The 56,775-nt window shown below is 72.2% G+C and carries 51 protein-coding genes (3 of these 51 cut by a window edge); 27 read left to right on the top strand and 24 right to left on the bottom strand.

Annotated elements, in window-relative coordinates; all coding sequences use genetic code 11:
- The 3 genes from rsmG to ASG76_RS12870 all read left to right on the top strand — a co-directional run.
- Positions 1-566, top strand: the 3' portion of a protein-coding gene (rsmG, locus tag ASG76_RS12880) for a 16S rRNA (guanine(527)-N(7))-methyltransferase RsmG (RefSeq protein ID WP_235529588.1). The gene continues 106 nt to the left of window position 1, outside the view; only the last 566 of its 672 coding nucleotides appear in the window; its start codon lies beyond the left edge, outside the window; its stop codon occupies positions 564-566.
- Positions 567-921: 355 nt separating this feature from the next.
- On the top strand, positions 922-1,713 hold the full coding sequence (locus tag ASG76_RS12875; protein ID WP_056603777.1) for a ParA family protein: 792 nt from the start codon (positions 922-924) through the stop codon (positions 1,711-1,713).
- Complete coding sequence (locus ASG76_RS12870; RefSeq protein ID WP_056603773.1) at positions 1,710-2,708, top strand: ParB/RepB/Spo0J family partition protein; 999 nt, start codon at positions 1,710-1,712, stop codon at positions 2,706-2,708. Before ASG76_RS12875 ends, ASG76_RS12870 begins: the two co-directional genes overlap by 4 nt.
- Positions 2,709-2,860: 152 nt before the next feature.
- On the opposite strand, the gene ASG76_RS12865 is transcribed toward ASG76_RS12870, so the two are convergent.
- On the bottom strand, positions 2,861-3,640 hold the full coding sequence (locus tag ASG76_RS12865) for a lysophospholipid acyltransferase family protein (protein ID WP_056603770.1): 780 nt from the start codon (positions 3,638-3,640) through the stop codon (positions 2,861-2,863).
- 67 nt (positions 3,641-3,707) lie between these two features.
- A complete protein-coding gene (locus ASG76_RS12860; protein ID WP_056603767.1) occupies positions 3,708-4,922 on the bottom strand; it encodes a pyridoxal phosphate-dependent aminotransferase in 1,215 nt (404 codons plus the stop codon).
- Between the two features lie 56 nt (positions 4,923-4,978).
- Between ASG76_RS12860 and ASG76_RS12855 the strand changes: the two genes are divergently transcribed.
- The gene (locus ASG76_RS12855) at positions 4,979-5,623 is read left to right on the top strand and encodes a GNAT family N-acetyltransferase (RefSeq protein ID WP_056604449.1); all 645 of its coding nucleotides are present in this window, start codon (positions 4,979-4,981) and stop codon (positions 5,621-5,623) included.
- Between the two features lie 17 nt (positions 5,624-5,640).
- On the opposite strand, the gene trxA is transcribed toward ASG76_RS12855, so the two are convergent.
- The 7 genes from trxA to ASG76_RS12820 all read right to left on the bottom strand — a co-directional run bounded on the left by trxA (position 5,641) and on the right by ASG76_RS12820 (position 14,548).
- Positions 5,641-5,964: a thioredoxin gene (trxA, locus tag ASG76_RS12850; protein ID WP_056603764.1), complete on the bottom strand. Its 324-nt coding sequence runs from the start codon at positions 5,962-5,964 to the stop codon at positions 5,641-5,643.
- Between the two features lie 101 nt (positions 5,965-6,065).
- A complete protein-coding gene (gene trxB / locus ASG76_RS12845) occupies positions 6,066-7,079 on the bottom strand; it encodes a thioredoxin-disulfide reductase (protein ID WP_056603760.1) in 1,014 nt (337 codons plus the stop codon).
- Between the two features lie 129 nt (positions 7,080-7,208).
- Positions 7,209-7,922 (bottom strand): hypothetical protein, encoded by a 714-nt coding sequence (locus ASG76_RS12840; protein ID WP_056603757.1) that lies wholly within the window; start codon positions 7,920-7,922, stop codon positions 7,209-7,211.
- Between the two features lie 75 nt (positions 7,923-7,997).
- Complete coding sequence (sigM, locus tag ASG76_RS12835; protein WP_056603754.1) at positions 7,998-8,663, bottom strand: RNA polymerase sigma factor SigM; 666 nt, start codon at positions 8,661-8,663, stop codon at positions 7,998-8,000.
- Positions 8,660-10,591, bottom strand: coding sequence for a protein kinase family protein (locus ASG76_RS12830; RefSeq protein ID WP_235529614.1), 1,932 nt, complete (start codon positions 10,589-10,591; stop codon positions 8,660-8,662). Before ASG76_RS12830 ends, sigM begins: the two co-directional genes overlap by 4 nt.
- A gap of 61 nt (positions 10,592-10,652) precedes the next feature.
- Positions 10,653-12,284: a murein biosynthesis integral membrane protein MurJ gene (murJ, locus tag ASG76_RS12825; RefSeq protein ID WP_056603748.1), complete on the bottom strand. Its 1,632-nt coding sequence runs from the start codon at positions 12,282-12,284 to the stop codon at positions 10,653-10,655.
- Positions 12,281-14,548, bottom strand: a complete 2,268-nt coding sequence (locus ASG76_RS12820) for a DUF6049 family protein (protein ID WP_056603744.1) — start codon at positions 14,546-14,548, stop codon at positions 12,281-12,283. Before ASG76_RS12820 ends, murJ begins: the two co-directional genes overlap by 4 nt.
- Positions 14,549-14,657: 109 nt before the next feature.
- On the opposite strand from ASG76_RS12820, the gene ASG76_RS12815 reads away from it, so the two are divergent.
- Positions 14,658-16,079, top strand: coding sequence for a CCA tRNA nucleotidyltransferase (locus ASG76_RS12815; protein ID WP_235529613.1), 1,422 nt, complete (start codon positions 14,658-14,660; stop codon positions 16,077-16,079).
- Between the two features lie 10 nt (positions 16,080-16,089).
- On the opposite strand, the gene ASG76_RS12810 is transcribed toward ASG76_RS12815, so the two are convergent.
- Positions 16,090-16,767, bottom strand: coding sequence for an NADPH-dependent F420 reductase (locus ASG76_RS12810; RefSeq protein ID WP_056603738.1), 678 nt, complete (start codon positions 16,765-16,767; stop codon positions 16,090-16,092).
- Positions 16,768-16,848: 81 nt separating this feature from the next.
- On the opposite strand from ASG76_RS12810, the gene ASG76_RS12805 reads away from it, so the two are divergent.
- Complete coding sequence (locus tag ASG76_RS12805) at positions 16,849-17,412, top strand: TetR/AcrR family transcriptional regulator (protein WP_056603734.1); 564 nt, start codon at positions 16,849-16,851, stop codon at positions 17,410-17,412.
- Between the two features lie 70 nt (positions 17,413-17,482).
- On the opposite strand, the gene ASG76_RS12800 is transcribed toward ASG76_RS12805, so the two are convergent.
- From ASG76_RS12800 to ASG76_RS12790, 3 genes are all read right to left on the bottom strand, one after another.
- On the bottom strand, positions 17,483-21,220 hold the full coding sequence (locus tag ASG76_RS12800; RefSeq protein ID WP_056603731.1) for a PKD domain-containing protein: 3,738 nt from the start codon (positions 21,218-21,220) through the stop codon (positions 17,483-17,485).
- A gap of 163 nt (positions 21,221-21,383) precedes the next feature.
- Positions 21,384-22,469: an inositol-3-phosphate synthase gene (locus ASG76_RS12795; RefSeq protein ID WP_056603728.1), complete on the bottom strand. Its 1,086-nt coding sequence runs from the start codon at positions 22,467-22,469 to the stop codon at positions 21,384-21,386.
- Positions 22,470-22,517: 48 nt separating this feature from the next.
- Positions 22,518-23,162 (bottom strand): PadR family transcriptional regulator, encoded by a 645-nt coding sequence (locus ASG76_RS12790; protein WP_056603724.1) that lies wholly within the window; start codon positions 23,160-23,162, stop codon positions 22,518-22,520.
- Between the two features lie 71 nt (positions 23,163-23,233).
- Between ASG76_RS12790 and ASG76_RS12785 the strand changes: the two genes are divergently transcribed.
- Entirely contained in the window at positions 23,234-25,573 is a 2,340-nt protein-coding gene (locus tag ASG76_RS12785) for a transglycosylase domain-containing protein (RefSeq protein WP_056603721.1), read from the top strand.
- Positions 25,574-25,587: 14 nt separating this feature from the next.
- On the top strand, positions 25,588-26,823 hold the full coding sequence (locus ASG76_RS12780; protein WP_157559099.1) for a hypothetical protein: 1,236 nt from the start codon (positions 25,588-25,590) through the stop codon (positions 26,821-26,823).
- Here ASG76_RS12780 and ASG76_RS12775 read toward each other — a convergent pair.
- Both ASG76_RS12775 and ASG76_RS12770 read right to left on the bottom strand, forming a co-directional pair.
- Positions 26,734-27,822, bottom strand: a complete 1,089-nt coding sequence (locus tag ASG76_RS12775) for an alanine racemase (protein ID WP_056603717.1) — start codon at positions 27,820-27,822, stop codon at positions 26,734-26,736. The two genes, ASG76_RS12780 and ASG76_RS12775, sit on opposite strands and share 90 nt — an antisense overlap.
- Positions 27,819-28,967, bottom strand: a complete 1,149-nt coding sequence (locus ASG76_RS12770; protein ID WP_235529583.1) for a lipid II:glycine glycyltransferase FemX — start codon at positions 28,965-28,967, stop codon at positions 27,819-27,821. The genes ASG76_RS12775 and ASG76_RS12770 overlap by 4 nt, the downstream gene beginning before the upstream one ends.
- 339 nt (positions 28,968-29,306) lie before the next feature.
- On the opposite strand from ASG76_RS12770, the gene ASG76_RS12765 reads away from it, so the two are divergent.
- A complete protein-coding gene (locus tag ASG76_RS12765; RefSeq protein ID WP_056603709.1) occupies positions 29,307-30,506 on the top strand; it encodes a hypothetical protein in 1,200 nt (399 codons plus the stop codon).
- A complete protein-coding gene (locus ASG76_RS19610; RefSeq protein WP_056603705.1) occupies positions 30,499-31,152 on the top strand; it encodes a class F sortase in 654 nt (217 codons plus the stop codon). The genes ASG76_RS12765 and ASG76_RS19610 overlap by 8 nt, the downstream gene beginning before the upstream one ends.
- 15 nt (positions 31,153-31,167) lie before the next feature.
- Here the strand turns inward: ASG76_RS19610 and ASG76_RS12755 are convergent, their stop codons facing one another.
- Together ASG76_RS12755 and ASG76_RS12750 are read right to left on the bottom strand one after the other, a co-directional pair.
- Positions 31,168-31,977, bottom strand: coding sequence for a deoxyribonuclease IV (locus ASG76_RS12755; protein WP_056603702.1), 810 nt, complete (start codon positions 31,975-31,977; stop codon positions 31,168-31,170).
- On the bottom strand, positions 31,974-32,930 hold the full coding sequence (locus tag ASG76_RS12750; RefSeq protein WP_157559098.1) for a protein kinase domain-containing protein: 957 nt from the start codon (positions 32,928-32,930) through the stop codon (positions 31,974-31,976). The genes ASG76_RS12755 and ASG76_RS12750 overlap by 4 nt, the downstream gene beginning before the upstream one ends.
- 215 nt (positions 32,931-33,145) lie before the next feature.
- Between ASG76_RS12750 and rpsF the strand changes: the two genes are divergently transcribed.
- The 4 genes from rpsF (at position 33,146) to rplI (ending at position 34,926) form a co-directional block, all read left to right on the top strand.
- On the top strand, positions 33,146-33,436 hold the full coding sequence (rpsF, locus tag ASG76_RS12745; protein ID WP_056603695.1) for a 30S ribosomal protein S6: 291 nt from the start codon (positions 33,146-33,148) through the stop codon (positions 33,434-33,436).
- Positions 33,437-33,548: 112 nt separating this feature from the next.
- Complete coding sequence (locus ASG76_RS12740) at positions 33,549-34,154, top strand: single-stranded DNA-binding protein (protein WP_056603692.1); 606 nt, start codon at positions 33,549-33,551, stop codon at positions 34,152-34,154.
- 74 nt (positions 34,155-34,228) lie between these two features.
- Complete coding sequence (gene rpsR / locus ASG76_RS12735; protein WP_056603689.1) at positions 34,229-34,465, top strand: 30S ribosomal protein S18; 237 nt, start codon at positions 34,229-34,231, stop codon at positions 34,463-34,465.
- Positions 34,466-34,479: 14 nt separating this feature from the next.
- On the top strand, positions 34,480-34,926 hold the full coding sequence (rplI, locus tag ASG76_RS12730; protein ID WP_056603686.1) for a 50S ribosomal protein L9: 447 nt from the start codon (positions 34,480-34,482) through the stop codon (positions 34,924-34,926).
- Between the two features lie 64 nt (positions 34,927-34,990).
- Here the strand turns inward: rplI and ASG76_RS12725 are convergent, their stop codons facing one another.
- Together ASG76_RS12725 and ASG76_RS12720 are read right to left on the bottom strand one after the other, a co-directional pair.
- Positions 34,991-36,202 (bottom strand): hypothetical protein, encoded by a 1,212-nt coding sequence (locus tag ASG76_RS12725; protein ID WP_162254111.1) that lies wholly within the window; start codon positions 36,200-36,202, stop codon positions 34,991-34,993.
- A 4-nt stretch (positions 36,203-36,206) separates the two neighbouring features.
- Positions 36,207-37,532 (bottom strand): MATE family efflux transporter, encoded by a 1,326-nt coding sequence (locus ASG76_RS12720; RefSeq protein ID WP_056603680.1) that lies wholly within the window; start codon positions 37,530-37,532, stop codon positions 36,207-36,209.
- Positions 37,533-37,735: 203 nt separating this feature from the next.
- Between ASG76_RS12720 and ASG76_RS12715 the strand changes: the two genes are divergently transcribed.
- The 8 genes from ASG76_RS12715 to dnaB all read left to right on the top strand — a co-directional run bounded on the left by ASG76_RS12715 (position 37,736) and on the right by dnaB (position 46,534).
- Complete coding sequence (locus tag ASG76_RS12715) at positions 37,736-39,223, top strand: DUF4331 domain-containing protein (protein WP_082587489.1); 1,488 nt, start codon at positions 37,736-37,738, stop codon at positions 39,221-39,223.
- A gap of 90 nt (positions 39,224-39,313) precedes the next feature.
- Positions 39,314-40,621 (top strand): tetratricopeptide repeat protein, encoded by a 1,308-nt coding sequence (locus ASG76_RS12710; protein WP_056603672.1) that lies wholly within the window; start codon positions 39,314-39,316, stop codon positions 40,619-40,621.
- Positions 40,621-42,114 (top strand): sulfite exporter TauE/SafE family protein, encoded by a 1,494-nt coding sequence (locus tag ASG76_RS12705; protein WP_162254110.1) that lies wholly within the window; start codon positions 40,621-40,623, stop codon positions 42,112-42,114. The genes ASG76_RS12710 and ASG76_RS12705 overlap by 1 nt, the downstream gene beginning before the upstream one ends.
- A gap of 106 nt (positions 42,115-42,220) precedes the next feature.
- On the top strand, positions 42,221-42,907 hold the full coding sequence (locus ASG76_RS12700; RefSeq protein ID WP_056603666.1) for an energy-coupling factor ABC transporter permease: 687 nt from the start codon (positions 42,221-42,223) through the stop codon (positions 42,905-42,907).
- Positions 42,904-43,218, top strand: coding sequence for a PDGLE domain-containing protein (locus tag ASG76_RS19425; RefSeq protein WP_056603663.1), 315 nt, complete (start codon positions 42,904-42,906; stop codon positions 43,216-43,218). Before ASG76_RS12700 ends, ASG76_RS19425 begins: the two co-directional genes overlap by 4 nt.
- Positions 43,218-43,886, top strand: coding sequence for a cobalt ECF transporter T component CbiQ (cbiQ, locus tag ASG76_RS12690; protein ID WP_056603660.1), 669 nt, complete (start codon positions 43,218-43,220; stop codon positions 43,884-43,886). Before ASG76_RS19425 ends, cbiQ begins: the two co-directional genes overlap by 1 nt.
- Positions 43,883-44,623 carry an energy-coupling factor ABC transporter ATP-binding protein gene (locus tag ASG76_RS12685; protein ID WP_056603657.1) on the top strand — a complete coding sequence of 247 codons (741 nt, stop codon included), beginning with the start codon at positions 43,883-43,885 and terminating at the stop codon, positions 44,621-44,623. Before cbiQ ends, ASG76_RS12685 begins: the two co-directional genes overlap by 4 nt.
- A gap of 513 nt (positions 44,624-45,136) precedes the next feature.
- Positions 45,137-46,534, top strand: a complete 1,398-nt coding sequence (gene dnaB / locus ASG76_RS12680; RefSeq protein ID WP_200948182.1) for a replicative DNA helicase — start codon at positions 45,137-45,139, stop codon at positions 46,532-46,534.
- A 198-nt stretch (positions 46,535-46,732) separates the two neighbouring features.
- Here dnaB and ASG76_RS12675 read toward each other — a convergent pair whose 3' ends face one another.
- The 3 genes from ASG76_RS12675 to cofH form a co-directional block, all read right to left on the bottom strand.
- Complete coding sequence (locus ASG76_RS12675) at positions 46,733-47,587, bottom strand: mechanosensitive ion channel family protein (protein ID WP_056603651.1); 855 nt, start codon at positions 47,585-47,587, stop codon at positions 46,733-46,735.
- Between the two features lie 112 nt (positions 47,588-47,699).
- On the bottom strand, positions 47,700-48,308 hold the full coding sequence (ribA, locus tag ASG76_RS12670) for a GTP cyclohydrolase II (RefSeq protein ID WP_056603648.1): 609 nt from the start codon (positions 48,306-48,308) through the stop codon (positions 47,700-47,702).
- Positions 48,308-50,683, bottom strand: a complete 2,376-nt coding sequence (gene cofH, locus ASG76_RS12665) for a 5-amino-6-(D-ribitylamino)uracil--L-tyrosine 4-hydroxyphenyl transferase CofH (RefSeq protein ID WP_056603645.1) — start codon at positions 50,681-50,683, stop codon at positions 48,308-48,310. The genes ribA and cofH overlap by 1 nt, the downstream gene beginning before the upstream one ends.
- A 132-nt stretch (positions 50,684-50,815) precedes the next feature.
- Between cofH and ASG76_RS12660 the strand changes: the two genes are divergently transcribed.
- From ASG76_RS12660 to cofC, 3 genes are read left to right on the top strand one after another with little or no spacing between them, the layout of a single operon-like run.
- Positions 50,816-51,550 (top strand): response regulator, encoded by a 735-nt coding sequence (locus ASG76_RS12660; protein WP_056603642.1) that lies wholly within the window; start codon positions 50,816-50,818, stop codon positions 51,548-51,550.
- A complete protein-coding gene (locus ASG76_RS12655; RefSeq protein ID WP_056603640.1) occupies positions 51,547-52,893 on the top strand; it encodes a GAF domain-containing sensor histidine kinase in 1,347 nt (448 codons plus the stop codon). Before ASG76_RS12660 ends, ASG76_RS12655 begins: the two co-directional genes overlap by 4 nt.
- Positions 52,894-52,897: 4 nt before the next feature.
- On the top strand, positions 52,898-53,569 hold the full coding sequence (gene cofC / locus ASG76_RS12650) for a 2-phospho-L-lactate guanylyltransferase (RefSeq protein ID WP_200948167.1): 672 nt from the start codon (positions 52,898-52,900) through the stop codon (positions 53,567-53,569).
- Between the two features lie 3 nt (positions 53,570-53,572).
- Here the strand turns inward: cofC and ASG76_RS12645 are convergent, their stop codons facing one another.
- Positions 53,573-53,998 (bottom strand): pyridoxamine 5'-phosphate oxidase family protein, encoded by a 426-nt coding sequence (locus tag ASG76_RS12645; protein WP_056603637.1) that lies wholly within the window; start codon positions 53,996-53,998, stop codon positions 53,573-53,575.
- Between the two features lie 131 nt (positions 53,999-54,129).
- Between ASG76_RS12645 and ASG76_RS12640 the strand changes: the two genes are divergently transcribed.
- Together ASG76_RS12640 and ASG76_RS12635 are read left to right on the top strand one after the other, a co-directional pair.
- A complete protein-coding gene (locus ASG76_RS12640; RefSeq protein ID WP_056603632.1) occupies positions 54,130-55,653 on the top strand; it encodes an AMP-binding protein in 1,524 nt (507 codons plus the stop codon).
- 159 nt (positions 55,654-55,812) lie between these two features.
- On the top strand, positions 55,813-56,775 hold the 5' portion of the coding sequence (locus tag ASG76_RS12635) for an LLM class flavin-dependent oxidoreductase (protein ID WP_056603629.1). Its footprint extends 24 nt past the window's final position; the window shows 963 of its 987 coding nt (coding positions 1-963); its start codon is at positions 55,813-55,815; its stop codon lies off the right edge, out of view.
- Positions 56,774-56,775 carry a 2-nt sliver of a TIGR03619 family F420-dependent LLM class oxidoreductase gene (locus ASG76_RS12630; protein ID WP_056603626.1) on the bottom strand. 1,006 nt of this gene lie beyond the right edge of the window, so only 2 of the gene's 1,008 nt are visible here; its start codon lies off the right edge, out of view; the stop codon is cut by the window's right edge — 2 of its three bases fall inside, at positions 56,774-56,775. The two genes, ASG76_RS12635 and ASG76_RS12630, sit on opposite strands and share 26 nt — an antisense overlap.

The following is a 56,775-nucleotide window of genomic DNA, read 5'->3' as shown; positions in this document are numbered from 1 at the left end:
GGGACCGGCACATCCTGAACTCGGCGGTTCTCGCCGAGGCCGTGCCTGCGGACGCCTCCGTGTGCGACATCGGCACGGGAGCCGGGCTGCCGGGCCTCGTGCTGGCCATCGCGCGTCCGGACGTGCGGATCACGCTGGTGGAGCCGCTCCTGCGACGTACGACCTTCCTGTCCGAGGTGGTCGACGAGCTCGGCCTGACCCATGTCACCGTCCGACGCGGTCGCGCCGAGGACCTGCACGGCGTCGAGACCTTCGACGTCGTGACCTCACGTGCCGTCGCCCCTCTGGAGCGGCTGCTCGGGTGGTCGATGCCCCTGGTGGCGCCCACCGGGGCGATGGTCGCGATGAAGGGCCAGTCGGCGACCGAGGAGATCGCCGGAGCGGGATCACTCCTTGGCTGGTGGCGCTGTGCGACCCCGGAGGTGCTGGAGCTCGGCGTGGGGATCGTTTCTCCACCGACCACAGCAGTCCGGGTGTCGTGGGCCGATCCATCCCAGATAGGTTGGCCCCTTGCCCCCGATTCCAGGAAGCGGCGCTCATCGCGCTCGCGTCGTTCGACGAAGTGAGAGGTGTCCTGAGGTGAACGAGGGTCCTGAGGAGCTCACCGACGACACCCGCCGTGGTGTCCAAAGGTTATCCACCGATGCTGCCGCGCCTGCTGAGCGGGGTTCTCCACAGGATGCGGGGTTTCATCCACAGGCTGGTGATACCGGGGCTGTTTCACGTGAAACGTCCGCCACCTCTGTTTCACGTGAAACACGGCCCTCCTGGCAGGTCCGCACCGCTGGTGACATCGCCCGCCAGGACAACGACTTCGTCGATCCCGGCACACCGCTGGCGCAGGCGGCCCAGCACTCGGTGCTGGCCCGGTCCGGTGGTCTGCGCCGCCAGGGTGCGCCACGACCCGACGCGACCCGGGTCATGGTCGTGGCCAACCAGAAGGGCGGCGTGGGCAAGACCACCTCGACCGTCAACGTCGCTGCTGGGCTCGCCCAGCTCGGCCAGAAGGTCCTCGTCATCGACCTCGACCCGCAGGGCAACGCCTCGACCGCGCTCGGCGTGGAGCACCATCGCGGTGTGCCGTCGACGTACGACATGCTCGTGGACGGTGAGCCGCTCGCAGACGTGATGACCCAGTGCGCCGACCTGCCGGACCTGTGGGCCGTCCCAGCGACGATCGACCTCGCGGGTGCCGAGATCGAGCTGGTCAGCGTGGTGGCACGCGAGCAGCGCCTCGCTCGTGCGATCAACGCCCATCCCCTGGTGGGCAGCGCCGCCGACGTGGGCGACGACCGGTTCGACTACGTCTTCGTCGACTGCCCGCCGTCCCTGGGCCTGCTCACCCTGAACGCGCTGGTGGCCGGGCGGGAGATGTTCATCCCGATCCAGGCGGAGTACTACGCGCTCGAGGGCCTGGGCCAGCTCCTCGAGACCGTCGAGATGGTGCGCAAGCACCTGAACCCCCAGCTCGTGGTCTCCACCATCCTGCTCACCATGTACGACGCCCGCACCCGCCTCGCCGCAGGCGTCGCGGACGAGGTCCGCAGCCACTTCGGTGACCAGGTGCTGAAGACCGCCGTCCCGCGCTCGGTGCGCGTCTCGGAGGCGCCGTCCTACGGCCAGACCGTGATGACCTACGATCCTGCGTCGGCAGGAGCGCTGTCCTACCTCGAGGCAGCCCGGGAGATCGCCGGCAAGGGAGCACCCGCATGAGCACGAACACCCCGCGTCGGGGCCTGGGCCGTGGCCTCGGCTCGCTGATCCCCACTGCTCCGAGCCAGCCGGAGACCCGGGCCGAGGGTGCGGCGCCGACCAGCGGCGCGAACGGCACCGCGCCCACGTCCGCTGAGGGCGGTGCGAGCACCACGAACGGTGCCGTGGCGGGCGGGACCGTGGCCGGTGCCTACTTCGCCGAGCTGCCGATCAGCCAGGTCCGCCCCAACGCCCGTCAGCCGCGCCAGGTCTTCGAGGCCGAGGCGCTGGCCGAGCTGGTGCACTCGATCACCGAGGTGGGGCTGCTGCAGCCCGTCGTCGTACGCCGCACCGGTGAGGACTCCTACGAGCTGATCATGGGTGAGCGGCGGTGGCGCGCCTCGCAGGAGGCCGGACGTGACACGATCCCGGCCATCGTCCGGGAGACCGATGACGACGACATGCTGCGTGACGCGCTCCTGGAGAACCTCCACCGGTCCCAGCTGAACCCGCTCGAGGAGGCGGCCGCCTACGGCCAGCTGCTCGAGGACTTCGGGTGCACCCACGAGGAGCTCGCGCAGCGCATCGGCCGTTCGCGACCCCAGATCTCCAACACGCTCCGCCTGCTCCGCCTCTCCCCTGCGGTCCAGCGTCGGGTGGCTGCGGGCGTGCTGTCGGCCGGCCATGCGCGGGCGCTGCTCAGCGTCGAGGACGCCGGCCTCCAGGACAAGCTCGCCTCCCGCGTCACGGCCGAGGGCATCTCGGTGCGCGGCCTGGAGGAGATCGTCTCCGTCGGTGTCGAGGACGACGACTCCCCACGGGTCGTACGGCGCAAGCCCGTCGCGCCCGGCCTCGCCGAGCTCGCCGACCGGCTCTCCGACCGTCTCGAGACTCGGGTGAAGGTCGACCTGGGCAAGGCGAAGGGGAAGATCACCGTCGAGTTCGCCAGCCTGGACGACCTGCGCCGCATCGTCGACATCATGGACCCGCGCAACCGCAACGACCGACCTGTCTGAGTCGGACCTGGCGGCAGGGCTTGTCAGGGACTTCCTGAAGATGTCAGGCCTTGCATGGGCCGACAAGTTCAGCGATCCCCGGCCAGCCGGGGATCACGAGGCGGCAATATGTCGACAAAGCGACAGATCGACAAAGTGACCTGTCGACAGATCTATTTGTTGCCTTGTCGCTTGGCCCGCTTCTCGGCACGCTTGCGGGCCCGCTCACGCTTCTCCTCGGCGTCGAGGACGGCCGCCTCCTGGAGCGTGGGGGCACTGCCGCCGTGCGAGGCGGGGAGCCACCACGAGCCGGGCGGCTGCTCCTCGACGGGGTAGGACGCGATCGCCTCGTCGAGCATCCGCGACATGCGGGCGTGCAGCTCGGCGGTCTCGGCGACCGGGTCCTCGCCGGTGGGGTGCATCGCCTCGCCGACGCGGATGGTGATGGTCTTGCCCCGGGAGAAGTCGCGCGGGTGGTCCTTGGTCATCATCCGCTGGGTGCCCCACAGGATGACCGGGACGAGCGGCACGCCGGCCTCCGCGGCGATGCGTACGGCCCCGGTCTTGAACTCCTTGAGCTCCATCGCGCGCGAGATCGTCGCCTCGGGGAAGATGCCCACGGCCTCCCCCTGGCGCAGGAAGTCGACGGCGGTGTGGAAGCTCGCGACGCCCTCGCCGCGGTCGACCTCGATGTGGTGCAGCGAGCGCATCAGCGGCCCCACCCACTTGTGGTCGAACAGCTCGCGCTTGGCCATGAAGCGCACCAGGCGCCCTGACGGGTTGGCCGCGAACCCGCCGTAGATGAAGTCGACGTAGCCGATGTGGTTGTAGGCCAGGAGCACGCCGCCCTCACGTGGCACGTTGTCCGTGCCCGTCATCTGGAAGCGCTGGCCCAGCGCGCGGAACGCGGTCTTGGCCGTCACGATGATCGGGGGGTAGGTCACGTCGCGCATGGGCCGAAGCCTAGGGAACCGGGCAAGCGGCGGCGAGCCAACGTGTCCGGGGACTCACGGGCCCCGGTCAGCGGCGCGTGGCAAGGAAGTCCGCGATGCGCCCGATGGCCTCCTCGAGCACGCTCGCCTCGGGGAGGGTCACGAGCCGGAAGTGGTCGGGCGTGGGCCAGTTGAAGCCGGTGCCGTGGGTGACGAGGAGCTTCTTGGCGCGCAGCAGGTCGATGACGAACTCCTGGTCGTCGTCGATCGCGTAGACCTCGGGGTCGAGCCGCGGGAAGCAGTAGAGGGCACCGCGGGGCTTGACGTTGGAGACGCCCGGGATCTCGTTGAGCAGCCGGTGGGCGAGCATCGACTGCTCGTAGAAGCGCCCGCCGGGGCCGATGAGCTCCTCCACGGACTGGTAGCCGCCCAGCGCGGTCTGGATGGCGTGCTGGGCCGGGACGTTGGCGCACATGCGCATGTTGGCGATGAGGGTGAGACCCTCGAGGAAGTCGGTCGCGATCTCCTTCGGCCCCGAGATCATCACCCAGCCGGCGCGGTAGCCGCAGACCCGGTAGGCCTTGGAGAGCCCTGAGAACGTCAGCGTCAGCACGTCGTTGCCGCCGAAGGTCGCGGCGTGGTGGTGCTGGGCGTCCTCGAAGAGGATCTTCTCGTAGATCTCGTCGGCCATGACCACCAGCTGGTGGCGGCGCGCGATGTCGACGAGCCCCTTCACGACCTCCTCGCTGTAGACCGCCCCGGTGGGGTTGTTGGGGTTGATGATCACCAGCGCGTGGGTGTTCTCGGTGATCTTGGCCTCGATGTCGGCCAGGTCGGGGTTCCAGTCGTCGTCCTCGTCGCACCGGTAGTGCACGGGGATGCCGCCGGCCAGCGTGACGGCACCGGTCCACAGCGGGTAGTCGGGCGAGGGCACGAGGATCTCGTTGCCGTCGTCGACGAAGGCCTGGAGCACCATCGAGATCAGCTCGGAGACGCCGTTGCCGATGAAGATGTCCTCGACGCCGACGTCGCGCAGTCCGTGCGACTGGTAGTAGTGCATGACCGCGGTGCGCGCCGACCAGATGCCCTGGCTGTCGGCGTAGCCCTGTGACTGCGGCAGGTGGTGCACCATGTCGGCGACGATCTGCTCGGGCGCCTCGAAGCCGAAGGGTGCGGTGTTGCCGATGTTGAGCTTGAGGATGCGGTGGCCCTCGGCCTCGAGCCGCTGGGCCTCGACGAGGATCGGTCCGCGCACGTCGTAGCGGACACCTTGCAGCTTCTTGCTCTGTCGGATCGGGCGCACGCCCCATCCTCTCAGCCTCGCGCCCACGGCACGGGCGCGGTCGTAGCATGGACGTCGTGTCCCGCAAGACCACGCGCCTGACGGTCGACCACCTCGCCGAGCTGGCCGACCCGGTGCGCTCGTGCCTGTTCTGGGAGCTCAGCCCGGTCGATCGGTCGCGGCTCGACGCGTCCGAGCGGGTCGCGGAGAAGGAGCGCTGGCTCTCGGAGGTGCTGCGCGAGTGGGGCTCCTGCGGGCGCGTCGTACGCCTGGACGGGCGCACCGCGGGTCACATCGTCTACGCGCCGGCAGCCTTCCTCCCCGGTGCGGCGAGCCTGCCCACCGCCCCGTCCACGCCCGACGCGATCGTCGCGGCCACCGCCTGGATCGATCCCACGATGCGTGGCGGCGGACTCGGCCGCCTGCTCGTGCAGGCGATGGCGGCCGACCTCGTGGAGCGCGGGCACACCGCGATCGAGGCCTACGGCGACACGCGCGGGCGGGCCGAGGGCTGCGTGCTGCCCTCGGAGTTCCTCGGCAGCGTGGGCTTCAAGACCCAGCGGGCGCACCCCACGACACCACGGATGCGGATGGAGCTGCGCACCGCGCTGAGCTGGAAGGACGAGGTCGAGCTGGCGCTGGAGCGGATGTGGGGTGCCGTGCGCCCCACGCAGAAGGCGACCCGCCCGATCGGATCGGTGCGGGCCGCCTCCGGCGACTAGCAGATGGAGCGAGGGACTCAGATGATGCCCTCGAGCTCCTTGAGGAGTGCAGCCTTGGGCTTGGCACCCACGATGGACTTCACGACCTCGCCGCCCTGGTAGACGTTGATCGTCGGGATGCCGGTCACCCGGTAGGACGAGGGGGTGACGGGGTTCTCGTCGACGTTCATCTTGAGGAACGTGAGCTTCTCACCGTGCTCGGCGTTGAGCTCGTCGAGGATCGGGGCGACCTGGCGGCACGGACCGCACCACTCCGCCCAGAAGTCCACCAGGACGGGCTTGTCGGACTTGAGGACCTGCGCCTCGAACTCGGCGTCGGTCACGGCGGCGATGTTGGCCACGGAAGTGCCCCTTTCAGCAGGGTCTGCGGTTGTCGTGCGGGATGGTAGGTGAACACCACGCCACCGACGGATGTTCCCGTCGGCGCGCGGCTCGGCCGCGCTCAGGCGCCCGCGGTCTGCACCTCTTCGGCGATGGCCTCGACGGTCGCGGCCGCCTCGCCCGCGGTGGACGCCTCGTGGTCGAGGGCGGCGATGAAGCGCTCGGCGTCGAGCGCGGCGGCGCAGCCGGTGCCGGCCGCGGTGATGGCCTGGCGGTAGTGGTGGTCGACCAGGTCGCCGGCTGCGAAGACGCCGGGCAGGTTGGTGGCGGTCGACGGGTGGTCGACGAGGACGTAGCCGTCGTCGTCGAGGTCGACCTGGCCGGTGAGCAGCTCCGAGCGCGGGTCGTGCCCGATGGCGATGAAGAGCCCGGTCACGTCGAGCTGGCGCTCCTCACCGGTGACGGTGTCGCGCAGGACGATGGACTCGAGCTTGTCGGCGCCGTTGATCGCGGCGACCTCGGAGTTCCACACCATCTCGAGCTTGGGGTCGGCGAAGGCGCGCTCCTGCATGATCTTGGAGGCGCGCAGCTCGTCGCGACGGTGGATCAGGTAGACCTTCGAGGCGAAGCGGGTGAGGAAGGTGGCCTCCTCCACAGCGGAGTCGCCACCGCCGATGACAGCGATCGCTTGCTCGCGGAAGAAGAACCCGTCGCAGGTGGCGCACCACGAAACGCCGCGCCCCGACAGCTCGTCCTCGCGGGGCAGGCCGAGCTTGCGGTAGCCCGAGCCGGTCGAGAGGATCACCGAGCGCGCCGTGTAGGTGTCGGTGGCGGTCCTGACGACCTTGATGTCGCCGGTCAGGTCGACCTCGACCACGTCGTCGGAGACCAGCTCGGCGCCGAAGCGCTCGGCCTGGGCGCGCATCTCGTCCATCAGCGCCGGGCCCATGATGCCGTCGCGGAAACCGGGGAAGTTCTCCACCTCGGTGGTGTTCATCAGCGCGCCACCAGCGGTCACCGAGCCCTCGAAGACCAGCGGCTCCAGCGCGGCCCGCGCGGCGTAGACGGCCGCGGTGTAGCCCGAGGGGCCCGAGCCGATGATGATGACGTTGCGCGTCTCGGTGCTGGTGCTCATGAGCGGTCAGTGACTCCTGTGGATCGGGTGGCGTCGCCGAGTGCGGCGTACGACGGTCTCAACCGATCGTAGGCCAGCGTTCTTCCCGCAGCCGCGGTGACGCGGACCCCACCGGCGCGTCAGGCGCGGTCAGGGCGCGGGGACGGTGAGCGTGCGCACCGGGTCGGGGGAGTCGCAGGTGTAGAGCTCGACGCGCTGGGTGTCCCCGGCGGGGCGGCGGAAGACGACCAGCCCGGGGCGTCCGTCCACCTCCGCGGTGAGGCGGCGACCGCCGGCGTCGGCCGGCCCGGCGCACGAGAGGGCCGCGGCAGGGTCTCCGCCCTGGAACATCACTCCGTCCGAGCGCAGCTGCACCAGCTGCTCGGCGAGCGCGGGGTCGCCGGAGGTGAGGCTCGGCCCGCCGCTCTGGGCGGAGTAGGTGCGCAGCGACTCAGGGCCCGGCTCGGCCCCGGTGGAGCCCTTGGCGGACCGCTCGAGGCCGGTGTCGCTCCCGGCGCTGCTGTCGGCCGCAGAGGCGCCGGCGCCGGCCGAGTCCGCGCTGCCGCCGTCGTCGGCACCGCGGGGGAGCACCTGGCCCACACCCACCCCTGCGACCACCACGGCGGCCGCGGCCAGCAGGCCGATCCCGACGACGCGGCGCCGGCGGGCACCCGGGGAGACCCGGGCGGCTGCCTCGGAGGCAGGCGTCCCCGCGCCGTGCTCGACCACGTGCTCGGCCACCAGCGTGGCCAGTGCCTCGTCGAGGCGGGCGACGACCTCGGGCGGGGTGGGCCCGGTGTGCCGTGCGTCGGCGAGGAGGCGACGTACGGCGTCGTGCTCGGGCGTCAGCGGGGCGTCGGGCACGCGGTCACCTCCTTCTCGGTCCGGTCACGGTTCGGGGTTGCTCGGGGCTGCTCGGGTTCGGGGGCAGGGCAGGGCTCAGGACGGCGGCGGGCCGCGCGGGCGCCCGGTGGGTAGGACGGGCCCGTCGGGGGGCGGGTTCCCGTGAGGCGGGTCACCGGCCGGCTGGTGCAGGTCGGCGAGCAGCCTCGCGAGCCGGGTGCGGCCACGTGAGCAGCGTGACTTGACCGTCCCCTCGGCGCAGCCGAGCATCTCGGCCACCTCGGCGACGGGGTAGCCCTCCATGTCGACGAGGACGAGCGCTGCCCGCTGGTCGGCGGGCAGGGTGGCGAGCGCCGCCAGCACGCGCCGGCGCCGCTCGGCGACCTCGGCGGCGACGTCGGGGCGGTCGTCGGCGACGGCGGTGGCGACCAGCGTGCCGCGGTCCTCGACGTCGTCGGGGAGCGCGTCGAGGCGGCGGATCCGCGAGGCTCGGATGCGGTCGAGGCAGGCGTTGACGACGACGCGGTGCAGCCAGGTGGTGACGGCGGCCTCCCCGCGGAACGAGCCGGCCCGCCGGAAGGCCGCGACCATCCCGTCCTGCAGGCCGTCGGCCGCGTCCTCGGGGTTGCCCATCGTCCGCAGTGCGACCGCCCAGAGCCGGTCGCGGTGGCGGGCGAAGAGCTCGCCGAACGCCTCGGGGTCGCCCTCGACGTGGGCGCGCAGCAGGTCGTGGTCGGAGCGGTCGCTCGTCGGGGTGCTCATCCGAGCACCTGCACCTCGGAGACCGTGCCGCGGAAGCCGCCGTCGACCGGCGGCAGGAGCGTGAGCCAGACGGTGACGTAGCGCCCGGAGACGGCCTCGTCGAGGTCGATCGCCAGCTCGCCGTCGCCCGATGCCGTGCCGACCGGGGTCAGGCCCGCGATGCCGGTCGGGGCGTCGGAGGTGACGTAGGCCGCCAGCGAGGTCGCTCCTCCGACGGTGGTCACGACCACCCGGCGCACCGCCCGGGTCGAGCCGAGGTCGACCACGAGGCCCACCCCGGACTTGAGGCCGCCCGGCCCGAAGTTCTGCACGTAGGTCGAGGTGGTCCACGTGGTGGCGGGGTCGCCGTCGAGGACGTTGGGGACCTGGTCGGGGTTCTCCTCGCGCGGCGGGGAGCCCTGGGGGTCGAAGTCGTCGGCGGTGAGGCCGGTGAGGGGAGTCGGCGCTGCCGAGGTGGGGCTGGCGCTCGTGCTGGGCTCGTCGTCGGAGGAACCGGACGTCGGCGGCTTGAGGCCGAGCTGGTAGGCCGCGACGGCCGCCACGCCGACGAGCAGGCAGATCGCCACGATCATCGCCAGCCGGATCCAGCTGCGGCCGGGCACCTGGCTGCCGGTGTCGTCGAGGCCCTCCCCGGTGCCCCAGCGGTCCTCGGTCCACCCGCCGGACCCCCACGAGCCGGTGTCGCGCGCGGACGGTCGTACGCCGGCATCGCGAGCCGGGTCGCGCCCGGAGTCCTGCGAGACGTCCCAGGGCCAGTAGTCCTGCCCGGTCGAGGCGGCGCGGCTGCCGGGGCGGGGACGGCGTACGGGCTCGCCCTCCGGCGGGTCGGGCGCGAAGAGCGGCTTGGGCGTCGGGTCGTCGAGCGGCGGCGGCGGCGCAGGCCGTTCGGCACGCGCACGCAGCCAGTCGACCTCGTCGTCGTCGTGGAAGACCGGCATCCCGGCCTCGGTGGGGAGGTCGGGCGCGGGCGCCGGAGCGGCGGGGGCGACCGCCGGCGGCTCCTCGGCCACGAACGTCGTCTCGACCGCGGGCTCGGGCTGACCGGCCACCGGCGCGTCGGCGGCAGGTGCCGCGGTCGCGGGATCGGTGGCGGCCCCGGTCGAGGTGGACGGGTCGTCGTGCGGCACCGTCCGCATCACCGGCACGGCCGGCTGCGTGCCGGTCATGTCGCCGACGTAGTCGCGCAGCAGGTCGCGGACGCGGCGTGCGGTGTAGTCGGTGCCGGCCGCGCCGGGGGCGTGCTCGGGGTTGAGCACCTGGTCGCACAGCGCGTCGAGCATCCGGGGGATGCCTGCCCGGACCCGGCGCGGGCGCAGCACCTCGCCGTGCACCTCCGGGGCCGGCGACACGGCGGACTCCGAGATGCCGGCCCACTTGCCGGTGAGCGCGCAGTAGAGCAGGCCGGCGAGGTCGATCTCGTCGACGTTGACCCGACCGGGCGGCAGGCCGCGCAGCGCGGCGTCGACACCGAAGCCGATCAGGCGGACCTGGCCGTGCTGGTCGACGAGGACGTTCTCCGGGGTCAGGCACCCGTGGGCGAGGCCGGCGTCGTGCGCCTCGGCCAGGCTGTCGGCGACCTCGCTGACCAGCCAGGCCGCGCGCCGGGGTGCCAGCGGCCCCTCACGGCTGAGCAGGATGTCGAGCGACTCGCCCTGGCCCCACTCGTTGACGACGTAGCACCGGCCGTCGGCCACCTCGGCGTCGAGCACCCGCAGCAGGCGTCGGTTGATGACGGGCCCGGTGCGTCGTGCGGCCTCGAGGAGCGACTCGGCGCGATCGTCGTCGCCGGGCAGCAGGTGGACGGAGACGGGGCGGTGCAGCACGAGGTCGTGGGCGCGCCAGAAGCGCCCGCCGCCGCTCTCCGCGAGCAGGTCGTCGAGGCGGTAGCGCCCGGCGAGGACGTCGCCGGCCTGCATCGATGTCGGCATGCTCACCTCGCTCCCACCGTCGGATCGTGCGGTCCTCGTCCCCAGCCCACTCTAGGGAGTCTCATCCGCGACGCAGCCGCGCCGCGACGGTGTCGACCAGGCCGGTGACCTCGCGCACGTGCAGCAGGCGGGCACCGAGGAGCACGACCAGCATCCCGGCGGCGGCGCTCAGCCCGCCCCGCACGAGCGACAGCAGCGGTCCGGGGTACTCGCCCAGGCCGGCGAGGGAGAGCTCGACGAGCCAGGCGACGGCGCCGGCGGCCGCGAGGACGATGGCCATCCGCACGAGGAAGCGCACGAGCTGGGCGGTCTGGAGGCCCCCGACGGTGCGTTGCAGGAGGAGGAAGCTCGCGGCTGCGCCGACGACGTACGACGTCAGGTAGGCCACCACGAGCAGGGGGGCCGTCGTCGTGGCGTCGCCCATCGGCACCAGGACGCTGGCGACGACGACGTTGGTGGCCGAGACGGCGAGCTGGACGAAGAAGACGAGCCTGGTCATCTCCATCGCGTAGAAGCCCCGCAGCATGAAGTAGTGGACGGTGAAGAAGACCAGCGCCGGCCCGAACACCGCCAGGGTCGGCGCGAAGCGCGCGGCCTCCTGCGCATCGGCCCAGCTGAACGCCACCCCGGCGACGTCGACCGCCGTGATCGGCAGCAGCACAGCGAAGGGCAGCACCAGGGCCAGCGAGGTGCGCAGGGTGGAGCCGACGGTGCTGCCGAGCTCGGCGAGGCGGCCCTCGTGGGCGTACGACGACAGGCGCGGCAGGATCGCGGTCGCCAGCGAGACGGTGATGATCGCGTGCGGCACCATCATGATCAGCAGGCTGTTGGAGTAGACGAGGTAGCCGGTGCCGCCGGCGACGCTCCCGCCCGAGGCGAGGAAGACCACGCGGAGGTAGGCCAGCTGGGTGACCACCACGAAGAGCACCGTCCACACGCCCAGGCGCAGGGTGTGGCGCAGCTCGGGGTCGCGGAAGTCGAAGCGCGGGCGGTAGGTGAAGCCGGAGGCGCGGAGGTAGGGCACCAGCACGAGGAACTGGGCGACGATCCCGAGCGTCGAGCCGAGGCCGAGCAGCACCTCGGCCGAGGAGCCCACCGCGCTGTCGCGCACGGCACCCTTGCCGGTGGGACCGAAGACGAGCAAGTAGGTGAGCAGGATGGCGACCGAGAGCAGGTTGTTGGCGATCGGGGCCCACATCATCGGCCCGAATCGGCCGCGGGCGTTGAGGACCTGCCCGACCAGGACGTACATGCCGTAGAAGAAGACCTGCGGCAGGCACCACCGGGTCAGGTCGACGATGGACTCGAGCTGGGCGGCCTGCGCGGGCTCGTAGTAGTCGCCGTTGAGGTAGAGCCGCAGCACCAGCGGCGCGGCGAGCACCAGCACGATCGTGACGGCACCGAGGAACAGCGCCGACAGGGTGATCACCCGGCTCGCGTAGGCGTCGCCGCCGTCGGCGTCCTCCTTGATCCGGCGCACGAGCTGCGGGACCAGCACCGCGTTGAAGATCCCGCCCGCCAGCAGGATGTAGACCATGTTGGGAAGGGTGTTGGCGATGGCGAAGAGGTCGCCGCGCACCCCGGAGCCGAGCGCGACCACGAGCAGCGCTGCGCGGACGTAGCCCGACGCACGGGAGAAGACGGTGCCCGCGGCCATCACGGCCGAGGAAGCCAGGATCCGCTGGTCGCTCATGCGCGGCCCGGGGCGGGGTCGGCCGGGAGGTCGGCCGGGAGGTCGGTCGGGGTGGTGGTGTCCGCGGGGGCTGCTGCCTCGGCCTGCTCCGCAGCAGCCAGCTCGGCGCGACGCTGTCGGATCTGACCGGGCAGCCGGTAGCCGATCATCCCGAACAGCACGAGGGCACCGAGGGCCATCACGATCCAGATCAGCGCGCTCACCCGAGCGGCCCGGATCGGGAGCACGTCGCTGGAGCCGAGGGGCGTGCCGTCCACGCTCGTGACGACCAGTCGCACGCTGTGCACCCCGGCCTGGGAGCTGGTGGCCTTGTAGCGCAGGACGCTGCGGGCCCGCGGGCCGAGCCGGCGTTCGCCGTCGCCGGTGACGCTCAGCTCGCCGTCGGTCGTGGTGCGGACCTGCACGGTCACGGGCTGGTCGAGGCCGTTGACGAGCGTGGCGCCGAAGGGCCCCGAGTCGCTCGACAGGGTGACGGCCGTCGGTGCCTCGATGCTGATCCGGCCCAGGTCGTCCTGGAGGGCCTGCTCCACCCGGCCCGCCGCCCGGATCGCGAGTCGCGGACGCTCCCGGTGCTGCTCGGACAGGCTCACCAGCACCTCGTCGCGGACCTGCTGCTCGATGGTGGTCTGGAGGGTGAGCACCTGCTCCAGCAGCGTCGAGGCGGCCGTGGCCCGGGTCGCGGCGGCGAAGCTCGCCGCATCGAGCTCGGCGTCGCGGTCGGTGTCGGAGTAGAGCAGCCTCGAGGCCGGCACCCCGACCGGGGTGCGGGCGGCCACGGCCTCGACCGGGACCACGTCGAGCCACGGCCGGTCGAGGCGCTGGAAGAAGGTGGCGGCGTCCTCCCCGCGCCACACGGTGGGCAGCGTCACCACGAGCGGCGCGGTGTTGTCGTCGCGCAGGCGCAGGGCGGCCTCGCTGAGCAGGCGCTGGCGCAGGGCGAGCGGGTCGGTGGCCGCGGTCGGGCCGGGGCCACCGGCCTCGGCCCCGGTGCTGGTCACCACGACGTCGTGGCCGAGCATCCGGACCACCGAGGTGGGGGCTTCGGGCGGCAGCGCGAACGCGTTGTCGCCGATCAGCACGAGCGCGTCGTCGGGCGTCGCGGCGATGGCCTCCGGGCTCAGCAGGTCGTCGGTCGGCGCCACCGTGGGTCGGGTCGGGAGGCCCAGGTCGGACATGACCTGGGCGCTGCGGGCCATCGCCTCGGTGAAGCGGGTCGGGTCGTTGCGCACGGCCGCGGAGACGTCGAGGTCACCGAAGGGCAGCGTCAGCACCGGCTGGTCGCCGGCGAGGGTGACGAAGCGTTGGATCCACGCTCCGGCCGCCGCGGACACCGCCTCGTCGACGTCACTCGAGCCCTCGCCCTCGTGCGACTCCGTCGACGGCGGCGGGGTCAGGCTGCCCGGCGCCTGCGTGCCCTCGGTCGCGGGTGCGTCGGTCGGGGTCTCGGTCGGGGTGGGCTCCTGTCCCGGCACGGTGGTGTCGGGGCCGATGCTGCGCGCGGGGTTGCCATGGGCCAGCCGCACCAGGGCGACCAGCACGGCGGGGTCGACCAGCCAGCTGTACGGCGTACCGTCCGCCGAGTCGGCCATGTCGAGGACGCCGTCGAGGCTGCCGCCCTCCTCGAGACGCCGTAGCCACCGCTCCCCACCGCTGATGCGTCCGTCCTCGTCGTACCAGACGCGGCTGCGCACCGAGAGGATGACCGAGGCCTCCTGCACACCGTCGCCGGACGGACGCCGCGGGATGAACGTGCGGGCGCGCCCGTCGGCCACCGTGTCGCGCGGCACGGCGCCGTCACCCAGCGCGTGGATGCCGATCCAGTAGACGCCCTCCTGGTCGGGGATCCCGAGCAGCTCGACCGGCACCGAGTCGCTGAACGAGGCCGTCTCGCCCGGCGCCAGCTCGTCGACGGTGTCGAAGGTGCCGGGCACCGTCACCCGCGGGCCGACGTCGACGCTCGGGTCGAGAGCAGCGGACGCCCGCAGCGCGGTGGCGTCGAGGAGCGGGTCCTGGGAGGAGAAGGCGTGCAGGTTGACGCGGGTGAAGGTGTCGTCGCTGACGTTGGTCACCGTGCCGGTGATGCTGACGTCGCCCTTCCGGGGCAGCTCGGGACTGATCGTGTCGATGTGGACGACGAGGGGGTCGGGGTCCTCGGCGGGGGTCGCCGCGGCAGGCGGGACGAGCCCGGTGCAGACCAGGCTCGCGGTGGCGCCGAGGGTCAGGAGCCCCGCCAGGGCAGCACGGAACGACGACGGGTGGGGCACGCACCGATGCTAGAGGACCAGTGAGCCTGCGCTGCGCCGGACTCTCGGCTCCCCGGGCCGACACGTAGACTGGCCTGTCGTGTCCGACGTCGCCCTGCAGCCCCTCACGATCGTCGAGATTCAGAGCCGCGTCGCCACCGAGCTGACGCGCATCGGCTCGGTGATCGACGAGCTCGGTGCGCTGTTCGCCGACGCCGGCGAGGAGCTCGCGCTGGTGGGCGGCCCGGTGCGCGACGCGATGATCGGGCGGCTGCAGAACGACCTCGACTTCACCACCTCCGCGCACCCCGACGTCACCGAGCGGCTCGTCAAGGGGTGGGCCGACGCGGTGTGGGACATGGGCCGCGAGTTCGGCACCATCGGGTGCCGCAAGGGTCCGTGGCAGGTCGAGATCACCACCTACCGCTCCGAGACCTACGACCCGTCCTCACGCAACCCCGACGTCTCCTTCGGCGAGACCCTCGCCGGCGACCTGGGCCGACGCGACTTCTCGGTGAACTCGATGGCCGTGCGGGTGCCGAGCCGGGAGTTCGTCGACCCGTTCGGCGGGATCGTCGACCTCGCCGAGCGCGTGCTCCGCACCCCCGGCACCCCCGAGGACTCCTTCTCCGACGACCCGCTGCGGATGATGCGCGCCGCCCGGTTCGCCGCCCAGCTCGGCTTCACCGTCGCCCCCGACGTGGTCGCGGCGATGACCGCGATGGCCGGTCGCATCGAGATCATCTCGGCCGAGCGCGTGCGCGACGAGCTGGTGAAGCTCGTCTGCGCACCCCACCCGCGCCTGGGCCTGACCCTGCTGGTGGAGACGGGCCTGGCCGCGCACGTGCTCCCCGAGCTCCCGGCGCTCGCGCTCGAGCGCGACGAGCACCACCGCCACAAGGACGTCTACGAGCACACCCTCACGGTGCTGGAGCAGTCGATCGACCTCGAGCACCGCCTCGGCGGCGGGCCCGACTTCGTCTCGCGGTTCGCAGCGCTCATGCACGACGTCGGCAAGCCGCGCACGCGTCGCTTCGAGGCCGGCGGGACCGTCACCTTCCACCACCACGACGTCGTGGGCGCCAAGCTCACCCGCAAGCGGATGAAGGCGCTGCGCTTCTCCAACGCCGACATCGACGCGGTCTCCACCCTGGTGGAGCTCCATCTGCGCTTCCACGGCTACGGCTCCGGCGAGTGGACCGACAGCGCCGTACGTCGCTACGTCCGCGACGCCGGCGACCAGCTCGAGCGCCTGCACATCCTCACCCGCGCGGACTGCACGACGCGCAACCAGCGCAAGGCCGACCGGCTGCGCCGCACCTATGACTCGCTCGAGGAGCGCATCGCGCGGCTCGGTGAGGAGGAGGAGCTGGCCTCCATCCGGCCCGACCTCGACGGCAACCAGATCATGACGATCCTGGGGATCGGTCCCGGTCGTGAGGTCGGCGAGGCCTACGCGTTCCTGCTCGAGCTGCGCATGGACGAGGGGCCGAAGTCGCCCGAGGAGGCCGAGGCCGCGCTCCGGGCCTGGTGGGCGGCCCGCCAGGGCTGAGCGCCCCGGCTCAGCGCACGACCCGGAAGTTGAACATCCCGGTGCCGAGGGCGCCCATGGTGCGCAGCCACAGCGGCAGCAGCATCTCGGTGCCGCGCGCGGTCTCGATGCCGCCGAGGTCGATCACGTCGGTGTGGCCGAAGCCGGTCAGGATCTCGGTCACCAGGGCCTTGGCCGCCGGGTCGTCGCCGGAGACGAAGACGGTGCTCGGCTCCCCGAGCAGGCTGGGATCGACCATCAGCGGCGCGGTGAGCGTGTTGAGCGACTTCACGACCCGCAGGCCGGGGAAGCTCGCCTGGATGCGCTCGCCCAGGGAGTCGGTGTCCTTGACGAAGAGGCTCGGCGGGAAGCCGGCGGAGAAGTCGAGGGGGTTGGAGATGTCGAGCAGCACCACGCCGTCGAGGGCCTCGGCCCCGGCGGCGGTGAGCATGTCGAGGGCCGCGGACCCGTTGCCGGCCAGCACCACGAGCTCGGCGCCCGCGGCGGCATCGGCGTACGTCGCGAGCGCGACGTCGGCGTGCTCGGCGTGCCAGGCGGCGAAGGGCGGGTTGCCCATGCCGTCGGGTTCGGTGCGGGCGAGCGTGGCCCCGGGGTCACGCGTGCCGACGGTGACGGAGTGGCCGAGCCGGGTAAGGCCGCCGGCGAGGGCCTGGCCGACCATGCCGGTGCCGAGCACTGCGATGTCCATGAGTGATTCCTTCGTCCAGGGCAGACAGGTCTGTCTGCCTCGAGGTGGACGTTAGCAGACAGATCTGTCTACCATCAACCCATGGCCGTCGTCCCCGCCCGTGACCGCATCCTCCAGACCGCGTTCGCGCTGTTCTACGCCCGGGGGATCCGCGCGGTGGGCGTGGACCTGATCATCGCCGAGTCGGGGGTCGCGAAGGCGACCTTCTACAAGCACTTCCCGGCCAAGGACGAGCTGGTCCTGGCCTACCTCGACAAGGTCGACACGATCTGGAGCGGCCAGCTGCGCGACGCCGCGCGGGCGGCGGGCGACGCCCCCGGCGAGCAGCTGGTCGGCATGTTCGACGCGCTCGCGAGCGCGTGCCGGCGCGAGGGCTACCGCGGCTGTGCCTTCATCAACGCCGCCGCCGAGTCGGTGCCGGGCACCGCGGTGCACCAGCGCACGGTCGCGCACAAGGAGTCGGTGCGCACCTGGGTCGCCGACCTGGCGGACCAGGCGGGTGCCGCCGACCCGGCCGGCCTGGCGCGGACCCTGACCCTGCTGCTCGACGGCGGGCTGGCCGACGGTGCCCTCTCGGCCGACCCGCGCGTGGCCGAGGACGCCCGGGCCACCGCTCGCCTGCTCGTGGCGGCCGCGACCGCCTGACCCGGCGGCGGCCCCGCAGGTCGCGTGGACCTGCGGGGCCGCCCCCGAGCCGACCGGGTCGGGGCCGGCCTCAGCCGAGGGTCCGGAAGCCCTCGACGAAGGCCCGTCCTCGCTTCACGACCAGGCGCAGGCGGTGCGGGCGCCCGTCGCCCAGGCCGCTGATGACGGCGTGCCGGTCGAGGTGGGGCCGGTCCCGCCGGCCGGCGAACGAGAGGGTGCCCACCCGCTCGCCGTCGACGAAGAGCACCGCCCTGCCGCCGCGTCGCGCCCGCCCGAACACGACGTCGACCGCGTCGCCACGGAAGCCGAGCCGCAGAACGTCGCGCCCCTGGCGCGTGCCGCCGTTGTCGCAGTAGCTGCCGCCGGGTGCGCGGCCCTGCACCACCCGCCAGCTGCCGAGGTGCCCCACGGCCCTGCCCTGGCAGGGCTGGCGCCGGGTCAGCCCCGCCGGCGGCACGGACGTGGTGGTGAGCTCGGGCTGGTCGGTCCCGCCAGGGGTCGGAACCGGGTCGGGACCCGGGCCGGGAGTGGGGCCGGGCGTGGGGCCGGGAGTGGGAGTGGTCCCGGCGGCGACGACGGTCACCCGGACGGTCGCGCGGTCGGTGAGCCCGGCAGCGTCGGAGACCGTGACGGTGGCGTCGTAGGTGCCCGGCTCGTTCCAGGCGTGCCGGACCATCGCACCCTCGGCGTCCTTCGTGGTGCCCCCGTCACCGAGGTCCCACGAGTACGTCAGTGCGCCCGGGGTCTCCGCGTCGGTGCTGGCGGAGGCGTCCAGGGTGACGGTGCTGCCGGTCGACGTGCTCGTCGGCGTGGCGGTGGCGACGGCCTTCGGGGCCGTGTTGGCGTCCGGCAGGACCTCGTCGCCGTAGCCGTAGTCGAAGGTGCCGCACCCGGCGCCGAGGGTGAAGCGCACGTCGCCGGTGAGGTCGCCATCGGCTGCCTCGGGTCCCTCCCCGGCCACTGTGCCGTCACCGTTGCCGGTCATCCGGAGCACGTCGAAGCCCAGGCAGTCGTAGTCGAAGTCCCAGTTGCCGGACCCGCTGGTCGGGTCGGCGTAGTTGTCGGTCCATCCCGCACCGCCGTCGGAGAAGTGCGAGTCGCCGGGCGCTGCGGTCCAGGCGGCGTCGGAGAGGTCGGGCGTGTTGCTGCCCGGCTCCGGCTGGCTGTCGAGCGGCGACTGCGCCGGCGGGTCGTCGGTGCCGGCGTTGCCGTAGCCGTGGGCCTCGTCGGTGTAGGCGGTGTAGAAGCCGGACGCGAACGCGATGGGGTCGCGGTCGATCTGTCCGTTGCCGTCGAGGTCGAAGCCGGAGCGGTCGCGCATCTCCATGTAGTAGGCGTGGTCGGAGGGTCCCTCCGCGCCCGCGGCGACGTACTGCCAGCCCTGGGTGCACTGGGCGCCGGGGCCGTCGGCCCGGCAGCCGCCGTTGAAGATGCGCGGGTCCTCGGGTGAGCCGCTGGTCTCGAAGTCGGTGCCGTAGATCTCGCGCGTCGAGCCGTCCGGGAGCGTCGCGGTGATCCTCAGGTCGTCGATGAACCAGCCGGGCCGGGCCAGGCCGGGGTCGGTGGCATAGCTGAAGCGCAGCACGGGGCTGTCGGAGCCGACGAGGTCGGAGATGTCGTAGCTGTCGGCGAGGTAGACCATGTCGGGCGTGTTGCCGGCCTTGCGGTCGAAGGCCTCGGAGCCGGCCTGGTAGGAGCCCGAGGTCCCGGTGATCCCGTTGTCGAAGGCCTGCTGGCAGGCGTTCTGGTTGGGGTTGCCGGCGAGCGGATCGGTGTTCGAGGTGGTGTAGCCCTTCTCCGAGGGGTGGGAGGTGAAGCTCTGGCCGCCGTCGGTGGAGGTGAGCACGAAGCCGTAGTCGTAGTCCCACTCGATGTCCCACATGGACTTGAAGTCGGCCGTGAGGGTCGTGCCCGCGGGGAGCGAGGCCACCTCGGGCACGGCCACGTCGATGTTGTGACCCTTGCCGGGGTCCTTGGCGCACCCGAAGTCATTGCCCGAGCGCGACCACCAGGTGTGCGACGCCGACGCCATGTCACCGGTGTCGAACTTGGCGGGGTCGAGGAGGACCCGGCCCGGGAGCTTGGCGACGTACATCTGCGAGTTCTGCACCCGGCCGACACCGTCCTGTCCCTCGGTGAGGGTGTACGCCGTCCCGTCAGGCCGCTGCCACGCGATCGTGTCGGTGTCCTGCTTGGAGTCGGTGATGCCGGTCTCGGTGCGCGAGGAGTCGAGCACCTCCGGCACCACCCAGCCGAGCTCCTGGCGGCCGAACGCGTCGATGTGGTGGGACTTGTCGGTGGCCATCAGGTTCCAGTCGCCGTAGGTCTCGCGGCTTCCGGTGGAGTAGAAGTCGGGCAGGCCGAGGGAGTGGCCGTACTCGTGCGAGATCACGCTCGCGGCGTCGATCGCGGTCTCCGGGTTGACGTTGTAGGGGCCGATGCGCACGTAGACCTTCAGGTCCTCGCCCTTGTCGGTCGTCGTCATGTCGGAGTAGGTGGTGTCGGTGTACCAGAGCGGACGGCCCTCGAGGTCCTTGAGCTGGTCGTCGGTGGCGAAGCCGGGCAGGTTGGTCTTCGGGTCGGAGTAGTAGAACTCCAGGCTCGACGAGTGCGGCCAGACGTTGTCGTAGGGCGCGACGCCGTAGTCCTGCGGGCACCCGGCGACCGACAGCTGCGAGGCGCCGTTGCCCCCGCAGCCGGCGAAGACGGCCATGAAGAAGTCGACGACCCCGTCCTTGTCGGTGTCGTAGTCGGAGTAGTCGATCTCGGGGTCGGCGATCGCGGCCGCGTCGAGGACGAGCTTGCCGGCCGGTCCGCAGCCGGAGTCGATGGCCTGGAGCGCGCCCACGCCGGCGAGCGAGCCGGTCAGGGCCGAGCCGTTGGCGTCGGCGCCGTAGTAGGCCGTGTTGCCGGGGAGCTGGTAGACGCCGTCGGCGATGCGCTGCGGGTAGAGCGGCGTGCCCCGGGCCGGGACCGGGCTGTCGGCGTAGGTCACACCACCCGTGCACGTCTGGCCGGGCTGCACCGTGCTGAAGGGGAACCCGGGGGCGTAGTTGAAGTCGGCGGACGCCTTGCCGGTCGAGGGGACGGTGCCCTCGGGGTAGAGCTGGCCCAGGCTCATCTCCTGGTAGAGGTTGAAGGTCGAGCCCGGGTTGGCCGGGTCGTTGAGGACCTGGTCGAGCGTCGCGTCGTGCGCGATGTAGTCGCGGTCGGTGTAGGCGACCGGGACCACGGGGAACGGGCGGTCGCCGTAGCGGGCGGTGTCGTACTCCTCGCCCGGCGGGATGACCTTGGGGCCGTGGCTGGTCAGCGCCTTCGTCGCGGCGCCGACGGTGACGGTGGCCTTGGTGGACAGGTCGCGCCACACCACCGTGGCCAGCTCGTCCAGGGAGGCGGCGCGGCTCTCGAGGACCAGCGTGCGCGAGGCTCCCGCAGCCAGGCTGCCCACCTGCCAGGTGTACGTCGCCGCGCCGACGTCGGTGGTCCCGGCGCGGAGGATCGTGCTCCCCGCCGGTGCGGTCACGGTGACGGTCGCGCCGTCCACGGTCGCGGGCGAGGTGTTGCGCACGATGATCCGCGAGGGGTAGGTGTCACCGGGCTTGACCCAACCGACGGCGGAGACGAAGGAGTTCTCGACGTCCAGGCCACCGACGGTGCCCTCGGACACCACGGTCGTGGACCGCGCGGCGGCGGGAGCGCCTGCCGCTGCCGCGTGGGCGGAGCCGGTGCCGACGACCGCGGTGGCGGTCAGCAGGCCGGCGAGGAGGGTGGTCGCGGCGGTGGCCGCGAGCCGTCGTGAACGGGGCATCGTGCTTCCTCGGTGACGGGACGCGCTCGAAGACTGCGTCAGGTGACCAAAGAACGACGCCGGGACGAGGGAGGTTACGCACGACCCGGAGACGCCAGCGGCCCCGCAGGTCCGGGACGTGGACCTGCGGGGCCGCCTGCTGCAGCGTCGTACGACGCGGGCGTCACTCGCCCTTGATGAACTTCTCCAGCTCGGCGCGACCGAGGTCGTCGGCCATCTGCACCGGCGGGGACTTCATGAGGTAGGCCGAGGCGGGGAGGATCGGGCCACCGATGCCGCGGTCCTTGGCGATCTTGGCCGCGCGGACGGCGTCGATGATGATGCCGGCCGAGTTGGGGGAGTCCCAGACCTCGAGCTTGTACTCGAGGTTGAGCGGGACGTCACCGAAGGCGCGACCCTCGAGGCGGACGTAGGCCCACTTGCGGTCGTCGAGCCACGCGACGTAGTCGGACGGGCCGATGTGGACGTTGCGGTCGTCGGCGCCGACGCCGGCCAGCGAGCCCTCGAGGTTGGAGGTGACGGCCTGGGTCTTGGAGACCTTCTTGGACTCCAGGCGCTCGCGCTCGAGCATGTTCTTGAAGTCCATGTTGCCGCCGACGTTGAGCTGGTAGGTGCGGTCCAGCGCGACGCCGCGGTCCTCGAACAGCTTCGCCATCACGCGGTGGGTGATGGTGGCACCGACCTGGCTCTTGATGTCGTCGCCGACGATCGGGACGCCGGCGTCCTCGAACTTCTTGGCCCAGACCGGGTCGGAGGCGATGAAGACGGGCAGTGCGTTGACGAAGGCCACGCCCGCGTCGATCGCGCACTGGGCGTAGAACTTGTCGGCCTCCTCCGAGCCCACGGGGAGGTAGGACACGAGGACGTCGACCTCGGCGTCCTTGAGCGCCTGCACGACGTCGACGGGCTCGGCGCCCGACTCCTCGATGGTCTGGCGGTAGTACTTGCCGAGGCCGTCGAGGGTGGGGCCGCGCTTGACCTCGATGCCGAGCGTCGGGACGTCGGCGATCTTGATGGTGTTGTTCTCCGAGGCGTTGATCGCCTCGGACAGGTCCTTGCCGACCTTCTTGTCGTCGACGTCGAAGGCGACGACGAACTCGACGTCCTTGACGTGGTAGTCGCCGAAGACGACGTGCATGAGCCCCGGAACGGTCCCGGTCGGGTCCGCGTCCTTGTAGTACTCAACGCCCTGGATGAGGGAGGTGGCGCAGTTGCCGACCCCGACGATCCCTACTCGTACCGAACCCATGGGGCTCTCCTTCTCTCTACTGGTCTCGACTGGACGCATGACTCGTGGTCAGTCGTTGGTGGCCGGGACGCCACCGGCGGCCCGTGGGGTGGTGGATGGTGCGGTGGGTGCTGCGGGGGGCGTGACGGACGAGGAACCCTGCGACCCGTCGCCGCGCTCGGCGCGGATCAGGTCCGAGAGCCAGCGCACCTCGCGCTCGACCGACTCGACGCCGTGCCGCTGGAGCTCGGCGGCGTAGCGGTTGACCTCGGCCTGGGTGCGCTCGAGCTCGCCCTGCACGCGGGCGAGCCGCTCCTGGAGCCGCGAGCGCCGCCCCTCCAGCACCCGGAGCCGGATCTCCATGTCGGTGGAGGAGAAGAAGGCGAACCGGATGTCGAAGTTGTCGTCCTCCCACGCGGTCGGACCCACCTCCGACATGAGCCGCTGGAAGTGCTCGTTGCCGAGCTCGGTGACCTCGTAGGTGATCCGGGGGCGCCGGCTCACCGGGGTGGCACCCGCAGCGGACGCGGTGACCTCGGTGATGAGGTTGGCGCGCAGCATCTTCTTCAGCGCCGGGTAGAGCGAGCCGTAGGACAGCACGCGGCCCCAGCCGAGCATCAGGTTGAGCCGCTTGCGCAGCTCGTAGCCGTGCATGGGTCCCTCGTGCAGCAGTCCGAGGACTGCGAGCTCGATGGTGTCTCCACGGCGTGCCATACGACCTATCGTAGCGATATATCCGCAGGTGACGAATCGGGACTGCCGAGCCTCACCCGTACCCTTGCCCGGTGACTCAGAACAAGCGGAGGGCCGCCGGTCCGGCGCAGACCAAGCGGCCGAAGCCACGACGTACGGGCAAGCAGCGGGCCGCCAAGGTCGCCAAGGTCCTCGCCGTGCTCGGCGTGGTCGGCGCGCTGGTGCTGGGCGGCGCGGTCGTCGTGCTCTACCAGGCGATCGGCATCCCCACGCCCAACTCCGCCTTCCAGGCGCAGACGACGTTCGTCTACTACGCCGACGGCAAGCAGCAGCTCGGCACCTACTACGAGGACCAGAACCGCGAGTCGATCCCGATCAGGGAGATGCCCGACTCGATCCAGGACGCGGTGGTCGCCGCGGAGAACCAGACCTTCTGGACCGACAAGGGCATCGACCCCAAGGGCATCCTGCGCGCGTTGTTCTCCAACGCCCGCGGCAACGCCCGCCAGGGTGCCTCGACGATCACCCAGCAGTACGTCAAGATCCTCTACCTGAGCAGCGAGCAGAGCTACAAGCGCAAGATCAAGGAAGCGGTCGTCTCGCTCAAGATCCAGCAGCAGCTCAGCAAGACCGAGGTGCTCGAGGGATACCTCAACACCATCTACTTCGGCCGCGGGGCCTACGGCATCCAGGCCGCGTCGAAGGCGTTCTTCGGCCACCCCGCCAAGGACCTCAGCCTGCGTGAGTCGGCCGTGCTCGCCACGGTGCTCAACAACCCCTCGAAGTACGACCCGGCCAACGGCAAGCAGGCCAAGGAGGACCTCAAGGGCCGCTACGAGTACGTCCTGGACAGCATGGCGGAGATGGGCACCATCACCACCGAGGAGCGCGACCAGGCGCTGAAGCGGCTGCCGAAGTTCCCGAAGGTCGCCGCGCAGAGCCAGTTCGGCGGCCAGAAGGGCCACATGCTGGCGCTGGTGAAGTCCGAGCTGCTCGCCAAGGGCATCGTGTCCGAGAGCGAGATCGACGGCGGCGGGCTGCGCATCACCACGACGTTCGACCCCGACGTGATGGCCGACGTCGAGGCCGGCGTGATGGAGGAGAAGCCCGAGGGCTTCGCCGACAAGCAGCTCCACATCGGCGCGGCGACGATCGAGGTCGGCACCGGCGCGGTGCGCGGCTTCTACGGCGGCCAGGACTACCTCCAGTCGCAGATCAACTGGGCCGCGACAGGCGGCATGGCGGGCTCGACCATCAAGCCGCTGACCGTGGCGGCCGCGATCAAGCAGGGCTTCTCGCTCGAGGACACCTTCCAGGGCGACTCGCCCTACGAGTTCCCCGACGGCACCGAGGTGCGCAACGAGGGCACCGGCAGCGACGGCCTCGGCAACGACTACGGCTCCGCGGTGAGCCTGGTGACGGCGGGCGAGGAGTCGATCAACACGGCCTTCGTCGACATGTCGGACTCGATGAACGACGGCCCCGCCGCGATCTACGACATGGCGCGCGCGCTCGGGATCCCGGGCGAGACGCCGTCGAAGAAGTACCCCGGCATCCCCGACAAGTCGGTCGACTTCAGCCCGTCGGACACGCTGATCACCCTGGGCAAGGGCCGGGTCAGCCCGATCAACATGGCCAACGCCTACGCCACCATCGCCAACGGCGGCGAGCGCGCCGACGCCCACGTCGTGCAGAAGGTCGTCGACAAGGACGGCAGGACCCTCTACGAGTACAAGCCGGCCAACCGCCGCGCGGTCGACGAGGACATCGCGGCCGACACGTCCTACGTGATGCAGCAGATCGTCCAGAACGGCACCGGCCAGGCGGCCCTCGAGCTCGGCCGCCCCGCCGCCGGCAAGACCGGCACCGCCACGGGTGGCGAGGACGAGCACGTGTCCTCGTCCTGGTTCGCCGGCTACACCCCGCAGATGGCGACGGCAGTGATGTACGTCCGCGGCGACGGAGACGACCAGATCGACGGGTGGCTGCCGTCCTACTTCGGTGCGGTCTATCCCGCCCAGACCTGGACCGGGATCATGCAGCGGGTCATGGACGGCATGGAGGTCGAGGACTTCCCGGAGCCCGCCTACGTCGACGGCGACGCGCCCGAGGACGGCCACGAGTACACCCCGCCGCCGGCACCCCCGTCGCCGCAGCCCACCAAGCAGCCGACCAAGCAGCCCACCAAGGAGCCGACGGTGGGGCAGCCGACGGAGTCCCCGACCGAGACGCCGACGCCCACCGAGACGCCGACGCCGGTGCCCACCACGCCGGTGCCCACGACCCCGGTGCCCACGACCCCGGTGCCGACCACGCCGGCGCCCACTCCGGCGCCGACGACGCCGGCGCCCACCACGCCCGCGCCGACCAGCCCGACCACACCGGCGGGCCGGGTGGAGCAACGCGGGTCCGTGGCGGACCTCCGCCCCTGAGGTCGGCGGTGGACGTGCACGACGCGGGAGCGCCGACGCGCACCGACCCGGTGGCCGCCACGATGTCGGCGGTCGTCGGGGGACCGGCGGGCACCCGGGCGGGGTCCCACCGCTGGTGGGACGCCTCGCGTGCCCTGCTCGGGGCGACCGCGGTCGTCCTCGGCGCGGGCATGCTCGCCAAGTCGGCGTGCGTGCCGTCGGGGTGGGGCAAGCAGGACCAGCCCTTCGCGCAGATGTGCTGGTCCGACCTGGCCGGCACGGCGATCGACGCGGGCACCCCTCCGCACGTCACCACCTGGCTCGAGCGTCTCGCGGGGTTCGGCCCGGGCTCCGGCACCGTCGCGACCACCGCCGCCCTCGCCGTGGTGCTGGCCGGGCTCGCCCTGCTGGCCACCGCGCTGCTCGCGCGCACCGACGTACGCCGACCCTGGGGGGCCGCGGGGTGGGCGCTGTCCCCGGTGCTGCTCGTCCACTGGCTCTCCTGGGACCTCGTCGCCGCCGTCGGCGTCGCCGTGCTGCTCTGGGGCTGGACGTCCGGGCGTGGCTGGCTGGCCGGGGTCGGCGCCGGGATCGGGGCGGCCTTCGCGCTGCCCGTGGCCGTCGCGGCCGTCGGGGTCGTCGCCGTGGGCGGTCGCCTGCGCGACCGCGTCGACGCGCTCGTCGCGGCAGCAGCGGCGTACGTCGTGGTGACGCTGCCCGGGCGCGGTCATGGCGAGGTGCCCGACATCGGGTCGGTGTGGCTGCTCCTGCAGCAGATGGGGTTCGGCGGCTCGCGCACCTCGCGGACGGTCGTGCAGCTCGCCGTCCTGGCGCTGGCCGCCGCGGCGGCGTGGTGGGTGGTGCGGCGCTCAGGTCGCCCGACCGTCGTCGCCAGTGCCCGCGCCGGACTCCTCCTGCTGGCCGCCGCCCTCGTCGTGGCCCCCTCCGCCCCACCCGAGTCGGCCCTGCTCGTTCTCCCGCTGGCCGCCGTCGCCGTGCCACGGTGGCGCGACCTGCTGGTGTGGCAGGGCCTGCACCTGGTGAGCTCGGTGATCACCGGGTGGTACGTCGGGCAGGCGCTGGTGCCGACGGTCGCCGACGACGCCCGGGCCTACTGGCTGGCGGTCGTGCTGCGCGTGGCGGGCCTGCTGTGGCTCGTCGTCGCGCTGCTGCGCGCAGCCTCAGTCGATGACGACGCGGTCGAAGTCGGTCGCGGTGAAGCGCACCCGGACCTCGATGTCCTCCCCGATGCGGGGCACGCGCGCGCCTGAGGGCACGAAGAGCATCGAGGCCTGCATGTGCGGGGGCTCGGCGAAGAGCCGCTGCTTGCCGTCGATGGAGAACGGGGAGCGCACGAACCCGACCGCGTCCATGCCGCCGCGTGCCAGCGTCGCGGCGCGGGCCTTGAACGACTGGTCACCGGTCGGTGCCTCCAGGCCGATGCCGTGCGCGGTGCCGCCGCTGACCACGACGATGTGGCCGTGCTTGGGCGCGCTGCGCTGGCGGTAGCCGAAGGCCTCCCCGCGCTCGACCTCGTGCACGTCGAGCACGGTCGAGCTCACCGACAACGCCCCGCGGTCACCGAGCCAGAGGTCGGTGCCGATGCGCGGGCGCACCGTGAAGTCGGGGTACGTCGTGGCCAGCCGGGCGTGCTCGTCGTGGGTGAGGTGCGAGACGAACACGGTGCGGGCGGGCAGGCCCGAGGCGACGATGTCGTTGACCAGCCGGCTCACCTCGCCGAGGTGCGACGTGGTGTTGAGCGGCAGGTGCATCGCCACGCCCCGCAGGCCGCCGCGCTCGCCACCGTGGCGGCGTACGACGTCGGCGGCGACCGCGAGGTCGCGCCGCGTCATCCCGTGGCGGCGCATCGAGGTGAGCTGCTCGAGGACGAAGCGGGCGTCCGGGTCGCGCTCCAGCAGCGCGGTCAGGTCCTCGGGACGGCTGACGGTGTGCACCACCCGCGAGGTCGTGCGCGCATCGAGGTCGAGGGCGGCGCCGAAGGGGCGCCACGGGGTGAGCACGAGCAGGTCGCCGTCGTAGCGGCTCGCGGCCTCGCCGACCTCGTCGTAGGTGCCCACCGCGAGCATGTCGAGACGCGCGCCGGTGCGCTCGACGTGGTCGGCCAGCCACTGCGCGCGGCGCGCGAGCCGGCCCAGGGTCAGGCCGTAGCCGTTGCCCTTGGCCACCGGCACGATGCCCGGGTGGCGGGTGGCGGTCGCGAGCAGGTGGGCGCGCCACCGCTCGCCGTCGACGCGGAGCGTGAGGCTCATGCGCGCCTCGCCAGGTACAGCTGGAAGGCCTTGTAGATCGCCCGGTTGATGGGCAAGTCCCACTCGCCGGCGTACTCCACGGCCTGGCCGCCGGTGCCGACCTTGAACTGGATGAGGCCGACGTGGGGGTCGTCGGCGTCGAGGGTCTCGGTGATGCCGCGCAGGTCGTAGACGTGGGCGCCGGCCGCGAGCGCGTGGCGGATCATCGCCCACTGCACGGCGTTGGACCCGCGCACCTCGCGCTTCTCGGTCGACGAGGCACCGTAGGAGTACCACGCGTGGGTGCCGACGCGGATCGCGATGGTGGCCGCGACCAGGTCGCCCTCGTGGCGGGCCAGCCAGAGCTGGATGCGGTCGGGGTCCTCGGCGATGAGCGCGTCGTACATCGTCTCGAAGTAGGAGAGCGGACGGGGCGTGAAGTGGTCGCGCTCCGCGGTGTGGGCGTAGAGGTCGTGGAAGGCCTTGAGGTCGTGGCGCTCGCCGAGCGCGACCTCGACGCCGGCCTTGTCGGCCTTCTTGATGTTGCGGCGCCACAGCTGGTTCATGCCCGCCAGGACGTCGTCCTCGCTGCGCGGGCCGCCCTCGCCGTCGACCAGGGGGATCTGGAAGTTGAATTGCGGCTGCCCGGCCGAGAAGCCGCCCTCCGCGCTCTGCTGCTGCCAGCCCAGCTCGTGCAGCTGGGCGATCACGCAGGCGCCGTCCTGCGAGCGCTCCAGGGGAGGTACGTCGCCGAGGCAGCGCACGGACTCGTCGGCGATGCCGGCCTTGACCTGGTCGGCCGACCAGCGCCGGGTGACCACCGGGGGCCCCATGCGGACCGCGAAGGCGCCCTTGGCCTTGAGGTGGGCGACGAGGGGGGTCAGCCAGGACTCGAGGTCGTCACCGGACCAGTCGATGACCGGGCCCTCGGGGAGGTAGGCGAGGTAGCGCCGGACCTTGGGCAGCTGGCGGTAGAGCACGAGACCCACGCCCACCATCTCGCTGCGCCCGTCGCTCCCGCGGAACCAGCCGACCGACTCCGAGCGCCACTCCGCCTTCACGCTGGCCCACGCCGGCGTCTGGAGGAAGCTGGCGGACGACTGGCCGGCGATGAAGTCGCGGTGCTCCTGCGCGGAGACGGGGCGCAGTGTCAGGGGGGTCGTCACCCCGAGAAGGCTACAAGGGGCCAGGCACGACCCCCGTACGTGTCTGGCCCCTTGTGACTAGAGACGTCGCACGGCGTGCATCGGTTGCACGTCGGGGCCGACTTTCTTCACGAGACCTCCGAGCGGTTCGTCAAGAAGTCATCAAGAACTCAACCATCGGGGTGAGGAGGCCATAGCCCGTTCGGGCCATGCCCGTTGCACAGAGTGATCAGAGGCACCGGCGTTTGGGAGCTCGGGGCCCCGGATCGACCGATCTGAGTCCACGACGGCGTTATCGCGCCGGCGTTCCACACCGGGACGGCGCCACCCGCACCGTCTCGTCACAGGGGAGAGAAACCGATGTCCATCGCGCACAGCATCACCCGCACGTCCAGCCTCAGCGTGGCCGCCCTGCTCTGCATGGGCTCGCTCGCGCTGGCACCCGCCGCCCAGGCCGACCCCGGCAACGCGCAGTCGCCGGCACAGGGCCAGGGCCAGGGCCAGCCCCCGGCCAGCCCCGGCAACGGCAACGGCAACGGCAACGCCAGCAACCCCGGCGCCCCGGCGCCCGGCACCCCGGCCCCCGGCGATGCCGGCAATGGCAAGGGCAACCACGGCAACGGCAACGCCGGCAACGGCCCGTCCCACCCCGCCGGCCAGGGCAAGCCCGCCAAGCCTGGGAAGCCCGGCAAGGACAACCCGGGCGGCAACAGCTCGGGCAGCACCAACCAGGGCGGCAGCAACCCCGGCAACGGCGGTGCGCCCTCGTCGTCGAACGACCCGGCCGGCAACAACGGCACGGTGAAGATCGCGCCGCTCGGCGACTTCGACGGCATCCCCAACAACACCCCCCACGTCGGGTGCTCGTTCCTCGTCGAGTGGTACGGCTTCGACCAGGGCGCCGACATCATCTCGACGGTCTCCTTCGCCGAGCAGGCGCCGACCACGGGCGTCGGCATGACGGTCAGCGGACCGTCCCAGGTCTTCGTGGGCGGCGACCCCGCGTCCGGTGCCGGCACCGCGACCGGTCTCGACGGACGGCAGCAGTACACGCTGTCCTTCACCGGTGCGCCGCACCCGCAGCAGGGCTACCACGTCAAGCTGACCATCCACACGCCTGGCTCGATCGGCAACGACACCAAGTCCAAGGTCTTCTGGGTCGAGGGCTGCGCGGCTCCGACGCCGACGACGCCGACCACTCCCCCCACCGAGGGCGGGACGACGCCGACCACCCCGGGTTCCACCACGCCGGACCAGGAGACCTCCTCGCCCGCGCCCGAGGTCGAGGCGGAGACCGCGGAGGCCCCGGGCTCGGAGACCGCCCCGGAGACCGCCCCCGAGGTGCTGGGCGTCCAGGCGTTCGGAGCGCAGGTGGCCCCGAGCACGGCCCGCAGGAACGGCCCGAACAACGAGGCGCTCCCCACTGCGGTCAACGCCGGTGCGGCAGGCAGCAGCACGACCGCCGTCCGGGATGGGGGCGCCACCGCGCTGCTTGGCATGATGCTGCTCGTCCTGGGCGCGATCACCGGGCGTCTGGGGTGGACCCGCGCCCGTGGCTGAGGCCTCTCGCACCGCTCGGCACCGGAGGTGGCCGCTGCTCCTCGCAGCGGCCACCCTCCTGGTCGCCGGAGGGGTGCTGACCCACACCGGCTGGGGCGGCTCCGACGCAGCCGCGCCGGCCGGGTCCACGGGGGCGGGGGCCGCGCCCGCTGCCCGGCTGGACCGCGCGGCAGCCGTAGCGCCGTCCGAGGCCGGGCAGCCGTCGGGACCGGCCGGGCGTCCGCGGTCGATCGTCGTCCCCGCGCTCGGCGTACGGGCGGCGGTCTCGCCGATCACGACCGAGGACGGTGCGCTGAACCCGCCGTCGGACCCGCGACAGATCGGCTGGTGGTCAGGCGGCAGGCAGCCCGGCAGCCCGCATGGTGCCGCGGTCCTGACCGGTCACACCGTCCACACCGGCGGTGGGGCGTTCGACGACCTCGAGCAGCTCGCCCCCGGGGACGAGGTCGTGGTGCGGACCGGCCGCAGCCGGCTCGCGTACGACGTCGCGTCGGTGCGGGTGCTGAGCCGCGCCGAGCTCGCGCGGGAGAACACCCGCGTGTTCGGCCGGTCGGGACCTGCCCGCCTCGTGCTGATCACCTGCGAGGACTGGGACGGCTCGGCCTACCGCAGCAACCTCGTGGTCGTCGCGCGCCCCGCCGCCTGAGCCGATCGGCGGCTCCTACGCTCCGACTCGCTCGCGCAGCCACGCGAAGTCGGCCACGTGCTCGGCCGCTCCGCCCGGCGTCTCGCAGATGACGGGCGCGCCGGCCTCGCGCACGACGCCCGCGAGCTCGTCGGCGGGCAGGTGGCCCTGGCCGAAGCTGGTGTGCCGGTCGGCGCCGGAGCCGAAGTCGTCGCGGGAGTCGTTGGCGTGGACGAGGTCGATGCGGCCGGTGATCGCCCTGATCCGCTCGACGGCGTCACCGAGCTCGATGCCGCCCGCCCAGGCGTGGCAGGTGTCGAGGCAGAAGCCGACCATCTCCGCACCCTCGGCCGACGAGATGGCGTCCCACACCCCGGCGATCCGGTCGAGGTGGCGGGCCATCGCGTTGTCGCCGCCGGCGGTGTTCTCGATGAGCAGCGGGACCTTGAGGTCGGTGGCCTCGACGGCCTTGCGCCAGTTGTCGAAGCCCACCGTCGGGTCGTCGGTCTTGTTGACGTGCCCGCCGTGGACGATCAGTCCCTTCGCCCCGATCGAGGCCGCGGCGTCCATGTGCTGCTGCAGCAGCTTGCGGCTCGGGATGCGGATCCGGTTGTTGGTCGTGGCGACGTTGACGATGTAGGGCGCGTGGACGTAGAGGTCGACACCCGCCTGCTCGGCGTCTGCGCGCAGGGCGTCCGCCCCACCGGCGTAGCGGATCTCGGGGCCCTTGTAGCCCTGCGGGTCGCCGAGGAAGAACTGCACGAGCGACGTCCCGCGCGCCGCGGCCTCGGCGAGCGGGTCGCTCTGGTCGACGTGGGCTCCGACGGACAGCGCGCTCTGGCTCATGCGGCCCAGCCTAGGAGCACCCGCAGACAACCCGCGACGACGGCGAGGAGGGCGGCGACGGCGCACCACCCCACCCAGTCGACGTCGCGCGGGCCGACCCACGCGCGGCGCCGTCCCGGCGCTGGACCGAGGCGGTCGGGGACGGGTGCGTACGCCGCCGGGGGCACGGGGAGCCGCCGCAACAGGCGCAGTGCCGCCTCCGCCGTCGCGAGCCGCTGCTCGGGGTCGGCCACCAGGAGCCGCTCGAGCAGCGGGCGCAGGGGGTGCGAGGGGACCTCGCGCTGGCGTGCCGGCGGGAGCCCGGTCACGAGCTCGAGCCCCACCCGTCCGACGGCGTAGAGGTCCTGGGTCGGCTCCGGAGGCGCGCCGCGTGCCTGCTCGGGCGCCATGTAGCCGTCGGTGCCGATCGCCCCGGGCACCGTGGTGAACCGGCGATCCGCGACGGGTGCGGCGACGCCGAAGTCGCCCAGGCGCAGGTGGGGGGTGTCGTCGCCGGTCGCCTCGAGCAGCAGGTTGGCGGGCTTGACGTCGCGATGCACCAGGCCGGCGCCGTGGACCGCTGACAGCCCCTGCAGCAGCTGGTCGAGCAGCAGCGCAGCCGTCCCGGCGTCCAGCGGCCCGTGCTCGCGCAGCAGGTCGGCGACCGAGCCGCCCGCGACCAGCTCCATCACCAGCACGACCAGGTCGTCCTCGGCCGCCCAGCCCTGCGGCGCCACGACGTGGGGGTGGCGCACCCGGATCGCCTGTTCCCGCACGAACCGCGCGAGGAGCGCCGAGCTGTGCCGGCCCAGGACCTTGACCGCGACGTGGTGCCCCGTGCGCTCGTCGTGCGCGCGCCACACCGAGCCCATGCCTCCGGTGCCCACCTGGTCGAGCAGGGTGTAGCGACCGGCCACGACCACCGATGGTCGCGACGGCGTGGCGGCGCCGACTCGGGGCAGGACATGTGGCACCCCACGAGGCTAGGACGATCCGCGCATCGGTGCCGGCGTCCTCCACAGGGCCTCTGCAGCGATTCCTGCGGCCGGCGCGTGCGCTGGTAGCCTTCCCCGGTTGCCTTCGGGTGACCGCGGTGCACGACCCACGTCGTACACGCGCCGCGAACGCACAGTCCCTCCTGCCACGGAAAGCCCGTGGCCGCTCTAGCCCAGAGGAGGTGGAGACCGCTATGCGTGCCTATGAAGTGATGGTCATCCTCGACCCGAGTCTCGACGAGCGCACCATCGAGCCGTCGCTCGACAAGTACCTCAACGTGATCCGCAAGGACGGTGGCTCGATCGAGTCGCTCGACGTGTGGGGTCGTCGCCGGATGGCGTACGAGATCAAGAAGAACGCCGAGGGCATCTACGCCGTCATCAAGCTGACGGCCGAGCCCGCGACGGTCAAGGAGTTCGACCGCCAGCTCACGCTGAACGAGTCGATCCTGCGCACGAAGGTCATGCGTCCCGACGCCCACTGATCGCCCTCGCAGGCATCTGTGGAGAACACCTTCCCGCTGTCGGTGAGTGCCTGTTTGATGGGCGCATCACCGGGAGCACCCGGATCAGCAGGACATTCTGAGGAGACCTGACATGGCAGGCGAGACCACGATCACCGTCATCGGCAACCTCGTCGACGACCCGGAGCTGCGCTTCACCCCCTCGGGGGCGCCCGTGGCCAACTTCCGGATCGCGTCGACGCCGCGGACCTTCGACCGCCAGAGCAACGAGTGGAAGGACGGCGACACGCTGTTCCTCTCGTGCGCTGTGTGGCGCCAGGCCGCGGAGAACGTCGCCGAGTCCCTCCAGCGGGGCATGCGCGTGATCGTCCAGGGTCGCCTCAAGTCGCGTCAGTACGAGACCCGCGAGGGTGAGAAGCGCACCGTGTTCGAGATCGACGTCGAGGAGGTCGGCCCGTCGCTGCGCTCCGCATCGGCCAAGGTCACCAAGACGCAGCGCTCGGGCGGCACCGGTGGTTACTCCGGTGGCGGCGGTGGCGCCGGCTACTCGGGCGGTGGCGGGCAGCAGTCCGCGCCGGCCGACGACCCGTGGGCCAGCCCGGCTCCCTCGCAGTCCGGTGGCGGCGGCAGCTGGGGCGGTCAGTCCCAGGGCGCCCAGGGTGGCGGTCAGTCCGCTCCGCCCAACGACCCGTGGGCCACGCCCGGGGTCAGCGGCGGCAACGACGAGCCCCCCTTCTGATCCAGCACCACACCCACATTCCATTCCGTCCCTGATTGCCTTCAGGGCCGGGCTCACTGAAAGGGAGCACCACAATGGCCAAGGCAATTCTGCGCAAGCCCAAGAAGAAGGTTTGCCAGTTCTGCAAGGAGAAGGCGACCGGTGTCGACTACAAGGACACCACGCTGCTCCGCAAGTTCATCTCCGACCGTGGCAAGATCCGCGCCCGTCGCGTGACCGGCAACTGCGTCCAGCACCAGCGCGACGTGGCCATCGCCGTCAAGAACGCGCGCGAGCTCGCCCTGCTGCCCTACACGTCCACCGGTCGCTGAGAGGAGCACGAGACATGAAGCTCATCCTGACGCAGGAAGTCGACGGCCTCGGCGCCCCCGGCGACGTGGTCGAGGTCAAGGACGGCTACGGCCGCAACTACCTCGTCCCGCGTGGCCTCGGCATCAAGTGGAGCCGCGGCGGCGAGAAGACCATCGAGTCGATCAAGGCTGCCCGCACCGCCCGTGCGGTCCGCGACGCGGACCACGCAGGCCAGGTCAAGGCCAAGCTCGAGGCCAACGCGGTCAACGTGAAGGTCCGTGCCGGTGAGGGAGGCCGCCTGTTCGGCGCCGTCACCACCGCGGAGATCGCCGACGCGATCTCCGAGGTCTCGGGCGAGAAGGTCGACCGCCGCACGATCGTCGTGGCCAACCCGATCAAGTCGCTCGGTGCCCACGAGGTCTCGGTCAAGCTGCACGACGAGGTGTCCGCCACGGTGGCCCTCAACGTCGTCCCCGCCTGACCCACGCACCATCCGCACGGCCCGCTGCCTCCTCGGAGGCGGCGGGCCGTTCGGCGTTCCGGGACTACCTGGAGAGCTGTGGACGCCGCGCCACCGTCTCGCGCGGGAACCGGTTGGGCCGTGCCACCACGGCATCGACGACCACCGGCTTGTTGCTCAGCGTCTCGATGACGACCTTGCCCTTCCGCGTGCCGGAGTAGCGGTCGAGGACGACGTACTGCTGCAGCGGCGACCGCGCACCTGCGAGGTCGACCACGTGCCAGTCACCCCGCCCGACGCGGAGCCGGACCTTGCCGAGCCGGGGGCCGCGGGGCGCGATGAGCCGCAGCTCGCCGACGGTGGCGCGCGGCACCACGAGACGTACGCCGCGCCGGGTGGCCCGCAGGGCGTCACCGTCGACGTAGGCCGCGTCGCGCACCGCCTTCCACCCGCGTGAGCGGCGGAGGTCGCGGGGCACGAAGAACTCGACGGGCTCGGACCAGGCGCTCGCGTTGCCGGCGCGGTCGACGGTCCGCGCGCGGATGACGTGGCGTCCGGCCTGTGGGTGGGCGAGCTCCCAGCGCGGGCCCGAGCACGGCACGGAGTCCCCGTCGTCCGTGCACTCGAAGGTCGAACCCGCCTCGCTGCTGTTGAGCCTGACCGGCACCGGGTCCGAGGTGACGACGGGTTGCGTCGGCGTCTCCTCGTCGTAGGCGCTCTGGGTGACGAAGACGAAGGGAGCCCGGGTGTCCTGGGTCCAGGCCAGGGTCGCGGGAGTGGTGTCCTCGTCGGGGGTGTCGGTGACGGTCGGCGGCAGGCCGTCGTCCGGTGTGAGCGCCCGGTCGCCGAGGTCGACCGCACGAGCCGCGAAGGAGTAGGAGCCGTCGGGCAGTCCGGCGTACGTCACCGGGCTGGCGCAGGCGCGCCAGTCATGGGCCTGGGCCGGACCGACCAGCCTGCACTCGACGCCGAAGGGACCGGCGTCCCCGTCGCCCACCTGGACGCTCACGGTGAAGCTCATCGTCGTGACGCGGACGAAGCCGGCCGCGTTGGGCGCGGTGGACGGCACGACCGCGGTCTCGGGCGGGGTGCTGTCGTCGCAGCCGTCGCCCCCCGGCAGAGGCAGGCCGGGGACCAGCGGCGGCCGGGTCTCGTCGAGGCATCCCGGGCTGGCGGCGGCCCGAGCTGCGCCGAGCGGCACGAGGGCGCCTGCGAGCAGGGCCACCAGTGCCAGGTGGCGGGCGGTGCGGTGTCGAGCCGTCTGTCGAGCCATGTGTCCCCCAAGGTCGTCGGTCACGGGCCTAACGATGGACCGCCGCACCGGTCACGAGCCAGTGGTCCCCGCGGGCGCGCCACGACAGGAGGACGCCGCGGGCGCCCATGAAGACCACCGTCATCGCCACCCACACCGCCACCAGGCCGTGCGGCAGGGTCGCGGCCCAGAGCGCCGCGGGGGCGTACGCCGCCAGCACGACGAGTCCGGCCCACGCGAGGAACCTCCCGTCGCCGGCGCCGATGAGCACGCCGTCGAGCACGAAGACCAGGCCTGCGAGCGGCTGGCCGAGGGCGGCCACCAGCAGGACGGGCACCAGCTGGGCACGGACCGCGGCGTCGTCGGTGAAGAGGGCGCCGAGCCAGGGGGCAGCGACGGCGAGGGCGAGACCGGCCACGATCCCGCTGCCCCAGCCCCAGCGCACCATGCGGCGGGTCAGGCGCCGGGTGTGCGCGACGTCGCCGCTGCCCAGTGCCCGTCCGGTGAGTGCCTGCGCGGCGATGGCGATCGCGTCCAGCGCGAAGGCGAGGAACGACCAGAGGGTGATCGCGACCTGGTGGGTCGCGACGTTGACGTCGCTGCTGCCGGTGCCCACGCGGGTCACCGCGTAGGTGCCCACGAGCAGGCAGGCACGCAGCGCGAGGGTGCGGACGACCAGGGCGACCGCGGCGTGCGCGGCAGCGGTGATGCCGGCCCGGTCGGGCGACAGGGGCGCGTCGTGCGCGCGTGCCGCGCGGACCACCACCCCCACCAGCCAGGCCGCGGACAGCACCTGCGCCACCACCGACCCGAGGGCCGACCCGGCGATGCCGAGGTCGAGGCCGTAGACGAGGAAGAGGTTGAGGGCGATGTTGAGCGCGTTGCCTACGACCGCGACGAGCAGTGGCGTACGCGTGTCCTGCAGGCCGCGCAGCACACCCGTCGCGGCGAGCATGATCAGCAGCGGCGTGGTGCCGAGGAAGGCGATGGACAGGTAGGTGCGGGCGTGGTCGGCGACCTCCGGTCCGGTGCCGAAGGCAGCCACCAGCGCCGGCGTCGCCACGATGCCACCGACGGTGGCGAGGGTGCCGATGAGGACCGCGAGCCAGATCCCGTCGACGCCCTGGGCGAGGGCGGCTCGCAGGTCGCCGGCACCGAGGTGTCGTGCGACGCTCGCGGTGGTGCCGTAGGCGAGGAACACGCACAGCCCCACGACGGTCTGCAGGACCACCGCCGCGATCCCGAGCCCGGCCAGCTCCGGCGTGCCGAGGTGGCCCACGATGGCGGCGTCGGAGAGCAGGAAGAGCGGCTCGGCGACCAGGGCGAGGAAGGCCGGGACCGCCAGTCGCAGGATCTCGCGGTCGACGGCCTTCACGGTGCTCAGGCTAGGCCGCCGACGAGGCGGCGCCGTCGAGCACCCGGCGAGGTGTGCGCCGCACGAAGGAGACGAGGCGGAGGAGACCAATCCGCAACGGGCGTGACCGCGAACACACCGCACCCCGGCTCCGTGATGAGTTCCGGGCTGCCCGGGCAGGCCCCACAGGCCGCGACCGGGCCGACATCAAGGAGTAGTTGCTCATGACACGACCCACCAAGCGGCACGGGGCTGTGGCCCTGGCCTGCGCAGGCGGACTGCTGACGGCTGTCGGCCTCGCCGGCGTCGGTCCGATGGCCGCGACCGCGTCGAGCCACCGTGAGGCCCCGCTCATCTCCGGGACCCCGCAGTACGACACGACCGACCTCTACGCCTTCCGCAGTCCGGAGGCGCAGAACACCGTCACGCTGGTCGCCAACTGGCTGCCCTTCGAGGAGCCGGCAGGTGGTCCGAACTTCTACAGCTTCGCGACCGACGCCCAGTACGACATCCACGTGGACAACAACGCCGACGCGAAGCCCGACGTGACCTTCCGCTGGACCTTCAAGGACCACTACGTCACCAAGGACACGTTCCTTGCAGCCACGGGTCCCGTCACGTCCCTGACGGACAAGAACCTGAACTACTACCAGACCTACAAGCTGGTGCGGATCAGCAAGTCCGGCAAGACCAAGACGATCGTGCGCAAGAAGCGCGTGGCACCGTCCGACATCGGCAAGGCGTCGATGCCCAACTACGCCGCGCTGCGCAAGCAGGCGGTCACGTCGCCCGCGAAGGACGTCAAGTCCTTCGCCGGGCAGGCCGAGGACCCGTTCTTCCTCGACCTCCGGGTCTTCGACCTGCTCTACGGCGGTGACCTGTCGGAGGCCGGTGACGACACGCTGGCCGGGTTCAACGTCCAGTCGGTGGCGCTGCAGGTGCCGCAGAAGTGGCTCGCCAAGAACGGCAACGCCAAGAAGAACCCCGTCATCGGCACCTGGTCGACCACGCAGAAGAAGGGCGCCAACGGCAAGTTCCAACAGGTCTCGCGCCTGGGCAACCCCCTGGTCAACGAGGTGGTCATCCCGCTGAAGCTCAAGGACGCGTTCAACGCCTCCAAGCCGACGCAGGACGGTGCCGCGCTGAAGTACGTCACCAACCCCGAGCTGCCCAGGCTCGTCGAGGGTGTCTACGGCATCGACGCACCGAAGACCCCGCGCAACGACCTCGTGTCGGTGTTCCTCACCGGCGTCAAGGGCCTCAACAAGGCCAAGGGCAAGGTGACGCCCAGCGAGCAGCTGCGGCTGAACATGTCGACCCCCGTCACCGCCCAGCCCAACCGGCTCGGCGTGATCGGTGGCGACACGCAGGGCTTCCCCAACGGCCGTCGACTCGGGGACGACGTCATCGACATCGCGCTCCAGGTCGTCGAGGGTGAGCTGGTCGGCTCGGCCAACGACCTCGGTGACGGGGTCGACGCCAACGACACCGCGTTCGGCACGACGTTCCCCTACCTGGCTCTCCCGGCCAGTGGCAGCAACGCCGACCCGCACCCCTCGAAGAGCGGTGCACCGGCCGCGTCCTCCAACGGGGGCGGCCTGCTCGAGAACGTCATCCCGGGTCGCAAGAGCTCGGTCGCGTTCATCGGCGTGGGCCTGCTGGCTCTCGTCGGGGGCGTCGGCAGCGCTGCACGTCGTACCCGCAAGGACTGACCACACCCGGTCCGGTCGCGCGACCCCGGTCGCGCGGCCGGACCATCCCCGTGCACCCCGCGGGACCGCTTCTCCCGAAAGGACGCCCCCATGCGCAGGAGCCTCATCGTCGTCGGTGTCGGCCTCGTCCTCGCCGTCTCCGGTGGTGTCGGTGTCGCCACCACGTCCGAGCCCGCCGCCGCCCCGCCTACGACGACGGCCCCGCGGGTCGTGCCCGGCTCCGGTCAGGACCTGGCCACGAGCATCGCGGCCCTGCAGGACACGCTGCGGCGGGTGCCGGGCGACTACGCGTCGTGGGCCAACCTCGCCGTCGGCTACGTCGAGCAGGCCCGCCTGACCGGCAATGCGACCTACTACCAGAAGGCCGACGACGCGGTCGCGAAGTCGTTCGACGTCGAGCCCGACGACAACTTCTCCGCGCTCGCGGCCCGCGCCGCCGTGTCCGCCGCGCGCCACGACTTCCACGACGCCCTCACCAGCGCTGACGCCGCCCTGGCGATCAACCCGCGCGACCTCGGTGCGCTCGCGATCCGCGTCGACGCTCTCAACGAGCTCGGCCGCTACGACGAGCAGCTGAAGGCCCTGCGCACCGCCGACCGGCTCCAGCCGAGCACGGCCGTGTCGGCGCGCTACTCCTACGCCTTCGAGCTGCGCGGCGACCTCGACCGCGCCGGTGCGCTGCTGCGGCGCACGGCAGCCGCAGGCTCACGCTCGGACAAGGCGTACGCCCTCACCCTCTACGCCGACATCCTGCGCAAGCAGGACCGCCTCGGCCTCGCGCAGCGTCAGCTCGACGTCGCCCTCGAGGCCTCTCCGGACTACCTGCCGGCCCTGGTGTCCACCGCCCGCCTGCAGACGGCGCGCGGCGACCTGGAGGGTGCGGTCACCACCTGGCGGGACGTCGTGGCCCGCCAGCCGCTGCCGGAGTACCTCACCGAGCTCGGTGAGCTGTTGCTCCACCTGGGTCGGCCCGCCGAGGCCGATGCGCAGTTCGCCGTCGTGCGCACCACCATCCGGCTGCTCGACGCGAGCGGGGTGCGCACCGACCTCGAGACCGCGCTCTTCGAGGCCGACCACGGCTCGCCCGAGAAGGCCCTCGAGCAGGCGCGCGCGGAGTGGCGCCAGCGCACCAGCGTCCACGTCGCCGACGCCCTGGCCTGGGCCCTGCACCGCGTCGGACGCGACCGGGAGGCGCTCGGGGTCACCCGCAAGGCGACCCGGCTCGACTCGCCCGAGGCCAGGTTCTGGATCCACCGCGGCACCATCGAGGCAGCGCTCGGCATGGACGCCGCCGCGCGCACCCACCTGCGCCGCGGCCTCGACCTCGACCCGGGGCTCTCGCCCTGGCAGCGTGCCGAGGCGCGCGAGACGCTGCGCACCGTCGGGACCGGCCGATGATGCGCGTCATCGCACGGCTGGTGCTGGCCCTCGGTGCGATCGCCTCGTGCGTGGTCGTCTCGGCCGCGCCGGCGTCCGCCCACCCCCTCGGCAACTTCACCGTCAACCGCTACACCGGGATCCTGGTGTCCCCCGACGGCTTCGTGGTCGACCACGTGGTCGACCTCGCCGAGATCCCGACCTCGCAGCTGGGCGACGCCATCGACGACCTGCCCACGCTCGCCGCGCGGGAGTGCACCTCGACGGCGCGTGGGCTGGTCCTGCGCTCGGGCGGGAGCGTCGTACGCCTCACCGTGCAGGACTCCTCGGCCTCGCTCGCCGACGGCGAGGGTGGCCTGCCGATCACCCGCATCACCTGTCGCTACTCCGGCGCGGCCGACGTCGGCGCGGGTCAGGTGACCTTCGAGGACGACACCGCCCCCGGTTCGGTGGGGTGGCGCGAGATCACCGCGGTCGGGGACGAGATGACCCTCACCGCCTCCGACGTCCCGTCCGAGAGCACCAGCGACCGGCTGACGTCCTACCCGCAGGACCTCCTGCAGTCACCGTTGGACGTCACCAGCGCCACGCTGACCATCTCCGAGGGCGGTCCCGCGGGAGTCCTCCCGGGTGACGACACCTCCGGTCCCACGTCGACGACCGGCTCGTGGCTCTCCTCGCAGGCGACCAGCCTCCTCGCCGACGGGGGCTGGATCGCCGCAGGACTTGCGATCCTCGTGGCGCTGGCCCTCGGCGCGACCCACGCGCTGTCCCCGGGCCACGGCAAGACGGTGATGGCCTTCTACCTGTCCCAGCGCGGCGAGAGCTCGGTCCGCTCCGCGCTCGCGGTGGGCAGCGCCGTGACCGTCGCGCACACCGGCTCGGTCCTCCTGCTCGGTGCGCTGGTCTCGATCAGCAGCGCGTTCGTGCCCGCGCGGATCTACCCGTGGCTCACGCTCGGCACCGGGCTGCTGATCGTCGGTCTCGGCCTCTACCTGCTCGCCCAGCTGCGCGCCGGTGACGGGCACGGGCATGGTCACGGGCACGGCCACGGTCACGGGCATGGGCACGAGCACGACCACGGGCACGGGCACCACGAGCCTGCGGCCGACCCGGCCTCTGCTGCTCCTGCTGCCACGGCCGTGGCGGTCGCGGAACATGCCCCGCACCACGTCGAGCCCGAGAAGACCCCAGGACGGTGGGGGGTGTGGGTGATGGGCCTCGTCGGCGGCCTGGTGCCGAGCCCCTCGGCGCTGCTGCTGCTCCTGGCCGCCGTGGCCCTGGGGCGGGCATGGTTCGGCTTCGTGCTCGTGCTCGCGTTCGGCATCGGGATGGCTGCCTCCCTCGCGGCCGTCGGCCTGCTGGCGCGCGACCTCGTCCTGCGTCTGGAGACGTTGGCGCTGCGCCGGGGCTTCCTGGCGGGCAACGTCCGCACGATCTTGAAGTATGGCGCCGCCCTCGGCATCTGCGCGGTCGGCACCGGCGTCGTGGTGCGCACGCTCATCGGACTGTGAGGGGAGACCCGCGTCACATCACGTGGTGCGACGACCCCATCCGCCGGGGTCCCGGTGCCGAACCACTGCTGTTGCACATCGTGTGCAACAGGACCGGGAGGTCACCATGCACGTCCCCGACGGATTCCTCGACGCCCCGACGTCGCTCGCCACCGCAGGCGTCGCAGCCGCGGCCGTCGCCCTCGCGCTGCGGGGTGCACGCCGGGAGCTCGACGACCGGGTGGCGCCCCTGGCCGGCATCATCGCGACGTTCGTGTTCGCCGGGCAGATGATCAACTTCCCCGTGGCCGGGGGCACCAGCGGTCACCTGCTGGGCGGTGCGATGACCACCGTGCTGGTCGGCCCCTTCACCGGGCTCCTGTGCATGACGGTGGTCATCGTCGTCCAGTCGTTGCTGTTCGCGGACGGCGGCATCACCGCCCTCGGCACCAACGTGGTGCTGATGGGTGTGGTGGCGGTGGTCACGGCCCACCTGGTCTTCCTGGCCGCCCAGGTGCTCCTGCCGAAGCGGGTCTCGATGGTCGCACCGGCCGCGGCGCTGGCAGCGCTCGCGTCGGTGGCGACGAGTGCCGCGACCTTCGTGCTGCTCTACTCCGTGGGAGGCGTCGTGCCGATCCCGTTCGACACCCTGCTGACGGCGATGCTCGGGGTGCACCTGTTGATCGGCGCCGGCGAGGCCGTCATCACCTTCGTCGTGGTCGCCGGGATCATGGGGGTCCGTCCCGACCTGGTCCGCGGCGCGCGGGGTGTGCTCGTCTCCCGCGAGCTGGAGACCAGGATGGTGGCGGCATGAGGCGCCCGCCGACCCGGGTCGTGCTGGCAGTCGTGCTGGGGATCGCGCTCCTGGTCGCGGGGGTGGTCAGCCACTACGCGTCGAACAGTCCCGACGGCCTCACCAGCGTCGCGGTCGACCTCGGGTTCTCGTCCTCGGAGCAGGCTGCGGCCGGTGGGCCGCTGGCGGGCTACGAGGTGCCCGGCCTGGGGCACCCGCGCTGGTCGGGCGGCCTGGCCGGGGTGCTCGGGTGCCTCGTGGTCCTTGCCGTGTCGACCCTGTTGTTCCGGCTGCGCCGGCCCGTGTCGCGTGCGGGCGCGGAGGACGAGTGATGGGCGCACCGCACGGACACCGCCTGCACTTCCACGGCCACTCCCCGATCCACCGGGCTCCTGCGCACCTCAAGGTCGCCGCGCTGGTCGGCTTCATGCTCGTCGTCGTGGCGACCCCGCTGTCCTGGCTGCCTGCCTTCGCGACGTACGCCGCGGTGCTCGCCGTGCTGGTCGCGCTGTCCGGCGTGCCGGCCTCGTACCTGGCGCGTCGGATGGTCATCGAGACCCCGGTGCTCGTGTTCGCCGTGGTGCTTCCCTGGGTGGCCAGCGGACCGCGGGTCGAGCTCGGGGTCCTCACGGTGAGCGAGCCGGGTCTGGCGGCAGCGGCAGCGCTGGTCGTCAAGGCGACCTTCGGTGTGCTGGCCAGCCTCCTGCTCGCCGCGACGACCGACCCGCGCGAGCTCCTCGCGGGCCTCGAGCGGCTCCGGGTGCCGGCGCAGCTGGTGCAGATCATGGGCTTCATGGTCCGCTACCTCGAGGTGGTCACCGACGAGCTCGGTCGGATGAGGACCGCCCGGGAGTCGCGCGGATTCTCTGCGCGCGACCCGCGCCACTGGCCGGTCCTCGGCCGCTCGGTGGGAGCGTTGTTCATCCGGTCCTTCGAGCGCGGCGAGCGCGTCCACCTCGCCATGGTCTCGCGGGGCTACGACCCCGGTGCGCGCCGATGACCACGCCCGTGCTGGACCTCCAGGGCGTCGCGTTCGCCTACCCCGATGGCCACCAGGCGCTGTTCGGCGTGGACCTGCACGTGCACCGCGGCGAGCGGGTGGCGGTGCTGGGCCCCAACGGTGCCGGCAAGACCACCCTCGTGCTGCACCTCAACGGCATCCTCCTGCCCGGCCGGGGCACGGTCAGCGTGTCAGGCCTGCCCGTGGTGAAGGACAACCTTGCCGAGGTCCGCCGGCGCGTCGGGATCGTCTTCCAGGACCCCGACGACCAGCTCTTCATGGGCAGCGTGCGCGACGACGTGGCCTTCGGGCCACGCAACCTGGGGATCCGCGGCGTCGAGCTCGACCGGCGCGTGATGGCCGCGCTCGACATGGTCGGCATGGCGGACTTCGCCGACCGTCCGCCGCACCACCTCTCCTTCGGTCAGCGGCGCCGGGTCGCGGTCGCCACGGTGCTGGTGATGGAGCCGGAGGTCATCGTCCTCGACGAGCCGAGCTCGAACCTCGACCCGGCGTCGCGGCGCGAGCTCGCCGACATCCTCACTAGCCTGGACGTCACCCTGGTGATGGTCACCCACGACCTGCCCTACGCGCTGCAGCTGTGCCCGCGATCGATCGTGCTCTCGGGCGGAGTGGTCGCCGCGGAGGGACGCACGCTCGACGTCCTCACCGACGACGCGCTGATGAAGGCCCACCGGCTCGAGCTGCCGTTCGGCTTCGACCCGCACGCCTGCTGAGGCGCACCGCGCACGTACTGACAGCCGGCCGCAGCTGTACATAGTCCGTTGGGACTACCTGTGAATGGCGGTGTGGATGATGGGGCCGTGGCAGGCGTCACGAAGCCGTGTCGACAAAGCAACAGGCGACTTCCAGATGGCGGACAGGTGAACGCACAGACCGGCCCACTGATTTTCCTCCACAGCGTGTGAATGACATAGGTGCAGGTCAGAGGACGTTTTGGTGGTCGGTCTCCTGGTTTGTCCACAGGCCCCTCCACGTCGTGTGCACCGGTGCAGGCGTGTCGTCCACCTGAGTGCCCAGGTTGTCCACAGAACCTGTGGACAACTTGGGCTTCCCGACTTCCCCGGGACGGTCCCGACGACGTACGGTCTCGCGCGTCCAGTGATCGCGGAGCTGGGTCGGCGCACGTGTGCCGACGGCGGTGGCCACGGTGCCGGCGATGTCGGTGCCCGGCCCTACCGTCGTGGGCGAGGGCTCGGGGAACGGACAGTGAGGGGACCACGGTGAGCATCACCTTCGAGGGCGACACCGACGAGGCCTGGGGCGACGGACCCGCGGCCTACGAGCCGGGTCACTCGCCGCGCTCGGCCGGTGACCGCACCCCTCCGCAGGACAACGCCGCGGAGCAGAGCGTGCTGGGCTCGATGCTGCTGTCGAAGGACGCGATCGCCGACGTGGTCGACGTCATCAAGGGCGTGGACTACTACCGCCCGGCCCACGAGATCATCCACGACTCGATCATCGACCTCTACGGCCGCGGCGAGCCGGCCGACCCGATCACCGTGGCCGCGGAGCTGCAGAAGCGCGGCGAGCTCCAGCGCATCGGTGGCGCGCCCTACCTGCACACCCTGTCGGCCAACGTGCCCATCGCGGCCAACGCCGGCTACTACGCCGAGATCGTGCGCGACAAGGCGATCCTGCGCCGCCTGGTCGAGGCCGGCACGCGCATCGCGGCCCTCGGCTACGCCGGCGAGGGCCAGATCGACGACGTGGTCGACAGCGCCCAGGCCGAGGTCTACAAGGTCACCGACCGCCGCGCCGCCGTCGACTACGCGCCGCTGAGCGACATCATGAGCGGCGTCCTCGACGAGATCGAGGCCATCGGCAACCGCGAGGCCGGGCTCTACGGCGTGCCGACCGGCTTCGCCGACCTCGACGACCTCACCAACGGTCTGCACTCCGGGCAGATGATCATCGTCGCGGCTCGACCTGCCATGGGGAAGTCGACCCTCGCTCTCGACTTCTGCCGTGCGGCGTCGATCCACAACAACCTCACCAGCGTCTTCTTCAGCCTCGAGATGACGCGCTCGGAGATCATGATGCGCCTGCTCTCCGCGGAGGCGAAGGTGCCGCTCAACCACATCCGCAACGGCACGATGCGCGACGACGACTGGGAGAAGCTCGCCCGCAAGATGGGTCAGGTCTCGGGTGCGCCGATGTTCATCGACGACAGCCCCAACATGACGATGATGGAGATCCGGGCCAAGGCCCGTCGCCTCAAGCAGCGCCACGACCTCAAGCTCATCGTCATCGACTACATGCAGCTGATGAGCTCGGGCAAGAAGGTGGAGTCGCGCCAGCTCGAGGTCTCGGAGTTCTCCCGCAACATCAAGCTCCTCGCCAAGGAGCTCGAGTGCCCGATCATCGCGCTGTCGCAACTCAACCGTGGTCCCGAGCAGCGTGGCGACAAGCGCCCGATGATGAGCGACCTGCGTGAGTCCGGCTCGCTCGAGCAGGACGCCGACATGGTGATCCTGCTGCACCGCGACGACGTCTACGAGAAGGAGTCGACCCGCCCCGGCGAGGCCGACCTCATCGTGGCCAAGCACCGCAACGGCCCCACCCGCGACCTCACGGTCGCCTTCCAGGGGCACTACTCGCGCTTCGTGGACATGGCGCAGGGCTGAGCCCAGGCGTCACAGCTCCAGCACGGTCGTGAGGTTGACCCCGCGCGGGCCAGGTGCAGCGTGCTCGGCCTCGCGGCGCAGCAGCTCCGCGAGGTCGGCGACGCTGGGGGCAGGTCGCTCACGCGGTGAGTGTGTCAGCCGACGGACAGCACGAGGCCCCGCCCACGACTGGATGTCGTCGGCGGGGCCGTGTGGTGCTCAGCGGGTCGGCGGAGCCGGGGGCGGCATGTGCTGCGTGGCGTCCGGGTCGAACCCGGTGCCCGGCTGCGTGTAGCCGGTCTGGGCCGTGGAGCTGGTCCAGTCGCTCGAGCCGGTCGAGCCGGTCGAGCCGGTGTGCTGACCGACCTCCTCGCGAGCCCGGGCAGCGCCGGTCTGGGCGTCCTGCTTGGCCTGACGGGCAGCGTCGGAGCCCTTGTCCTTGGCCTGGCGCAGCATGTCGGCCGCCAGCTCGCGGCCACCGAGGCCGAAGGCCAGCGCGAGGCCGAGCGCGAGGGCGAACATGATCGCGGTGAAGGCGATGCGGACGATCTCGGGGGCGATCTGCAGCTGCTCGAGGATCATGAAGAAGGCGATCGTCATGATCACCGCGGGAGCCACCGTGCCGACGATCTTGCCGGTGGGCGTGTCCCCCATGAACTTCACGACGGCGCCGGCGATGGCGCCGGAGAGCAGCGCCGCGACGATGAAGATCAGGATCGCGACGATCACGTTGGGCAGGTAGGCCATCACCTGGTTCATGAAGCTCGTGGCGGCCGGGATCCCGAGCGCCCCGATGGCGGCGGTGATGAAGAAGATGAAGATCAGCCAGAAGACGACGCGGGCGATGCCCTTCGACGGCGAGGCCCCCGGCAGCACGGCGTCGACGTACCTGCTCGCCGAGCTCTCGTTGAGCCGTTGGTCGATGTGCACCTTGTCGAGGAGCTTGCCCACGATGCCGGAGACGATCTTCGCGATGATGTAGCCGACGAGCAGGATGAGCAGGGCGCCCACCAAGTTGGGCAGGAAGGCGAATATCCCGTCCGTCGTGTTCTGGAAGCTGTCACCGATGTCCATGAGTGATGTCCTTTCGTTCGGTGGCTTCGACCTTGGTAGGGGAAGCACGCCGACAACACCTCCCGAGGGACGACATATTTCGCGTCGTTCGGGGAAGGGTTTGTCCCAGGTGTCAGCCGGGCGCCAGCACGTCGGGCAGGGTGTGGCCGAACCGCTCCTGCTTGGTGCGGAGGTAGACGACGTTGTGCTGGGTGACCCGGGTCAGCAGCGGCACCTGCTCGCGCACGTCGATGCCCGCGTCGGTGAGCGCGCGCACCTTGTCGGGGTTGTTGGTCAGCAGCCGCACCGAGCTCACCTCGAGGTCGGCGAGGATCGCGGCGCCGGCGCCGTAGTCACGGGCGTCGGCGGGCAGGCCGAGACGGAGGTTGGCGTCGACGGTGTCGGCGCCGAGGTCCTGCAGGGCGTAGGCCCGCAGCTTGTCCACCAGCCCGATGCCGCGGCCCTCGTGGCCGCGCAGGTAGACCACCACCCCTGCGCCCTCCTCGGCGATCCGTCCCAACGAGGCGCGCAGCTGCGGTCCGCAGTCGCAGCGTGCCGATGCGAACGCGTCGCCGGTGAGGCACTCCGAGTGCAGCCGCACCAGTACGTCGACTCCGCCGGCGACGTCGCCGCGCACGAGCGTGAGGTGCTCCTGCCCGGTCGCCTCGTCGCGGTGGCCGAGGGCGCGGAACTCGCCGACGTCGGTGGGGAGCACGGTCTCGACGACCCGCCGGACCGGCATCACCCGACCACCGCGGCGGCGACCCGCGCGACCACCTCGCCGTAGAGCGTGCTGCGCTGGCGCAGCGGACGCCCGGCCCGGCGGGCGATCGCGGCCAGGTCGTCGGGGGTGAGGCCCTGGCCGTGGCTGGCGCCGGCGGCGCGGCTGATGTTCTCGTCCATCAGCGTCCCGCCGAGGTCGTCGACGCCCGCGGCCAGCAGCTGCCCGGCGCCCACCGGCCCGAGCTTGACCCACGATGCCTGCACGTGGGCGATGTCGTCGGCGTACGCGATGCGGGCCACCGCGTGCACCAGCACCGTCTCGCGCCACGTCGGTCCGCGCCGCGCGCCGCGCTTGAGGTAGATGGGCGCGGCCATGTGCACGAACGGCAGCCCGACGAACTCGGTGAACCCCCCGGTCTCCCGCTGCAGCGCGCGCGTGCGCAGCAGGTGGCGCACCCAGTGGTGCGGGCGCTCGATCGAGCCGAACATCATCGTCACGTTGCTGCGCAGGCCCACCGAGTGCGCGACGCGGTGCACCTCGAGCCACTCCTCGGTGGTGACCTTGTCCGGGCACAGCACCGCGCGGACCTCGTCGTCGAGGATCTCCGCGGCCGTGCCCGGCAGCGACCGCAACCCGGCGTCCTTGAGCCGGAGCAGGTAGCTCTCGAGCGGCTCGCCGAGGCGCCGTGAGCCCTCGAGCACCTCCAGCGCGGTGAAGCCGTGGATGTGGATGTCCGGCACCCGCTCGTGCACCGCCCGGGTCACGTCGACGTAGAAGTCACCGTCGAAGCTCGGGTGGATGCCTCCCTGCAGGCAGACCTCGGTCGCGCCGAGAGCGGCGGCCTCCTCGCTGCGGTCGGCGACGTCGTCGAGGGTGAGCAGGTAGGGGGCGCCGCGCAGGTTGAGCGACAGCGGGCCCTTGGAGAAGCCGCAGAACGTGCACTTGTAGGTGCAGACGTTGGTGTAGTTGATGTTGCGGTTGACCACGTAGGTCACCTCGTCGCCGACGACCCGTCGTCGCACCTCGTCGGCGGCGGCGGCCACCGCGGCGACCTCGGCCCCGCGCGCGGCGAAGAGGGCCTCGAGCTCCTCGGCGCCCACCTCCTGCCCCAGTCGTACGCCGTCCAGCACCTCGCGCACCCGCCCGGTCACCGCGAGCGCGGCCTCGGAGTGGGCACCCACCACGTCGACCGGGTCGACCCCGGCGCCGGAGAACCACGCCGTGGAGCGCCGGCCGATCTGCACGACCTCGGCCCCGGTGCCGACGTTGGCGGCGTCGCGGTGCCGCTCGGGCCACAGCGCCCCCGGGTCGTCGCGGCCGAGCAGGTCGGCGTCGGCGCGGTCGAGCACCGGGAAGCGCACCGCTGGATCGAGCCACCGCTCGGGGGCGGCGGCGTGCGACGGGTAGGTCGTCAGCCGCGGTGCCAGCTGGTGCCCGCCCGCCTCGGTGGCCGCGCGCAGCACGTCGAGCGAGGGCCACGGCCGCTCGGGGTTGACGTGGTCGGCGGTCACCGGCGAGACGCCGCCCCAGTCGTCGATGCCCGCCGCCAGCAGGCCGGCGAGGTCCTCGGGGGCCGACAGGTTGGGCGGGGCCTGCACGTGCACGTCGTCGGGCAGCACCAGCCGCGCCAGTGCGATCGCGCGGACGTGGTCCTCGTGGGAGCACGGGGCGGCGTCGCGCATCGCAGTCCCCGGCTTGGGCAGGAAGTTCTGCACGATCACCTCCTGCACGTGGCCGTGCAGCAGGTGGGAGGCGGCGATCGCCTCCAGCGCCTCGAGGCGGTCGGTCTCGCTCTCGCCGATCCCGACGAGGATGCCGGTGGTGAACGGGATGGCGAGCCGCCCGGCGAGGTCGAGCGTGGCGAGCCTGCGGGCCGGCTCCTTGTCGGGGGCGCCGCGGTGGGCGGCCAGGTCGGGGCGCAGGCTCTCGACCATCATCCCCTGCGAGGCGCACGTCGTACGGAGCAGCGCGAGGTCGTCGCGACCGAGCGCACCGGCGTTGGCGTGGGGCAGCAGCCCGGTCTCGCCGAGCACCAGCGCCGCGACCTCGGTGAGGTAGGACACGGTCGAGGCGTGGCCGCGCGCGGCGAGCCACTCGGCGGCTGCCGGGTAGCGCAGCTCCGGGGCCTCGCCCAGGGTGAAGAGGGCCTCGTGGCAGCCCGCGGCCGCGCCCTGGGAGGCGATGGCGAGGACCTCGGCGGGCTCGAGGTACGGCGCCGCGGCCGTGCGCGGGGACTCCGCGAAGGTGCAGTAGCCGCAGCGGTCGCGGCACAGCTTGGTCAGCGGGATGAAGACCTTGGGGGAGTAGGTGACCCGCGTCCCGAAGAGCTCGTCGCGCCGTCGCGAGGCGCGGTCGAGGAGCTCGGGGGTCGAGAGGTCGACCAGTGCCGTCATGCGGGGTCACCGGGGTGCATGACACCAGTGTGTGGCCTGCGCCTCACTGACGGACCAACGGATTCTCAACGCCGCCACAACGAGTCGGGCCGAGGCAGTGATTTGCGCGGCGCGCTGTGGTGTCCTTCACACATGAGCCAGCCCGGTTCCGACCGCGTCGCCGACGCCAAGGCCCCGGTCGTGCTCGTCGTCGACGACGACGCCGCCATCCGCACGGTCGTGCGGTGGCAGCTCGACGACGCCGGCTACCGGGTGGTCGAGGCCGACGACGGTCCGACCGCCCTGCGCCGCATCCGCGACGACCACCCGACGCTGGTCGTGCTGGACCTGTCGCTGCCCGGGCTGGGCGGGCTCGACGTGCTGCGCTCGGTGCGTGGCGGCAGGTCGGGGCGCTCCGACACGCCGATCATCGTGCTCTCGGGTCGCAACGGCGAGACCGACCGCATCGTCGGCCTGGACCTCGGTGCCGACGACTACCTGGTCAAGCCGTTCTCGCCCGGCGAGCTCGCCGCGCGGGTGCGCTCGGTGCTGCGCCGGACGACCCCGGAGACTGCCGACGAGGCCGTCGTGGTGGGGCTGTTGCGCATCGAGCCGGCCTGCCGCCGGGTGGTGCTGGACGGGCTCGAGGTGGAGCTCACCCCCAAGGAGTTCGACCTCCTGGCGTTCCTGGCCACGCACCCGCGTCACGTCTTCACCCGCAGCCAGCTCCTCGACCGCGTCTGGAACTCCTCCTCGGAGTGGCTGGGCGAGGCGACCGTCACCGAGCACGTGCACCGGCTGCGCCTCAAGCTCGAGGCCGACCCCTCGAGCCCGCGGTTGCTGCGCACGGTGCGCGGGGTCGGCTACCAGCTGGTGGACGACGAATGACCGCGCTCGAGCCGAGGCGCCCGCACGCCGAGCTGAGGCCCGAGGACGTGCGCGAGCTGATGGGCCGCCAGACCGAGGTGCTCGAGCTCATCGCCCGCGCCGCCCCGCTCCGGGAGGTGCTCACCGGGATCCTCACCTCGCTCGAGGACCTGATGCCCGGTGCCCGCTGCTCGGTGCTGCTGCTCGACCGTGCGCACGGCACCCTGCACCACGGTGCCGCCCCCAGCCTGCCCCCGGCCTACGTCGCCGCGATCGACGGGATGGCGATCGGCGAGGGTGCCGGGTCCTGCGGGACGGCCGCTGCCACCAACGCCCCGGTCGTGGCCGCCGACGTGCTCACCGACGTGCGGTGGACCGGCTACCGCGACGCCGCCACCGGCGCGGGGCTGCGCAGCTGCTGGTCCACGCCGATCGACGGCGACGACGGGCGACCCGTCGGCACGTTCGCGGTCTACCACCGCCGTCCCCACGCGCCGTCCAGTCGCGAGCAGCTGCTCGTGGACCGCTTCACCCACCTCGCCTCGATCGCGATCGGCCACGCCCGCCTGCTCGAGGACGGTCGGGCGCGCCTGGAGGCGGAGACCGCGCGCCGCACGGCCGAGGAGCTCTCGCACGCCAAGTCCGAGCTGCTGGCGGCGGTCGGCCACGAGGCACGTACGCCGATCCAGGCGATCGTCGGCTTCGCCGAGCTGCTCGGCACGATGGACCTCGACGACGCCCGCCGGCGCGAGGCGCTGGGCCACATCGCCGCCGCGGCCGGGCACGTGATGGACCTGCTCTCCGACGTCCTCGACATGAGCCGGCTGGAGGCCAACGCGCTCCCGCTGGCGCTCGAGCCGGTGCACGTGGGTGACGCGGTGGCCGAGGTGTTCGGCCTGCTGTCGGCGCGCGCCGAGGGGCGCCAGGTCACGCTGGTGCTCGAGCGGGGCAGCGCCGACCGCGCCGGGGACGACGCCGTGCTCGCTGACCGTCGACGGCTGCGCCAGGTGCTGCTCAACCTCGTCACCAACGCCATCCGGCACGGCCACGTCGGTGGCCGGGTCGAGGTGCGGGTGTGCGCGGACGCCGACGACGAGCGCCTGCCGGTGCTCGTGGAGGACGACGGACCGGGCATCCCGCCCGACCTCCTCGACCGTGTCTTCACCCCGTTCGCGCGCCGCGCCGACGACCCCGCGCGGACGCCGACCGTCGCGGCGGACGAGGGAGCGCAGGAGGAGAGCATCGGCCTCGGGCTCGGCCTGGCGCACGGTCTGGTGGGGGCGATGGGCGGCGAGCTCGAGGTGGCGCGCTCGGGCCCGACCGGCACGACGATGAGGCTGCGCCTCCCGCGGGCCGACCGGTGACCCCGTGAGCGCGACCCGCACGGAGAGCCCCGGCGTGACCGCTGTGGTGCCGGTGAAGCCGCTCGCCCTGGCGAAGTCGCGCCTCGCGCTGCCGGCAGCGCACCGTCGCGCGCTGGCCCTCACCTTCGCGCTCGACACGGTCGCGGCGCTCGCAGGCTGCCCCGAGGTGGGCGGCGTGCTGGTGGTGACGTGCGACGCCGAGGTCGCGCGACGCGTACGTCGACTCGGTGCCCAGGTCGCGCCGGACCGGGGCGCCGGCATGCGGCCCGCCGTGCGCGACGGCGCGCGCGCGGCCTCCACCTGGCGTCCCGGCTCGGGCATCGCCGTGGTGCCCGCGGACCTGCCCTGCCTCACTCCCGCTGACGTCTCCGGGGTCCTGCGGGAGGCGGCCGCCGATCCCGGGCGGGGGGTGTTCGTGCCGGACCGGGCCGGCACCGGCACCACCTTCGTCGTGCACGCACCGGGGCTCGCGGTGCGCACGCGCTACGGGCCCGCCTCGGCGGCGCGGCACCGGGTCCTCGGGCTGCGCGCGATCGACGGCGCGCCGCGGGGCGCGCGCCACGACATCGACACCGTCGACGACCTGCGCGCCGCCTGCGCGCTCGGCGTCGGGCCGCACACCCGCGCCGCGGCCCGCGGCGTCCTCGAGATCCGCACGGTCGTCGGGGCTCGTTGAGCCTCAGTCCTCGCTGGCCGACCAGCCCGTCACCTTGACGATGCGGCAGACCAGCACCCGGTGGAACGGCTTGTCGGCGTACTGCGGCACGGTGGTGGCCAGCCGGTCCGCCAGGGCGTCCACCAGCGACCGGTCCGGATCGGGCACGTGCTCGGTGTCGGCGCGCACCCACCACAACCGCGACCAGTCCTCGGCGTCCCAGTGCTCGACCAGCAGCGACCCGCGCGGGTCGGCGGCCAGGTTGTCCTCGCGCTGGAGGCGGGAGGACGCCTTCGGCTTCACCGAGTCGATCGGCACGCCGACGTGGCCGTCGTGGATCGCGTAGACGACCGGTTGCGGGTCGGGTCCACGCTCGGGGTGCAGGGTGGCGAACACGCCGTGCACGTGCTCCTCGAGCCGGGATCGGGCGGTTTCCTCGGACAACCTCATCGCGGCTCCAGCCTGTCGGGTGCGACATGTGCGCCCAGCCTCGCCGATGCGGGCTCGGCGAACAATCACGCCTTTCTCAACGCTGCAGCGCGAGCCTTGACCCGCGGCGCTCCCGCGGCGAGGTTGTCGACATGAACCTGGCCTCCTGGGTGGAGCGCAACGGGCGCCGGCTGCGCGAGCGCCCGGCCCTCGCCGCGGGCGAGGACGTGCACGCGACGTGGGCCGAGCTGGCGGCGCGCGTCGCGGGCGGTGCCGCCGGGCTGCGGGGGCTCGGCCTCGACCCCGGCGACCGCGTGGCGATCGTGATGGCCAACGCACCGGACTACCTCGTGGCGCAGTTCGCGGCCTGGCACGCGGGGCTGGTCGCGGTGCCGGTCAACGCCCGCCTGCACCGCGACGAGATCGCCTTCATCCTCGACGACAGCGGGACCCGGGTGGCGCTCACCGACGATGCCCACACGGCCGACGTGGAGGCGCTGCTCGACTCCGTGGCCTGCCTCGAGCGCGTCGTGCGGGTGCCCGGAGCCGCGTGGGGCGAGCTCACCTCGAGCGCCCCGCTGCCGCTGGTGGACCGGCACCGCGACGACCCGGCCTGGCTCTTCTACACCAGCGGCACCACCGGCCGGCCGAAGGGCGCGACCCTCACGCACGGCAACCTGCTGATGGCGTCGCTGAGCTACTTCGCCGACATCGACCCCGTCAGCTCGAGCGACAGCGTCCTGCACGCGGCCCCCCTCTCCCACGGCTCGGGCCTCTACGGCCTGCCGCACGTCGCCCGGGGCGCGGTGAGCGTCTTCCCCAGCGGCCCGGGCCTCGGGGGCGAGGAGCTGCTGGCCCTGCTCGCCCGCTGGCGCGGGATGTCCTTCTTCGCGGCGCCGATCATGGTCAAGCGGCTGGCCTCCGAGCCGGCGCTGGTCGCGGCGGGCCCCGACGGGCTGGGGGGCCTGAAGACGATCATCTACGGCGGCGCCCCGATGTACCTCACCGACCTCGAGGCTGCCCTGACGACCTTCGGTCCGCGACTGGCGCAGATCTACGGCCAGGGGGAGACGCCGATGACGATCACCGGCCTCTCGAGGGCCGACCACGCCGACCGCGACCACCCGCGGTGGCGCGAGCGGATCCAGGGCGTGGGCTTCCCCCGCACCGACGTGGAGGTGCGTGTCGTCGACGACGACGACCGCCCGCTCCCGGCCGGCGAGGTCGGCGAGGTCGTCGTACGCGGCGGTGTGGTGATGGCCGGCTACTGGCGACAGCCCGACGCCACGGCGGAGGCGCTGCGCGGCGGCTGGCTGCACACCGGCGACGTGGGGAGCTTCGACGACGACGGCTTCCTCACGCTGCGCGACCGCTCCAAGGACCTGATCATCAGCGGGGGGATGAACATCTATCCCCGCGAGGTCGAGGAGGCCCTGCTGTGCCACCCGCACGTCGCGGCAGTCGCGGTGGTCGGCCGACCCGACCCCGAGTGGGGGGAGTCGGTGGTCGCGTTCGTGGTGACCGACGGCACCGAGCCGCCCACCGAGGAGCTCGACCGCACGTGCCTGGACCGGATCGCGCGGTTCAAGCGGCCCAAGGAGTACCGCTTCGTCGAGGCGCTGCCGACGAACAACTACGGCAAGGTGCTCAAGCGCGAGCTGCGCGAGCGCCTCTGACGTACGCCTCCGGCGGGGCCGGCGAGCGTTGAGCAAACCATGAGCACGCGCTCCCTTGCGGCGGATCCGGGACAGATTGTGAGATACGACACAAGGGCCCGACCGCGGCGTGAGGACGCCTCCGGGTCGGCCGAGACCGCTCCCGAGGAGACCGTTGACATGAAGCTCGCCCTCTACCTGCCCACGTTCCGTGACCACGTCACGGTGCAGGAGCTCGCCGACCTCACCGACCTGGCGGAGGAGCTCGACTTCGACTCCGTCTGGACCCTGGACCGCATCATCGTGCCGGAGGCCTCCGACCGCGGGGAGCTCCAGTACCCCTTCGGGATGATGGACCAGTTCCCCCTCCAGATGCCCGTCGGCTCCAAGGGCAAGTGGTTCCAGGGCTGGCCGATCCTGCCCTGGCTCGCCGCCCGCACCGAGAAGGTGCGCATCGGCATGAGCATCACCGACACCCCCTACCGCGCACCCGCCGTGTTCGCCGCGGAGTGCGCCACCATCGACCACCTCTCCCACGGCCGGCTCAACGTCGGCGTCGGCGCCGGCTGGATGCCGGAGGAGTTCGATGCCGCGAGCGCGACCCACCTCTTCCCGCGGCGCCACGCCCACGTGCGCGAGACCATCGAGATCTGCCTGGGCATCTGGCAGAACGAGATCTTCGAGTACCACGGCGAGTTCGCCGACTTCGGCCCCTCGGGCTTCGGCCACCAGCCGGTGCAGAAGCCGCACCCGCCGATCTACTTCAGCGGCCTCAAGGACCCCAAGCGCTCGGCCAACCGGGTCGCGAAGTACGGCCTGTCGGGCTGGATCGGCATCCAGGACTCCCCGGCCGAGCTCACCGAGTGGCGCACGGCCATCGCTCGCGAGCTCGAGGAGAAGGGCAAGTCGATCGACGACCTCGACATGTGCTCGATGATCTGGTTCACGATCACCGACACCGAGACCGACCAGACCGACAACCGCAAGGTGTCGAACCTGCTCATCGGGACCGAGCAGCAGATCGTCGACCGGCTCAAGGCCTACCAGGAGGCCGGCCTGACGATGCCGCTGCTGTGGCCGCCCTTCGCCGACGTGCCCGTCTCCAAGACGCTCGACGACCTCAAGCGCCTGAAGTACGACATC

The organism is Nocardioides sp. Soil774 (genome assembly GCF_001428125.1).
Taxonomy (GTDB): domain Bacteria; phylum Actinomycetota; class Actinomycetes; order Propionibacteriales; family Nocardioidaceae; genus Nocardioides.
This window is presented reverse-complemented; position numbering and strand designations above follow the sequence as displayed.

Excerpts from the sequence above, each read along its gene's own strand:
- ASG76_RS12875 (WP_056603777.1), top strand. The coding sequence starts at position 922 with ATGGTCGTGGCCAACCAGAAGGGCGGCGTGGGCAAGACCACCTCGACC.
- ASG76_RS12870 (WP_056603773.1), top strand. The coding sequence starts at position 1,710 with ATGAGCACGAACACCCCGCGTCGGGGCCTGGGCCGTGGCCTCGGCTCG.
- ASG76_RS12865 (WP_056603770.1), bottom strand. The coding sequence starts at position 3,640 with ATGCGCGACGTGACCTACCCCCCGATCATCGTGACGGCCAAGACCGCG.
- trxB (WP_056603760.1), bottom strand. The coding sequence starts at position 7,079 with ATGAGCACCAGCACCGAGACGCGCAACGTCATCATCATCGGCTCGGGC.
- sigM (WP_056603754.1), bottom strand. The coding sequence starts at position 8,663 with ATGAGCACCCCGACGAGCGACCGCTCCGACCACGACCTGCTGCGCGCC.
- ASG76_RS12830 (WP_235529614.1), bottom strand. The coding sequence starts at position 10,591 with ATGCCGACATCGATGCAGGCCGGCGACGTCCTCGCCGGGCGCTACCGC.
- murJ (WP_056603748.1), bottom strand. The coding sequence starts at position 12,284 with ATGAGCGACCAGCGGATCCTGGCTTCCTCGGCCGTGATGGCCGCGGGC.
- ASG76_RS12810 (WP_056603738.1), bottom strand. The coding sequence starts at position 16,767 with ATGGACATCGCAGTGCTCGGCACCGGCATGGTCGGCCAGGCCCTCGCC.
- ASG76_RS12805 (WP_056603734.1), top strand. The coding sequence starts at position 16,849 with ATGGCCGTCGTCCCCGCCCGTGACCGCATCCTCCAGACCGCGTTCGCG.
- ASG76_RS12800 (WP_056603731.1), bottom strand. The coding sequence starts at position 21,220 with ATGCCCCGTTCACGACGGCTCGCGGCCACCGCCGCGACCACCCTCCTC.
- ASG76_RS12795 (WP_056603728.1), bottom strand. The coding sequence starts at position 22,469 with ATGGGTTCGGTACGAGTAGGGATCGTCGGGGTCGGCAACTGCGCCACC.
- ASG76_RS12790 (WP_056603724.1), bottom strand. The coding sequence starts at position 23,162 with ATGGCACGCCGTGGAGACACCATCGAGCTCGCAGTCCTCGGACTGCTG.
- ASG76_RS12775 (WP_056603717.1), bottom strand. The coding sequence starts at position 27,822 with ATGAGCCTCACGCTCCGCGTCGACGGCGAGCGGTGGCGCGCCCACCTG.
- ASG76_RS12765 (WP_056603709.1), top strand. The coding sequence starts at position 29,307 with ATGTCCATCGCGCACAGCATCACCCGCACGTCCAGCCTCAGCGTGGCC.
- ASG76_RS12755 (WP_056603702.1), bottom strand. The coding sequence starts at position 31,977 with ATGAGCCAGAGCGCGCTGTCCGTCGGAGCCCACGTCGACCAGAGCGAC.
- rpsF (WP_056603695.1), top strand. The coding sequence starts at position 33,146 with ATGCGTGCCTATGAAGTGATGGTCATCCTCGACCCGAGTCTCGACGAG.
- ASG76_RS12740 (WP_056603692.1), top strand. The coding sequence starts at position 33,549 with ATGGCAGGCGAGACCACGATCACCGTCATCGGCAACCTCGTCGACGAC.
- rpsR (WP_056603689.1), top strand. The coding sequence starts at position 34,229 with ATGGCCAAGGCAATTCTGCGCAAGCCCAAGAAGAAGGTTTGCCAGTTC.
- rplI (WP_056603686.1), top strand. The coding sequence starts at position 34,480 with ATGAAGCTCATCCTGACGCAGGAAGTCGACGGCCTCGGCGCCCCCGGC.
- ASG76_RS12715 (WP_082587489.1), top strand. The coding sequence starts at position 37,736 with ATGACACGACCCACCAAGCGGCACGGGGCTGTGGCCCTGGCCTGCGCA.
- ASG76_RS12710 (WP_056603672.1), top strand. The coding sequence starts at position 39,314 with ATGCGCAGGAGCCTCATCGTCGTCGGTGTCGGCCTCGTCCTCGCCGTC.
- ASG76_RS12705 (WP_162254110.1), top strand. The coding sequence starts at position 40,621 with ATGCGCGTCATCGCACGGCTGGTGCTGGCCCTCGGTGCGATCGCCTCG.
- ASG76_RS12700 (WP_056603666.1), top strand. The coding sequence starts at position 42,221 with ATGCACGTCCCCGACGGATTCCTCGACGCCCCGACGTCGCTCGCCACC.
- ASG76_RS19425 (WP_056603663.1), top strand. The coding sequence starts at position 42,904 with ATGAGGCGCCCGCCGACCCGGGTCGTGCTGGCAGTCGTGCTGGGGATC.
- cbiQ (WP_056603660.1), top strand. The coding sequence starts at position 43,218 with ATGGGCGCACCGCACGGACACCGCCTGCACTTCCACGGCCACTCCCCG.
- ASG76_RS12685 (WP_056603657.1), top strand. The coding sequence starts at position 43,883 with ATGACCACGCCCGTGCTGGACCTCCAGGGCGTCGCGTTCGCCTACCCC.
- ASG76_RS12675 (WP_056603651.1), bottom strand. The coding sequence starts at position 47,587 with ATGGACATCGGTGACAGCTTCCAGAACACGACGGACGGGATATTCGCC.
- ribA (WP_056603648.1), bottom strand. The coding sequence starts at position 48,308 with ATGCCGGTCCGGCGGGTCGTCGAGACCGTGCTCCCCACCGACGTCGGC.
- cofH (WP_056603645.1), bottom strand. The coding sequence starts at position 50,683 with ATGACGGCACTGGTCGACCTCTCGACCCCCGAGCTCCTCGACCGCGCC.
- ASG76_RS12660 (WP_056603642.1), top strand. The coding sequence starts at position 50,816 with ATGAGCCAGCCCGGTTCCGACCGCGTCGCCGACGCCAAGGCCCCGGTC.
- ASG76_RS12655 (WP_056603640.1), top strand. The coding sequence starts at position 51,547 with ATGACCGCGCTCGAGCCGAGGCGCCCGCACGCCGAGCTGAGGCCCGAG.
- ASG76_RS12645 (WP_056603637.1), bottom strand. The coding sequence starts at position 53,998 with ATGAGGTTGTCCGAGGAAACCGCCCGATCCCGGCTCGAGGAGCACGTG.
- ASG76_RS12640 (WP_056603632.1), top strand. The coding sequence starts at position 54,130 with ATGAACCTGGCCTCCTGGGTGGAGCGCAACGGGCGCCGGCTGCGCGAG.